Source organism: Micromonospora sp. NPDC048898, from assembly GCF_043198035.1.
Taxonomy (GTDB): Bacteria; Actinomycetota; Actinomycetes; order Mycobacteriales; family Micromonosporaceae; genus Micromonospora.
On sequence record NZ_JBICUF010000007.1, the window covers coordinates 56,277 to 112,551 of the forward strand.

Annotated in this window: 55 protein-coding genes (2 of these 55 only partly in view); 8 read left to right on the forward strand and 47 right to left on the reverse strand. The window is 72.5% G+C overall.

Features of this window, described 5'->3' with window-relative positions; translation table 11 throughout:
* From ACGFIQ_RS19955 to ACGFIQ_RS20000, 10 genes are all read right to left on the reverse strand, one after another.
* Positions 1 to 264 carry the 5' portion of a hypothetical protein gene (locus tag ACGFIQ_RS19955; RefSeq protein WP_393245572.1) on the reverse strand. The gene continues 948 nt to the left of window position 1, outside the view, so the window shows 264 of its 1,212 coding nt (coding positions 1-264); it begins with the start codon at positions 262 to 264; the stop codon falls past the left edge of the window.
* A gap of 1,080 nt (positions 265 to 1,344) precedes the next feature.
* Positions 1,345 to 3,891: a phenylalanine--tRNA ligase subunit beta gene (gene pheT, locus ACGFIQ_RS19960; protein WP_393245574.1), complete on the reverse strand. Its 2,547-nt coding sequence runs from the start codon at positions 3,889 to 3,891 to the stop codon at positions 1,345 to 1,347.
* A gap of 40 nt (positions 3,892 to 3,931) precedes the next feature.
* On the reverse strand, positions 3,932 to 4,999 hold the full coding sequence (pheS, locus tag ACGFIQ_RS19965) for a phenylalanine--tRNA ligase subunit alpha (protein WP_393245576.1): 1,068 nt from the start codon (positions 4,997 to 4,999) through the stop codon (positions 3,932 to 3,934).
* Positions 5,000 to 5,219: 220 nt separating this feature from the next.
* Positions 5,220 to 6,017 (reverse strand): TrmH family RNA methyltransferase, encoded by a 798-nt coding sequence (locus ACGFIQ_RS19970; RefSeq protein WP_393245579.1) that lies wholly within the window; start codon positions 6,015 to 6,017, stop codon positions 5,220 to 5,222.
* Between the two features lie 83 nt (positions 6,018 to 6,100).
* Entirely contained in the window at positions 6,101 to 6,493 is a 393-nt protein-coding gene (gene rplT, locus ACGFIQ_RS19975; RefSeq protein ID WP_007458417.1) for a 50S ribosomal protein L20, read from the reverse strand.
* Between the two features lie 32 nt (positions 6,494 to 6,525).
* Complete coding sequence (gene rpmI, locus ACGFIQ_RS19980) at positions 6,526 to 6,720, reverse strand: 50S ribosomal protein L35 (RefSeq protein ID WP_110566082.1); 195 nt, start codon at positions 6,718 to 6,720, stop codon at positions 6,526 to 6,528.
* Between the two features lie 20 nt (positions 6,721 to 6,740).
* Complete coding sequence (gene infC, locus ACGFIQ_RS19985; protein ID WP_357069388.1) at positions 6,741 to 7,391, reverse strand: translation initiation factor IF-3; 651 nt, start codon at positions 7,389 to 7,391, stop codon at positions 6,741 to 6,743.
* A gap of 462 nt (positions 7,392 to 7,853) precedes the next feature.
* Positions 7,854 to 8,327, reverse strand: a complete 474-nt coding sequence (locus ACGFIQ_RS19990; protein WP_393245582.1) for a PH domain-containing protein — start codon at positions 8,325 to 8,327, stop codon at positions 7,854 to 7,856.
* Positions 8,328 to 8,552: 225 nt separating this feature from the next.
* Positions 8,553 to 9,398, reverse strand: coding sequence for an ATP phosphoribosyltransferase (gene hisG / locus ACGFIQ_RS19995; RefSeq protein ID WP_393245584.1), 846 nt, complete (start codon positions 9,396 to 9,398; stop codon positions 8,553 to 8,555).
* Between the two features lie 49 nt (positions 9,399 to 9,447).
* Positions 9,448 to 9,711, reverse strand: a complete 264-nt coding sequence (locus tag ACGFIQ_RS20000) for a phosphoribosyl-ATP diphosphatase (RefSeq protein ID WP_088947482.1) — start codon at positions 9,709 to 9,711, stop codon at positions 9,448 to 9,450.
* Positions 9,712 to 9,846: 135 nt separating this feature from the next.
* Between ACGFIQ_RS20000 and ACGFIQ_RS20005 the strand changes: the two genes are divergently transcribed.
* Genes ACGFIQ_RS20005 through ACGFIQ_RS20015 form a run of 3 tightly spaced genes read left to right on the forward strand, consistent with a single transcriptional unit; the run spans position 9,847 to position 12,295 of the window.
* Positions 9,847 to 10,707 (forward strand): ABC transporter substrate-binding protein, encoded by an 861-nt coding sequence (locus tag ACGFIQ_RS20005; protein WP_393245586.1) that lies wholly within the window; start codon positions 9,847 to 9,849, stop codon positions 10,705 to 10,707.
* Positions 10,704 to 11,549 carry an amino acid ABC transporter permease gene (locus ACGFIQ_RS20010; protein WP_393245588.1) on the forward strand — a complete coding sequence of 282 codons (846 nt, stop codon included), beginning with the start codon at positions 10,704 to 10,706 and terminating at the stop codon, positions 11,547 to 11,549. Before ACGFIQ_RS20005 ends, ACGFIQ_RS20010 begins: the two co-directional genes overlap by 4 nt.
* A 2-nt stretch (positions 11,550 to 11,551) precedes the next feature.
* Positions 11,552 to 12,295: an amino acid ABC transporter ATP-binding protein gene (locus ACGFIQ_RS20015; protein WP_393245590.1), complete on the forward strand. Its 744-nt coding sequence runs from the start codon at positions 11,552 to 11,554 to the stop codon at positions 12,293 to 12,295.
* Positions 12,296 to 12,349: 54 nt separating this feature from the next.
* Here the strand turns inward: ACGFIQ_RS20015 and ribH are convergent, their stop codons facing one another.
* The 7 genes from ribH to rpe all read right to left on the reverse strand — a co-directional run bounded on the left by ribH (position 12,350) and on the right by rpe (position 18,594).
* Positions 12,350 to 12,850, reverse strand: a complete 501-nt coding sequence (ribH, locus tag ACGFIQ_RS20020) for a 6,7-dimethyl-8-ribityllumazine synthase (protein ID WP_357069460.1) — start codon at positions 12,848 to 12,850, stop codon at positions 12,350 to 12,352.
* A 2-nt stretch (positions 12,851 to 12,852) separates the two neighbouring features.
* Positions 12,853 to 14,118: a bifunctional 3,4-dihydroxy-2-butanone-4-phosphate synthase/GTP cyclohydrolase II gene (locus ACGFIQ_RS20025; RefSeq protein ID WP_393245592.1), complete on the reverse strand. Its 1,266-nt coding sequence runs from the start codon at positions 14,116 to 14,118 to the stop codon at positions 12,853 to 12,855.
* Positions 14,115 to 14,804: a nicotinamide riboside transporter PnuC gene (pnuC, locus tag ACGFIQ_RS20030; protein WP_393245594.1), complete on the reverse strand. Its 690-nt coding sequence runs from the start codon at positions 14,802 to 14,804 to the stop codon at positions 14,115 to 14,117. Before pnuC ends, ACGFIQ_RS20025 begins: the two co-directional genes overlap by 4 nt.
* Positions 14,804 to 15,448 carry a riboflavin synthase gene (locus ACGFIQ_RS20035; RefSeq protein ID WP_357069370.1) on the reverse strand — a complete coding sequence of 215 codons (645 nt, stop codon included), beginning with the start codon at positions 15,446 to 15,448 and terminating at the stop codon, positions 14,804 to 14,806. Before ACGFIQ_RS20035 ends, pnuC begins: the two co-directional genes overlap by 1 nt.
* A gap of 1 nt (position 15,449) precedes the next feature.
* On the reverse strand, positions 15,450 to 16,511 hold the full coding sequence (gene ribD, locus ACGFIQ_RS20040; RefSeq protein WP_393245597.1) for a bifunctional diaminohydroxyphosphoribosylaminopyrimidine deaminase/5-amino-6-(5-phosphoribosylamino)uracil reductase RibD: 1,062 nt from the start codon (positions 16,509 to 16,511) through the stop codon (positions 15,450 to 15,452).
* A 444-nt stretch (positions 16,512 to 16,955) separates the two neighbouring features.
* The gene (locus ACGFIQ_RS20045; protein WP_393245599.1) at positions 16,956 to 17,912 is read right to left on the reverse strand and encodes a response regulator; all 957 of its coding nucleotides are present in this window, start codon (positions 17,910 to 17,912) and stop codon (positions 16,956 to 16,958) included.
* Position 17,913: 1 nt separating this feature from the next.
* Entirely contained in the window at positions 17,914 to 18,594 is a 681-nt protein-coding gene (rpe, locus tag ACGFIQ_RS20050; RefSeq protein WP_357069364.1) for a ribulose-phosphate 3-epimerase, read from the reverse strand.
* Between the two features lie 254 nt (positions 18,595 to 18,848).
* Between rpe and ACGFIQ_RS20055 the strand changes: the two genes are divergently transcribed.
* Complete coding sequence (locus ACGFIQ_RS20055) at positions 18,849 to 19,739, forward strand: septum formation family protein (RefSeq protein ID WP_393245601.1); 891 nt, start codon at positions 18,849 to 18,851, stop codon at positions 19,737 to 19,739.
* A gap of 133 nt (positions 19,740 to 19,872) precedes the next feature.
* Positions 19,873 to 20,763, forward strand: a complete 891-nt coding sequence (locus tag ACGFIQ_RS20060; RefSeq protein ID WP_393245603.1) for a septum formation family protein — start codon at positions 19,873 to 19,875, stop codon at positions 20,761 to 20,763.
* A gap of 46 nt (positions 20,764 to 20,809) precedes the next feature.
* On the opposite strand, the gene ACGFIQ_RS20065 is transcribed toward ACGFIQ_RS20060, so the two are convergent.
* The 4 genes from ACGFIQ_RS20065 to ACGFIQ_RS20080 all read right to left on the reverse strand — a co-directional run bounded on the left by ACGFIQ_RS20065 (position 20,810) and on the right by ACGFIQ_RS20080 (position 26,412).
* The gene (locus tag ACGFIQ_RS20065; protein ID WP_393246002.1) at positions 20,810 to 22,288 is read right to left on the reverse strand and encodes an RsmB/NOP family class I SAM-dependent RNA methyltransferase; all 1,479 of its coding nucleotides are present in this window, start codon (positions 22,286 to 22,288) and stop codon (positions 20,810 to 20,812) included.
* The gene (gene fmt / locus ACGFIQ_RS20070) at positions 22,243 to 23,169 is read right to left on the reverse strand and encodes a methionyl-tRNA formyltransferase (RefSeq protein WP_393246004.1); all 927 of its coding nucleotides are present in this window, start codon (positions 23,167 to 23,169) and stop codon (positions 22,243 to 22,245) included. The genes ACGFIQ_RS20065 and fmt overlap by 46 nt, the downstream gene beginning before the upstream one ends.
* 5 nt (positions 23,170 to 23,174) lie before the next feature.
* On the reverse strand, positions 23,175 to 23,732 hold the full coding sequence (def, locus tag ACGFIQ_RS20075; RefSeq protein ID WP_393245605.1) for a peptide deformylase: 558 nt from the start codon (positions 23,730 to 23,732) through the stop codon (positions 23,175 to 23,177).
* Positions 23,733 to 23,922: 190 nt separating this feature from the next.
* Complete coding sequence (locus ACGFIQ_RS20080; RefSeq protein ID WP_393245607.1) at positions 23,923 to 26,412, reverse strand: ATP-binding protein; 2,490 nt, start codon at positions 26,410 to 26,412, stop codon at positions 23,923 to 23,925.
* A 243-nt stretch (positions 26,413 to 26,655) separates the two neighbouring features.
* Here ACGFIQ_RS20080 and ACGFIQ_RS20085 point away from each other — a divergent pair, with 243 nt between their 5' ends.
* Entirely contained in the window at positions 26,656 to 27,936 is a 1,281-nt protein-coding gene (locus ACGFIQ_RS20085) for a hypothetical protein (protein WP_393245609.1), read from the forward strand.
* A 110-nt stretch (positions 27,937 to 28,046) separates the two neighbouring features.
* Here ACGFIQ_RS20085 and ACGFIQ_RS20090 read toward each other — a convergent pair whose 3' ends face one another.
* From ACGFIQ_RS20090 to pyrR, 15 genes are all read right to left on the reverse strand, one after another.
* Positions 28,047 to 29,030, reverse strand: a complete 984-nt coding sequence (locus ACGFIQ_RS20090) for an AAA family ATPase (protein WP_393245611.1) — start codon at positions 29,028 to 29,030, stop codon at positions 28,047 to 28,049.
* 254 nt (positions 29,031 to 29,284) lie between these two features.
* Positions 29,285 to 31,306, reverse strand: coding sequence for a primosomal protein N' (locus ACGFIQ_RS20095; RefSeq protein WP_393245613.1), 2,022 nt, complete (start codon positions 31,304 to 31,306; stop codon positions 29,285 to 29,287).
* Positions 31,307 to 31,365: 59 nt separating this feature from the next.
* A complete protein-coding gene (metK, locus tag ACGFIQ_RS20100) occupies positions 31,366 to 32,559 on the reverse strand; it encodes a methionine adenosyltransferase (RefSeq protein WP_357069348.1) in 1,194 nt (397 codons plus the stop codon).
* A gap of 87 nt (positions 32,560 to 32,646) precedes the next feature.
* On the reverse strand, positions 32,647 to 33,858 hold the full coding sequence (gene coaBC / locus ACGFIQ_RS20105; RefSeq protein WP_393245616.1) for a bifunctional phosphopantothenoylcysteine decarboxylase/phosphopantothenate--cysteine ligase CoaBC: 1,212 nt from the start codon (positions 33,856 to 33,858) through the stop codon (positions 32,647 to 32,649).
* 14 nt (positions 33,859 to 33,872) lie between these two features.
* Complete coding sequence (rpoZ, locus tag ACGFIQ_RS20110; RefSeq protein WP_007075826.1) at positions 33,873 to 34,136, reverse strand: DNA-directed RNA polymerase subunit omega; 264 nt, start codon at positions 34,134 to 34,136, stop codon at positions 33,873 to 33,875.
* Positions 34,137 to 34,197: 61 nt separating this feature from the next.
* Positions 34,198 to 34,734, reverse strand: a complete 537-nt coding sequence (locus ACGFIQ_RS20115; protein ID WP_393245618.1) for a guanylate kinase — start codon at positions 34,732 to 34,734, stop codon at positions 34,198 to 34,200.
* A gap of 25 nt (positions 34,735 to 34,759) precedes the next feature.
* Positions 34,760 to 35,077 (reverse strand): integration host factor, actinobacterial type, encoded by a 318-nt coding sequence (gene mihF, locus ACGFIQ_RS20120; protein WP_030335662.1) that lies wholly within the window; start codon positions 35,075 to 35,077, stop codon positions 34,760 to 34,762.
* A gap of 177 nt (positions 35,078 to 35,254) precedes the next feature.
* Positions 35,255 to 36,091, reverse strand: a complete 837-nt coding sequence (pyrF, locus tag ACGFIQ_RS20125; RefSeq protein WP_393245620.1) for an orotidine-5'-phosphate decarboxylase — start codon at positions 36,089 to 36,091, stop codon at positions 35,255 to 35,257.
* Positions 36,092 to 36,155: 64 nt separating this feature from the next.
* Positions 36,156 to 37,430, reverse strand: a complete 1,275-nt coding sequence (locus tag ACGFIQ_RS20130; RefSeq protein ID WP_393245622.1) for an adenosylmethionine--8-amino-7-oxononanoate transaminase — start codon at positions 37,428 to 37,430, stop codon at positions 36,156 to 36,158.
* A 253-nt stretch (positions 37,431 to 37,683) separates the two neighbouring features.
* Positions 37,684 to 38,742 (reverse strand): quinone-dependent dihydroorotate dehydrogenase, encoded by a 1,059-nt coding sequence (locus ACGFIQ_RS20135; RefSeq protein WP_393245624.1) that lies wholly within the window; start codon positions 38,740 to 38,742, stop codon positions 37,684 to 37,686.
* Positions 38,739 to 42,086 carry a carbamoyl-phosphate synthase large subunit gene (carB, locus tag ACGFIQ_RS20140; protein WP_393245626.1) on the reverse strand — a complete coding sequence of 1,116 codons (3,348 nt, stop codon included), beginning with the start codon at positions 42,084 to 42,086 and terminating at the stop codon, positions 38,739 to 38,741. The genes ACGFIQ_RS20135 and carB overlap by 4 nt, the downstream gene beginning before the upstream one ends.
* Positions 42,079 to 43,260 carry a glutamine-hydrolyzing carbamoyl-phosphate synthase small subunit gene (carA, locus tag ACGFIQ_RS20145; RefSeq protein WP_393245629.1) on the reverse strand — a complete coding sequence of 394 codons (1,182 nt, stop codon included), beginning with the start codon at positions 43,258 to 43,260 and terminating at the stop codon, positions 42,079 to 42,081. The genes carB and carA overlap by 8 nt, the downstream gene beginning before the upstream one ends.
* A 58-nt stretch (positions 43,261 to 43,318) precedes the next feature.
* On the reverse strand, positions 43,319 to 44,596 hold the full coding sequence (locus ACGFIQ_RS20150; RefSeq protein ID WP_393245631.1) for a dihydroorotase: 1,278 nt from the start codon (positions 44,594 to 44,596) through the stop codon (positions 43,319 to 43,321).
* The gene (locus tag ACGFIQ_RS20155; protein ID WP_393245633.1) at positions 44,593 to 45,519 is read right to left on the reverse strand and encodes an aspartate carbamoyltransferase catalytic subunit; all 927 of its coding nucleotides are present in this window, start codon (positions 45,517 to 45,519) and stop codon (positions 44,593 to 44,595) included. The genes ACGFIQ_RS20150 and ACGFIQ_RS20155 overlap by 4 nt, the downstream gene beginning before the upstream one ends.
* Positions 45,516 to 46,100 (reverse strand): bifunctional pyr operon transcriptional regulator/uracil phosphoribosyltransferase PyrR, encoded by a 585-nt coding sequence (gene pyrR / locus ACGFIQ_RS20160; protein WP_357069328.1) that lies wholly within the window; start codon positions 46,098 to 46,100, stop codon positions 45,516 to 45,518. Before pyrR ends, ACGFIQ_RS20155 begins: the two co-directional genes overlap by 4 nt.
* Before the next feature lie 288 nt (positions 46,101 to 46,388).
* Here pyrR and ACGFIQ_RS20165 point away from each other — a divergent pair, with 288 nt between their 5' ends.
* Positions 46,389 to 46,877, forward strand: a complete 489-nt coding sequence (locus ACGFIQ_RS20165; protein WP_007458348.1) for a transcriptional regulator — start codon at positions 46,389 to 46,391, stop codon at positions 46,875 to 46,877.
* 69 nt (positions 46,878 to 46,946) lie between these two features.
* On the opposite strand, the gene nusB is transcribed toward ACGFIQ_RS20165, so the two are convergent.
* The 5 genes from nusB to ACGFIQ_RS20190 all read right to left on the reverse strand — a co-directional run bounded on the left by nusB (position 46,947) and on the right by ACGFIQ_RS20190 (position 50,706).
* A complete protein-coding gene (gene nusB / locus ACGFIQ_RS20170) occupies positions 46,947 to 47,357 on the reverse strand; it encodes a transcription antitermination factor NusB (protein ID WP_181518518.1) in 411 nt (136 codons plus the stop codon).
* A 23-nt stretch (positions 47,358 to 47,380) separates the two neighbouring features.
* Positions 47,381 to 47,938: an elongation factor P gene (gene efp, locus ACGFIQ_RS20175; RefSeq protein ID WP_210793018.1), complete on the reverse strand. Its 558-nt coding sequence runs from the start codon at positions 47,936 to 47,938 to the stop codon at positions 47,381 to 47,383.
* Positions 47,939 to 48,165: 227 nt separating this feature from the next.
* Positions 48,166 to 48,621, reverse strand: a complete 456-nt coding sequence (aroQ, locus tag ACGFIQ_RS20180) for a type II 3-dehydroquinate dehydratase (RefSeq protein ID WP_393245636.1) — start codon at positions 48,619 to 48,621, stop codon at positions 48,166 to 48,168.
* Positions 48,618 to 49,697 (reverse strand): 3-dehydroquinate synthase, encoded by a 1,080-nt coding sequence (gene aroB, locus ACGFIQ_RS20185; RefSeq protein ID WP_393245638.1) that lies wholly within the window; start codon positions 49,695 to 49,697, stop codon positions 48,618 to 48,620. Before aroB ends, aroQ begins: the two co-directional genes overlap by 4 nt.
* Before the next feature lie 10 nt (positions 49,698 to 49,707).
* Positions 49,708 to 50,706 (reverse strand): helix-turn-helix transcriptional regulator, encoded by a 999-nt coding sequence (locus ACGFIQ_RS20190; RefSeq protein ID WP_393245640.1) that lies wholly within the window; start codon positions 50,704 to 50,706, stop codon positions 49,708 to 49,710.
* A 79-nt stretch (positions 50,707 to 50,785) separates the two neighbouring features.
* Between ACGFIQ_RS20190 and ACGFIQ_RS20195 the strand changes: the two genes are divergently transcribed.
* Entirely contained in the window at positions 50,786 to 51,514 is a 729-nt protein-coding gene (locus ACGFIQ_RS20195) for an alpha/beta fold hydrolase (RefSeq protein ID WP_393245642.1), read from the forward strand.
* A gap of 29 nt (positions 51,515 to 51,543) precedes the next feature.
* Here ACGFIQ_RS20195 and ACGFIQ_RS20200 read toward each other — a convergent pair whose 3' ends face one another.
* From ACGFIQ_RS20200 to ACGFIQ_RS20225, 6 genes are all read right to left on the reverse strand, one after another.
* On the reverse strand, positions 51,544 to 52,047 hold the full coding sequence (locus ACGFIQ_RS20200; protein ID WP_393245644.1) for a shikimate kinase: 504 nt from the start codon (positions 52,045 to 52,047) through the stop codon (positions 51,544 to 51,546).
* Positions 52,047 to 53,225 (reverse strand): chorismate synthase, encoded by a 1,179-nt coding sequence (gene aroC, locus ACGFIQ_RS20205; RefSeq protein WP_393245647.1) that lies wholly within the window; start codon positions 53,223 to 53,225, stop codon positions 52,047 to 52,049. Before aroC ends, ACGFIQ_RS20200 begins: the two co-directional genes overlap by 1 nt.
* A gap of 100 nt (positions 53,226 to 53,325) precedes the next feature.
* On the reverse strand, positions 53,326 to 54,249 hold the full coding sequence (locus ACGFIQ_RS20210; protein WP_393245649.1) for a glycosyltransferase family 2 protein: 924 nt from the start codon (positions 54,247 to 54,249) through the stop codon (positions 53,326 to 53,328).
* A complete protein-coding gene (locus ACGFIQ_RS20215; protein WP_393246007.1) occupies positions 54,246 to 54,854 on the reverse strand; it encodes a glycosyltransferase in 609 nt (202 codons plus the stop codon). The genes ACGFIQ_RS20210 and ACGFIQ_RS20215 overlap by 4 nt, the downstream gene beginning before the upstream one ends.
* 59 nt (positions 54,855 to 54,913) lie before the next feature.
* Positions 54,914 to 55,393, reverse strand: coding sequence for a UDP-N-acetylglucosamine--LPS N-acetylglucosamine transferase (locus ACGFIQ_RS20220; protein WP_393245651.1), 480 nt, complete (start codon positions 55,391 to 55,393; stop codon positions 54,914 to 54,916).
* Between the two features lie 212 nt (positions 55,394 to 55,605).
* On the reverse strand, positions 55,606 to 56,275 hold the 3' portion of the coding sequence (locus tag ACGFIQ_RS20225; protein WP_393245653.1) for a hypothetical protein. The gene runs 593 nt beyond the window's last position; 670 of the gene's 1,263 nt are visible here — the last part of the coding sequence; its start codon lies off the right edge, out of view; its stop codon occupies positions 55,606 to 55,608.

The following is a 56,275-nucleotide window of genomic DNA, read 5'->3' on the forward strand; positions in this document are numbered from 1 at the left end:
CACTTTATCGACTGTTCGCCAAGTTCCAGACCCCTCCGCCGTTACAAGGTGATAGGCGAGGGTTTTGGCAGCCCTAAGCAGGTCGACAGAAGGCATATCGTAAAGCCGATGGCCAGGCACCGAACCGGCCAAGATGCGGAAATGTCGCCTGTGAGCCGGAACCGTTTCGATCAAATGACCAATCAGGACCTTTTCCAACTCCCGCTGTTTTGACCAGGCGTCACTGCAGACGCGACTCTCTGAGAAGTTGAATGCGATCCTCATGCCGCAACGCCCCCTGTTCGCTGTAGCGCCGCATTTTACCCGATGCAGTCTTTAGGCTCTAGAGTCGCGCAATGGATTGTTTCAGGAGGAACCGCACGCATCGGCCGTCTTCAAGCCGCACCCCGTACCCGTCAGCACGTAGGTGCGCCAGACCCCGCTCCCGCAGCCATACCGACGTGTCCAACGCCTTCAACCACTGGAACAACCCACACCGGCCCAGATTCTGGCGTGAAGCCTCCAGCAGCGGCAGGAACAGCAGGTAGTGCGCCGCACCCCAGCCCCGCTGGCCTAGACGCAACGGCACCGGCCGCCCCAACGAGACGAGGTCACGGCCGAGCAGGTCAGTACCCCTCCCGTGATCCGAAACCGCCAGGCATGCGCCTGGTGCTCCGCCGACCGCTCCCGGCCCACCAGCTCAGGCGCGTGCAGCCAGGTGAGGTCCCGGTGCGCGGTCAACCGCGGCACTCCCGCCACCATCGCGACGCCACTCGTGGTCGCCATCCCGTGCAACGCCAGGAACGACAGGATCCTCCACCGCCGCGGTGTCAGCTCACGACCACCGGCCACCCATCGATGATCCCGCACCCCGTCGACACCCACCAGCCCGCTGGCGCGGCGGCACCCGGAAGTCCCACACCCTCAAAACAGGGTTTGTGAGACGTTTTCATGATCACTGTTCATCGAATCAGCCGAAGAGTCGATGACGAAAGACTCAAACCGGCATACCGCGCCCCGCCACGATCGGCCCGCCCCGGGGGAGCCAGGCCCGTCCGGGCACCACCACGAGCCGACTCGGAGCCACGACAAGTCAACCCGGGAATCACCGACAGCTCCAGCCCCGACCAGACCCCGCAACGGCAGTCACCGACCAGCGTCCGCGACACCCCAGCGCGTCCCACCGGAACCACCCCGGTCCATCGGCTCCCGAGCACCCACCGAGCCACCACCACCCGCCAGCAGACACGAAGAAGGCCCCGACCCGGTGTGAACCACCAGGTCAGGGCCTTGATCGTTGGTGCGCCGCCAGGGACTCGAACCCCGAACCCGCGGATTAAGAGATCGCGGGCCGGGCCGGGCCGGTTACGCGCCGCGCAGGGTCGCGCCGAGACGCTCCGCAGCGACGGCGACCGCCGCGTCCCGGGCCGCCACCGCCTCCTCGACGGTCAGCGTCCGGTCCGGGGCCCGGAACGTCAGCTTGTACGCCAACGACCGGCGACCCGCACCGAGCTGCGCGCCGGAGTAGACATCGAACAGCCGCACGTCCTCCAGCAGCGCACCGGCGCCCGCCTCCAGTGCCCGGCGCACCTGCTCCGCCGGCACCGACTCGTCCACCACCAGGGCCACGTCGATGAGCGCCGGCGGGAAGCCGGACACCGTCGGCGCGGGCGTCACCGGGGTTGCCGGCAACGCGTCCAGGTCCAGCTCCATCGCGCAGGTGCGTCGGGGCAGCTCCAGCGCCGCCACCACCACCGGGTGCAGCTCACCGGCGTGCCCGACGACCGCGCCGTCGACTCGCAGCTCGGCGCAGCGGCCCGGGTGCCACGGCGCGTACTCGGCCGCGCGCACCTCCACCCGCTCGTCGGGGATCCCGGCGGCGGCCAGCACGTCACGCGCCGCCTCGATCGCGTCCGCCCAGCCGGCCTGACGGCCCACACCCCACCAGCCGGCCGGGTCCAGGTCGCCGGCGAGCACCACCGCGACGTGCACCGGCTGCGCCGGCACGACCGCGTCGGCGGCGGCGAACTCCTCGTCGGTGGGGCGCCGGTCCACGCCCATCGCGGGCGGGCTGCCGGCGCCGAGGCGCGGGTGGAAGACCGCGCCGATCTCGTAGAGGGCGAGGTCGCGGTGACCCCGGCCGAGGTTGCGCTTGAGGATGCCGAGCAGCGGGCCGAGCAGCGTGGTGCGCAGCAGCGGCTCCTCCTCCGACAGCGGGTTGGCCAGCCGCACCGCCGGCCGGCGCGGGTCGTCGGTCGGCAGGCCGAGCTGGTCGGCCAGCTCCGGCGACACGAACGGGTGCGCGAGCACCTCCACGTACCCCCGCTCGGCCAGCGAGTCGGCGACCGCCCGGCGCCGACGCTGCCGCGGGGTCAACCCGCGGCCGGGGGGTGCGGTCGGCAGCACCGCCGGCACCTTGTCGTACCCGTCGAGCCGAACCACCTCCTCGACCAGGTCGGCCGGGTCGGTCAGGTCGGGACGCCAGGTCGGCGGGGTGACGCTCAGCGTCACGCCGACGCCGCTGGCCACGCCGACCGCGCCCGGGTCCTCGGACAACCGGTCCGCGCCCTGGGCGACGGTGCAGCCGACCCGCTCCAGCAGGGCGACCACCCGCGCCGGCGGGTACTCGACGCCGACCCGCCGGGTCGGCAGGTCCGCCGGAAGGCTGATCGGGGTACGCGGCCGGACGTGGTCGATGTCCAGGACCTCCGCGCCCGGCGTGCCCCCGCCGTGCTCGGTGAGCAGCCGCACGGCCCGCTCCAACGCGACGAGCGCCACGGCCGGGTCCACGCCCCGCTCCCAGCGCTTCGCGGCCTCGCTGAACAGCTTGTGCCGGCGGGCGGTGCGCCCGACCATCGCCGGGTCCCAGTGCGCGGCCTCGAACAGCACGTTCCTGGTGTCGGCGACGACCTCGCTGGTCTCGCCGCCCATCACCGCCGCGAGGGAGATCGGACCGGTGTCATCACAGATCACCATGTCGTCGGCCGTCAGCACCCGGCTGACGCCGTCCAGGGTGGTCAGCTTCTCCCCCGCCTCGGCGCGACGAACCACAAGTGGCCCGGCGATCCGGTCGGCGTCGAAGGCGTGCATCGGCTGGCCCAGCTCCAGCATCACGTAGTTGGTGATGTCGACGGGCAGCGAGATGCTGCGGATGCCGGCGGTGACGAGCCGCTGGGCCATCCACGACGGGGTGGGCGCGGTCGGGTCGACCCCGCGGACCAGGCGGGCGGCGTACCGGTCGCAGCCGACCGTGTCGCGGACCTCCACCGGGTACGCGGGCGTCTCGGTGCCGCCCGGTGCCGGCGTCAGGGCCGGGTCGCGCAACGGCACCTCGAACGCGTGCGACAGCTCCCGGGCCAGGCCGCGCAGGCTCAGCGCGTACCCCCGGTCGGGGGTGATCTCCAGATCGAGCACGACGTCGTCCAGGCCGACCACCGGGCGCGCGTCGTCACCCGGCTTGGCCGTCACGTCCGGCCCCAGCACGATGATGCCGGAGTGGTCGTCGCCCAGGCCCAGTTCCTTGGCCGAGCAGATCATGCCCGCCGAGTTGTGCCCGTACGTCTTGCGGGCGCCGATGGCGAAGCCGCCGGGCAGCACACCACCGGGCAGGATCACCACCACCCGGTCGCCCACGGCGAAGTTACGCGCACCGCAGACGATCTCCTGCGGCTCGCCGGTGCCGTTGGCGGCACCCACGTCGACCCGGCAGAACCGGATCGGCTTCTTGAAGCCGGTGAGCTCCTCGATCTCGCGGACCTCACCGACGACGAGCTGACCGGTGACGGTCTCGGCCAGGTCCACCACGGACTCGACCTCGATGCCGAGGTCGACCAGGGCCTGCTCCAGGTCACCGGTGGGCAGGTCGGCGGGGAGGTCGACGTACTCCCGCAGCCAACTGACAGAAACTCGCATGACGTCAGACCACCGTTCCCGTGTCTCGTACCCGCATCGCCTACGCCCCGGCCCCGAGCGCCCGGCTGAACCGCACGTCGCCCTCGAAGAGATGGCGGATGTCGCTGACCCCGTGCCGGACCATCAGGGTCCGGTCGATGCCCATCCCGAACGCGAACCCGGAGTAGACCTCCGGGTCGACGCCGCAGGCGCGCAGCACCCGCGGGTTGACCATGCCGCAGCCACCCCACTCGACCCACTGCGGGCCGTCGCGGTGCTCCGGGAACCACACGTCGAACTCCGCCGACGGCTCGGTGAACGGGAAGTAGTGTGGCCGCCACCGGGTCTTCGCCTCCGGGCCGAACATCGCCCGGGCGAAGTGGTCGAGCGTGCCCCGCAGGTGCGCCATCGTGATGCCCTTGTCCACCACCAGGCCCTCGGCCTGGTGGAACACCGGGCTGTGGGTGGCGTCGATCTCGTCGGTGCGGTAGACGCGACCGGGCACGATCACGTAGATCGGCGGCTTGCGGCTGAGCATGGTGCGGGTCTGCACGGTGGAGGTGTGCGTTCGGAGAACAAGGCCCGAGCCCTCCGGTGCGATGTGGAACGTGTCCATCAACCCGCGCGCCGGGTGGTCGGCGGGGATGTTCAACGCGTCGAAGTTGACCCACTCCAGGTCGACCTCGGGCCCCTCGGCCACCTCGTAGCCCATCCCGACGAACAGGTCGCTTATCGACTCCATCAGGACGCTCAACGGGTGCCGGGCCCCCCGCGGACGCCTGTCGTAGGGCAGGGTGACGTCCACCCGCTCCTCCACCAGCACCCGCTCGGCCTGCTCGCGCTCCACCACCTCGGCGCGCTCGGCGTACGCGGTCTCGATCGCCCGGCGGGCCTCGTTGACCCGCTTACCCGCGTCGGACTTCGCGGCCGGCGGCAACGCGCCGATCTCCCGGCGCGCGAGCGAGACCGGGGACCGGTCCCCCAGGTGCACCGGACGCAGCGCGGTCAGCGCGTCCGGGTCGGCGGCGGCCTCGAACGCCTTCGTGGCGTCCGCGACGGCCTCGGCCAGGGCGGCGGGGTCGAGCAGGGCGACCTGCTTCGGGTCGTACGGATCGTTGCGGTAGCTCATGGCGTACGGGCACTCCCTCACGGCGGCGCCAGCCCTCAGCGGGGCGGCTAAGCGAGTCTACGGACGCGCGGCTGTGCCGCAGCCCGCCGGTAGGAGTCCGTGCAGGAAGCAGGTCAGGCCCGCCGCCCGCCGACACCGGCGGGCTGGCTAAACGAACGCCGTTGCGCGTTCATGGACGGACGCTCTCCCCTGCTGTCAGTCGCGCCGGGCACGATCACCATCAGCGCTGTGCTCTCGCTGAAGCGTACAGGCACACCGCCGCCGCGGCAGCCAGGTTGAGGCTCTCCGCGCGCCCGTACAGCGGCACCCGCACCCGGGCGTCGGCGGCGGCGGTCAACTCCTCGGGCAACCCGTGCGCCTCCGAGCCGAACAGCCAGGCGGTGGGCCCGACGAGCCGACCGTAGTCGGTCAGGTCGTCCAGGTCGCTGTCGCCGTACCCGGTGGTGGCGAAGATCGACAGCCCGGCGGCGCGCAGCGCGTCGACCACCGTGACCGGGTCCGGCGCGCGGACCACGTCGACGTGGAAGAGGCTGCCGGCCGAGGCCCGCACACACTTGCCGTTGTACGGGTCGACGGCGTCGCCGGCGAAGACCACCGCACCCGCCCCGGCCGCGTCGGCGGTGCGCAGCACCGTGCCGGCGTTACCCGGGTCGCGGATCTCGGCGAGCACCGCCACCAGCCGGGGCGCGCCCGCGAGGGCCTGCTGAAGCGACACGTCCAGGTGCCGGCAGACCGCCACCAGCCCCTGCGGGGCGACGGTCTCGGTCAACACCGCGATCGCGTCGTCGGTCACCTCGGAGACGGGCACGTCGGCGTGGGCCGCCGTGGCGGCCAGCTCCGGATACCTGTCGAGCGCGGCGGGCGTACCGAACAACTCGGTGACCACCCCCGGCCGCGCGAGGGCCTCGCGGACCGCCTGTGGTCCCTCGGCCAGGAATCGGCCGGTCGCGTCGCGGTCGCGGCGGCGCTGCAACCGGCGGGCGGCGACAACCCTGGGGGTACGCGGGGTGAAAGCCATGGTGTGGGCTCCTCCGGCACGATTGAGGCGCCCCCCGGACGGCGGTGCCGACACGGGAGACGCCTCGCTCTGGTGCGTGGGGATCAGGCGGCCTGAGCCGCCGCGCCGCCGGTGCCCTCGGCCGTGACCGCGGCCCGGGCCAGCTCGACGATCGCCGCGAAGGAGGCGGCGTCGTTGACGGCCATGTCGGCCAGGATCTTGCGGTCGACCTCGATGCCAGCCAGACGCAGGCCCTGGATCAGGCGGTTGTAGGTCATCCCGTTCGCCCGGGCGCCCGCGTTGATCCGCTGAATCCACAGCTGCCGGAAGTCGCCCTTGCGGTCGCGACGGTCCCGGTAGGCGTACTGCATCGAGTGCAGCACCTGCTCCTTGGCCTTGCGGTACAGCCGGGAGCGCTGACCGCGGTAACCGCTCGCGGTCTCCAGCAGGGTACGACGCTTCTTCTGGGCGTTTACAGCCCGCTTGACGCGTGCCATCTCAACTCCTTAAAACGTAAAGGTGGCGCGCGTCAGCGGCCGAGCAGCTTCTTGATGCGCTTGACATCGGCCTTGGCCACCTCGACCGTGCCGGTCAACCGGCGGGTACGGGTGGAAGACTTACCTTCCAACAGGTGGCGCTTGCCGGCCTGCTCGGCCACGATCTTGCCACGGCCGGTCACCTTGACCCGCTTGCCCATACCCGTGTGGCTCTTCATCTTCGGCATGTGGAACGTCTTCTCCCCTGTTACTCGCCGCTGGTGTCGGCGGCGAGGCCGGTGTTACCGGCTGCTGCGGTCTCGCTGACCGCCGCGGTCTCATCGGCTGCCGGAGCGGCGGACTCGTCCGCTGCCCGGTCCCGAGGCCCACCGCGGGACGCCGTAGCGGCAACCGCGGAGGCCTTGACGGCCCGGTGCGGAGCGAGAACCATGATCATGTTTCGGCCGTCCTGCTTGGGAGCGGCCTCGACGTATCCCAGGTCCGTGATCTCGGATTCGAGCCGGCGCAGGAGCCGGTAACCCAGCTCCGGGCGGCTCTGCTCGCGACCGCGGAACATGATCGTCACCTTGACCTTGTCGCCCGCCTTGAGGAACCGCACCACGTGACCCTTCTTGGTCTCGTAGTCGTGCGGGTCGATCTTCGGCCGAAGCTTCATTTCCTTGATGACGGTCTGCTGCTGGTTACGCCGCGCTTCGCGCGCCTTGAGTGCGCTCTCATACTTGAACTTGCCGAAGTCCATGAGCTTGCACACCGGCGGGCGCGCCATCGGCGCAACCTCGACCAGGTCCAGATCGACGTCCGCGGCCAGCTGAAGGGCGCGCTCCAGCGGGACGATGCCCACCTGCTCACCCTCGGGGCCGACCAGTCGGACCTCACGTGCCCGGATCTGCTCGTTCACGCGTGGTTCGACGCTGATGGGGCCTCCTCGAGTCGTTTCTGCTCAGGTGCCGACCCCCGCGGCTCCCAGGTGGGAACCAACCTGGAAAGCAGAAGGCCCCGGCGCATGCCAGGGCCCGCTCGACCGGTCAGCACGATCACAGGATCGCTCATCCGACGCCGGGACGTGCCCGGAACCGGTGACCGGACCCGGCCACCGTAGCGGTGACTCGGGTGGGAGCAGGCGCTCCGCTTTCAAGGCTGCCTGCTCGCATGCGGAGACAGCCTGGTCGACTCGATAACACTACACCCGCGCCCCGACCGCCCCCAAACCGGGCACACCCCACCCATGCTGGGCCTCCGCACCCGCCACCCGCAGGCTCGCTCGCGGGGGCGGAGTGAGGCGGCGGGTCGGCGGCCCAACGCGGTCGACGACCCTGGCGCGGTGACCGCGCGGGCCGGGCAAAGGGCGGGGTGACCGGGGTCAGTGACGCGTGGCGCGCTCGGCGAGGTGGGCCTGGTGGGCCTGGTGCAGGCGGCGCAGCGCGCGGACCCCGTCGACGGCGAACTCCTTGTCGGCGGCCTGCAGGGCGATCATCGGCAGCAGGTCGTCGTCGTGCAACTCCAGGCTGGCCCACGGCGCGCCCCGGTCGAAGCGGACGCCCCGGACGACCTCCCAGGGCAGCTCGTAGGAGCTGACGACGTTACGGACCCGGATGCTCCGCGCGTCCGCCTCCACCCGAGGACGGGTGAACAGCAGGAAGCCCAGAGCACCGAAGACGCCGAGGCCGATCATGGCGACCTGGTCGCCGCGCTGGAAGCTGCCGTAACCATCGCCGGTCGGGCCACTGAGCGACGTGGCGACCAGAGCGAACACCACCACCAGGGCAGCCGCTGCCGACCAGCAGACCACGCGGATGCGGCGGGGCTTCAGGCGGACCAGCTCGGTTTCACTCACCCCACCAGTCTGCCATCCGCGCTCGGTCATCGAACGCACCACCCGCCGAGCCACCACCCCGAGCTGACCCCAGGCCGGCACGGCCGTCGGAGGTTCCGCGCTTCCGCCCCGCGCCAGCGCCAGCGCAGCGCCACAGATCCACTCGGGCTTCAGGAAACGGGGGTGTCCCTGACGCGCGGACACCCCCGTTTTCACGAAACCGAGTTGATCAAGCGGGATGTGCGGTCAGAGGCGGCAGGCGTGGATGTTGGTGACGAGGATGGCGCGGGCGCCCAGCTCGTACAGCTCGTCCATGATGCGGTGGACGTCGTCGCGGAGCACCATCGCCTGCACCGCCACCCACCCCTCGCGGTGCAGCGGCGACACGGTGGGCGACTCGATGCCCGGGGTGAGCCCGCTGGCCCGTTCCAGCAGACCGGCCGGCACGTCGTAGGCGAGCATCACGTAGCGGCGGGCGACCAGCACACCGTGCAGGCGGCGCAGCAGCTGCTCGGACTGCGGGTGGGCCGGGGCGGCGGCGCGGCGGACCAGCACCGCCGAGGAGCGCAGCAGCGGCTCGCCGAAGACCGTCAGGCCCGCCTGACGCAGGGTGGCGCCGGTCTCCACCACGTCCGCGATCACGTCGGCGACGCCGAGGCGTACGGCGTTCTCCACCGCGCCGTCGAGGCGGATCACGTCGGCCTTGACGCCCGCCTCGCCGAGGTGCCGCTCGACCAGCCCCGGGTACGCGGTGGCGATCCGGTGCCCGCCCAGCTCCCGCACGGAGGCGATGTCGTCGGGGCGGGCGGCGAAGCGGAAGGTGGCCTGCCCGAAGGCGAGGTCGACGACCTCCTCGGCCGGCGCGGCCGAGTCGATCAGCAGGTCCCGGCCGGTGATCCCGAGGTCGAGGTCACCGGACCCGACGTAGGTGGCGATGTCCTTGGGGCGCAGGTAGAAGAATTCGACGTCGTTGGCCTCGTCGCGGCAGACGAGGTCCTTGGGGTCGGTGCGCTGGCGGTAGCCCGCCTCGCGCAGCATCTGGGCGGCCGGTTCGGCCAGGGTGCCCTTGTTGGGGATGGCGACACGCAGCATGACGGAGTGCTCCTTCGATCCGGATGGCGATCAACGGGTGGGGATGCACTCACAGATGTCGGTAGACGTCCTTGAGGTCGAGACCACTGGCGAGCATGAGCACCTGGACCTGGTAGAGCAGTTGGGAGATCTCCTCGGCGGTGCGCTCCGGCCCCTCGTGCTCGGCGGCCATCCACGACTCGGCCGCCTCCTCGACGACCTTCTTGCCGATGAAGTGCACGCCCTTTTCCAGGGCGGCGACGGTGCCCGAGCCCGGGGTGCCGGCGGCGGCCTTGGCCTGCAGCTCGGCGAACAACTCCTCGAACGTCTTCACGGGACACGATTCTTCCAGCCGCCGGGGCGACGCCCCGCGTCCGGGTCCGCCGAAATCCAGCAAGCGGACAATTCCCTATCAACATGGGGGGACAAAACTCCAAGCAGACCTGTCGATACCTCTACGCTGTCGGCCATGGCCAGCAGCTCACGTCTCCTCGCGCTCACCCTCGCCGGTGCCGCCGTCGTCGCCGCCGGGTGCGCGCCCCAGAAGGAGCTACCAACCCCCACTGTCACCGCGGGGCTGTCCTGCGCCAAGGACAGCCTGCCCACGCGTACGCCGGGCAAGCTCACCATCGCCACCGACCAGCCCGCGTACGAGCCGTGGTTCGCCAAGGACAAGCCGGACAGCGGCGAGGGCTTCGAATCCGCCGTCGCGTACGCGGTGGCCGAGAAGCTCGGCTACTCCCGCGCCGATGTCACGTGGACCCGGGTCAAGTTCGACACCGCGATCGCACCCGGGCCGAAGGACTTCGACTTCGACATCAACCAGTTCTCCATCACCGAGGAGCGTAAGCAGGCTGTCGACTTCTCCGCACCGTACTACCTGGTCCGGCAGACCGTGATCGCGTTGAAGTCCTCGAAGATCGCCGGCAAGAAGTCGTTGGCCGACCTTCGGGACGCCCGGCTCGGCGCCCAGGTCGGCACCACCAGCTACCAGGCGATCACCGAGGTACTCAAGCCGACCAGAGCGCCACAGGTCTACAACAGCAACGACGACGCCAAGAAGGCCCTGCAGAACGGGCAGATCGACGGTCTGGTGGTGGACCTGCCGACCGCGTTCTACATCACCGGCGCGGAGATCACCGACGCGACGGTCGTCGGGCAGGTGCCGCAGGTGGGCTCACCCGAGGCCTTCGGGCTGCTGCTGGACAAGAACTCGCCGCTGACCAAGTGCGTGACCGGCGCGGTCGGTCAGCTCACCGAGGCGGGCACACTGAAGCAGTTGGAGCAGAAGTGGCTCGCGCAGGTGGCGGGGGCGGCCGAGCTGCGGTGACCCTGCTCGATCACGTTCCCTCCGAGGCGCAGCGGCGGCGGTCGGCGTACCGGAATCGGCAGACCGTCTACAGCGTGCTGGTCGCGGCCTGCTCCACGGCGGCTCTCGGCACGCTGCTCGTCGTCGCGGTGACCGGCGCGCCTGGCTGGGAGCGGGTCCGGCGGTCGTTCCTGGACCCGGCGATCGCCTCCGACGCGCTGCCTGCGGTGCTGAGCGGGCTCTGGCTCAACGTCCGGCTGCTGGTCTGCTGTGCGGTCGGCGCGCTGGCGCTCGGGCTGGTGATCGCGGTGTTGCGGACGCTGCGCGGCCCGGTCTTCTTCCCGGTCCGGGCGCTGGCCGCCGGCTACACCTACACCTTCCGCGGCCTGCCGCTGATCATCGTGCTGTACCTGCTCACCCTCGGTGTGCCGGGGTTGCGGTTGCAGGGCATGCCGCCGGTGCTGGTGCTGGGTGGGATCGCGCTGGTTCTCACCTACGGCGGTTACCTCGCCGAGGTGTTCCGGGCCGGCATCGAGTCGGTGCATCCCAGCCAGCTCGCGGCGGCCCGCTCGTTGGGCCTGACCCACCGGCAGACGATGCGGCACGTGGTCCTGCCGCAGGCCGTCCGCCGGGTGGCGCCGCCGCTGCTCAACGACGTGGTGGCGTTGCAGAAGGACGTCGGGCTGGTCTCCCTCGCGGGGCCGATCGACGCGGTCCGCGCCGCGCAGATCGCCACCGCCCAGACCTTCAACTACACGCCGTACGTGGTGGCGGGCGTGCTCTTCGTGCTGCTCGCGATCCCGCTGATCGCGGTCACCGACTGGGTGACGCTGCGCGCGGCACGCCGACAGTCGGGAGGCTGACCATGGCTCTGCTGCGCTGCCGGGGCCTGCGCAAGGAGTTCGCGGGCACCGTCGTGCTCGACCAACTCGACCTGACCGTCGCCGAGCACCAGGTGGTGGCCCTGATCGGCGCGTCCGGGTCGGGCAAGTCGACGCTGCTGCGCTGCGTGAACCTGCTGGACGACCTCGATGACGGCACCATCGAGTTGGACGGGGAGGACATCTCCGACCCCCGGGTGGACCCGGACCGGGTCCGGCGGCGGATCGGCATGGTGTTCCAGGCGTACAACCTCTTTCCGCACCTGAGCGTCCTGGACAACATCACCCTGGCGCCGCGCCGCGTACACCGGCGGGGTCGGGCGGAGGCGGAGGCGCAGGCCCGGGAGTTGCTCGACCGGGTGGGGCTCGGCGCCCGGGCGGACGCCTACCCGGACCGGCTCTCCGGTGGGCAACAGCAACGGGTGGCGATCGTCCGGGCGCTGGCCAACTCACCTCGACTGATGCTGCTCGACGAGGTCACCTCCGCGCTGGACCCGGAACTCGTCGGTGAGGTGCTGGCGATGATCCGGGACCTGAAGGCCGACGGCATGACCATGGTGCTGGCCACCCACGAGATGGGCTTCGCCCGGGAGGTCGCCGACCTGGTCTGCTTCCTCGACGCCGGGCGGGTCGTCGAGAGCGGGCCACCGGAGCAGGTGCTCGGCGAGCCGACCCAGCCCCGCACCCGGCAGTTCCTCCACCGGATCATCGAGGCCGGTCGGCTCTGAAGGCGAGCCCGCAGAGCCGACCGGAGCCGGCAGCCGACCGCGCCGGCAGCGGCGTCAGCCGCCGAAGCCGACCCGCTGGGCGTTGCCCGCCGCCACCGCGCGCACGGCAAGCGCGGCGTCGAGCGCGGCCACCGTGGCGGCCCAGCCCTTGTCCTCGGCCGAGCCGGGCAGACCGGCCCGGTCGCGGGCCTGCTCGATGGTCTCCACAGTCAGCACCCCGTGCGCCACCGGCTTGCCCTCGTCCAACGCCACCCGGGTCAGCCCGTCGGTGACCGAGCGGCACACGTAGTCGAAGTGGGCGGTCGAGCCACGAACCACCACGCCGAGAGCGACCACCACGTCACAACGGCGCGCGAGGGCCTGGGCCACCACCGGCAGCTCGACCGAACCGGCGACGCGGGCCACGACGGAACGCGCCCCGCACGCCTCGGCGGCGGCCACCGCCCGCTCCAGCATGTGGTCGGTCAGGTCACCGTGCCACCGGGCGGCGACGACCCCGACGGTCAGCCCCGCGGCGTCCACCGCGTCGACTCCCGGCTCCCCGAAACCCGCCATCGTCATGCTCCGATCTCGTCGTTGGCGACCGGGCGCCCCAACGGCGCCTCGGACACCTCGTCCAACTCGTCCAGCAGGTGACCCATCCGGTCCCGCTTGGTGCGCAGGTAGCGCATGTTCTCCGGGTGCGCGCCGGCCGGCAACCCCTCCCGGCCGGTGATGGTCAACCCGTACCCCTCCAGCCCGGCGCGCTTGGCCGGGTTGTTGGTCAGCAGTCGCATCGAGCGCACGCCCAGGTCGTAGAGGATCTGGGCGCCGGTGCCGTAGTCGCGGGCGTCGGCCGGCAGGCCCAGGTCGAGGTTGGCGTCGACGGTGTCGCGGCCGGAGTCCTGCAACTGGTACGCCTGCAACTTGTGCAGCAGCCCGATGCCGCGCCCCTCGTGGCCACGCACGTAGAGGACCACGCCCCGGCCCTCGCGGGCGACCCGGGCCAGCGCGGCGTCCAACTGTGGACCACAGTCGCAGCGCAGTGAGCCGAACACGTCCCCGGTCAGGCACTCCGAGTGCACCCGGACCAGCACGTCCTGGCCGTCGCCGAGGTCACCCAGCACCATGGCGACGTGTTCGGCCGGGTCGTGCGCGGCGCGGTAGCCGAGCGCCCGGAACACCCCGTGCCGGGTGGGCATCCGGGCGTCCGCGACCAGTTCGACCTGCTTCTCGGTACGCCGCCGGTAGGCGATCAGGTCGGCGATGGTGATCAGCGTGAGGCCGTGCTCGGCGGAGAACTTCTCCAGGTCCGGCAGCCGCATCATGGTGCCGTCGTCGTTGATCAGCTCGCAGAGCACACCCGCCGGGCGCAGCCCGGCCAGCCGGGTCAGGTCGATCCCCGCCTCGGTGTGCCCGGGGCGCCGCAACACCCCGCCCTCGCGGGCGCGCAACGGCACCACGTGGCCGGGCCGGGACAGGTCGGTCGAGTCGGTCGCCGCGCCGGCGAGCAGCCGGCTGGTGTGTGCCCGGTCGGCCGCCGAGATGCCGGTGCCGATCCCCTCCCGGGCGTCCACGGTCACCGTGTACGCGGTGCCGCGCCGATCCTGGTTGGTGTGGTGCATCGGCGGCAGGTCGAGGCGGTCGGCCTCGCTCTCGGTCACCGCCACGCAGACGTACCCGGAGGTGTAGCGCACCATGAACGCCATCAGCTCCGGCGTGGCCAGCTCGGCCGCGAAGATCAGGTCGCCCTCGTTCTCCCGGTCCGCGTCGTCGACCACGACGACCGGCCGCCCGGCGGCGATCTCCGCGATCGCCTGCTCGATATCCCCAAAACTGGTCACGCCACAGCCTCCGTGTAGATGGGCGTACGGGCGGGGGCCGGTCGGGTGGCGCGCGAGGTGCGCCACCAGGCGGCGAAGCCCCAGACGCAGATGGCGCCGTAGACCAGGTACATGGCCGCCGACGGGTAGAAGCCGCCGCGCAGCAACAGCGGCACGCCTACCGCGTCCACCGCGATCCAGAGCAGCCAGAACTCCACCCAGCCGCGGGCCATGCCGTACGTGGCCAGCAGGCTGCCGGTGAGGATCCAGGCGTCGGGCAGCGGGCCCCACGAGCCCAGGGCCTTGAGCACCGGGTACGCCGCGGCGGTGCCGACCGCGGCGGCCAGCAGCATGACCAGCCGCTCCCGCCCGGTGGCCCAGCGCGGAACGACAGCCGCCTGCCCGGCGTCGGCGCGACGGTTGCGCCGCCACCGCCACCAGCCGTAGACGCTGACCGCGAAGAAGAACACCTGCCGGCCGGCCTGCCCGTACAGGTCGTGCTCCTGCGGGGTGGCGAACACCCCGCCGAGGAACACGGTGAGCAGCAGCGCGTTGCCGACCATCCCGACCGGCCACGCCCAGACCAGCCGGCGCAGCCCGAGCAGCGCGGAGAACAGCCCGAACGCGTTGCCGACGATCTCCCGGGCCAGCACCGGCGAGCCGGCCACCTGCACCTGGGCGTCCAGCAGCCAACCGAGCGGGCCCATCAGGCCACCCCGCCCGTGCTCGAGGCCACCCCGGTGCCGTCGGTGCCGGTGAGCCGGTCGCCGAGCAACCGCTCGACGTACTTGGCCACCACGTCGACCTCCAGGTTGACCGGGTCGCCGACGCCCTTGGCGCCGAGCGTGGTCAGCTTGAGCGTGGTCGGGATCAACCCGACGGCGAACTCGTCCGCACCCACCTCGGCCACGGTCAGCGAGACGCCGTCGATGGTGATCGAGCCCTTCTCCACCACGTACCGGGACAGCGCGGCGGGCAGCCGGAACCGGACGGTCTCCCACTGCTCGGCCGGCTCCCGGGAGAGCAGCTCGCCGACACCGTCGACGTGGCCCTGCACCAGGTGCCCGCCGAGCCGGCTGCCGAGGGCGGCGGCCCGCTCCAGGTTGACCGGGTCGCCGGGGCGCAACGCGCCCAGCGCGGAGCGGCGCAGCGTCTCCCCCATCACGTCGGCGGTGAAGACCCCGTCGGTGGCCTCCACGACGGTCAGGCAGACGCCGTTGACCGCGATGGAGTCGCCGTGCCGGGCGTCGGACGTGACGAGCGGACCACGTACGGCGACAAGTGCGGAATCGCCCGCGGTCGCCGTCACCCGGACGATCTCGCCCAACTCCTCGATAATGCCGGTGAACATGTCAGCCCTCCCTTTTTCGGGGCAAAGCGGTGATCCGGAGATCCGGACCGATCTGCGTAACGTCGACGAACTCCAGATCGATGGCCTCGGCGATGGTGCTCACTCCCGCGTCGACCAGAGCGGTCGGGCCGGCGCCGAGCAACCGGGGCGCGACGTAGGCGACGATCTTGTCGACCAGGCCGGCGGCCAGGAACGCGCCGGCCAGCCGGGGGCCGCCCTCCAGCAGCACCGCGCGGACCCCGCGCTGGTGCAGCGCCGCGAGCAGCGCCGACAGATCGACCCGGCCGTCCGGGTCGGCGCCGACCTCGTCGGCCGTCGCGATCCACGTCCGCGCGGCGCCGTCGCGGACCCGGGCGTCAGCCGGGGTACGCCCCGAGCTGTCCACGACCACCCGCAGCGGCTGCCGGATGGCCAGGCTGCCGTCACGCAGGTTGCGGGCGGTCAGCCGAGGGTCGTCGGCGAGCACGGTGCCCACCCCGGCGAGCACCGCGTCGACGGTGCCGCGCAGGGCGTGCACGTCGATCCGGGCCGCCTCCGAGGTGATCCACATGCTGGTGCCGTCCGCCGCGGCGGAGCGCCCGTCGAGCGTGGCGGCGTACTTCCAGATCACGTACGGCCGGCCGCGGCGCATCGAGGTCAGCCAGGCGACGTTGCCGGCCTCGGCCTCCTCGCCGCGTACCCCCAGGTCGACCCGGACCCCGGCGGCGCGCAGCGTGGCGGCGCCCCCGGACGCGACCGGGTTGGGGTCGGGCACGGCGATGACCACCCGGGCGACCCCGGCCTGGACGAGCGCGGAACTACAGGGGCCGGTGCGGCCGGTGTGGTCGCACGGTTCCAGAGTGACGACCGCGGTGCCGCCCTTGGCCCGCTGCCCGGCCTGCGCCAGGGCGACGATCTCGGCGTGCGGCCCGCCGGCGTACGCGTGGAACCCCTCGCCCACGACCTGGCCGTCCTCGTCGAGCAGCACGCAGCCGACCACCGGGTTGGGACTGGTGGTGCCGAGCCCGCGTGCCGCCAACTCGATCGCACGCCGCATCGCCTCGTCGACGGAGACGCTGGCCATCGCCCTGCCCTGCCCTCTCACTCGCCGGTCCGCGCGCGGGCGGTCAGGGAGGCGGTGGCCATGGGGCCACGGGCAGGCGGCGGCGGATCCGGGGGACGGCGCGAGCCGCCCGCGGATTCCGGGAACGGCACAGCCGCCCCCGGAGGGTCGGCACGGCACGCTGAAGCCAGCGGCCGGCTCGGACCCGTCCGTCCCGCGCGCTGTCTCCCATCCGGACTGTCTGGGGGCGGACGAACCGCTCCCAACCGTCGGCCCCGGATTTTCACCAGGTCCACCGGGCGGCGTGAGCCGTCCGGGTCGCGGGCTGACCACGGTTGGACCGTGGATCACCGCCGGTTCGGAATTTCACCGAGTCCCGCCAGCGCGTGGTGGGTACAGGGCAGTCTTACACGCCGACGGGGGTCCGTCGCCACCCTGGCGAGCTACTTCACAGCGTCGTCATGCTCACGTGACACCACGGCGCCGGTCCACGGCGACGTACGACCCCGGTTGACTCTTGGCCACCGTCTTCATCTCCGAGGCCACCGCGATCGCCTCCAGGGGGTCGGTGAACCGCTTGCCGTCGTCGGAGAGGGACACCCCGATGGAGAGCGTGACCAGGGCCGCGCGCCGGATATTGCCGCGTCGGTCCTTCAGCTCGACGAAGCCGCGCTCACGGTCGGTCGGGTCGTAGAGCGTGTCGGCGGCGTTCTCGAAGTCGACGACCGCCCGGGACGTCAGTGGGCGCACCTGGTCCGGGGCGCAGACGATGACGAAGTCGTCACCGCCGACGTGGCCGAGGAAGGCCGGCGGCAGGCCCACCGCCACCACCGCCCGGTGCAGGCTGCGGGCCAGCGCGGAGATGAAGTCGTCGCCGCGCACGAAGCCGTACCGGTCGTTGACACTCTTGAACCGGTCGATGTCGACGTAGCCGACCGCGTAGTCCACGCCGTTTCGGACCCGGTCGCTGATCTCCCGACGGATCCGGCTGTTGCCGGGCAGCCCGGTCAGCGGGGAGACCTCCCGGAACTCCTTGTTGCGGCGCAGCGTGGACGAGACCCGGGCCACCAGCTCGGCGGTGTCGAACGGCTTGACGAGGTAGTCGTCGGCGCCGGCGCTGAGCCCGTGCACCTTGTCGACGGTCATCCCCTTGGCGGTCAGCATGATCACCGGAAGGGCGGAGGTCATCGGGTCCGCGCGCAGCCGCCGGGTCAGCTCCAGCCCGTCGATGCGGGGCATCATGAGGTCGACCACCGCCAGGTCCGGTCGCTGCCGCTCGATGATCTCCAGGGCCTCCTGGCCGTCGCTGGCGTGGATCACCTCGAAGCCGTGCAGCCGCAGGTTGAACTCGACGAAACGAGCGATGTCGTCGTCGTCGTCGACGACGAGGATGACGTCCTTGTGGTCGCCCTCGGGATCCACCTCAGACCTCGCGAGCCGCGCGTTCCGCCAGTGCCCGCAGGTGCCGTACCGCCTCCGCCGGGTCGGCCGCGCCGTACACGGCGGTGCCGGCCACGAACGCGTCCGCGCCGGCGGCGGCCGCCTGCTCGATGGTGTCCGCGGCGATCCCGCCGTCCACCTCGATGCGCAGCTCCAGGTGCCCGGCCGAGACGTGCCGGCGGGCGGCGCGCACCTTGTCCAGCAGTTGGGGAATGAACCGCTGCCCGCCGAAGCCGGCCTTGATCGTCATGATCAGCAGGGTGTCGAAGCTGGGCAGCAGGTCCAGGTACGGCTCGATCGGGGTGTCCCGGTCGATGGCCAGGCCCGCCTTCGCGCCGGCCGAGCGCAGGTCCTTGGCCAGCGCCACCGGGTCGTCGGACGCCTCCGCGTGGAATGTGACGTTGTACGCCCCCGCGTCGGCGTAACCGGGGGCCCACCGGCGCGGATCCTCGATCATCAGGTGCACGTCGAACGGCATCGCGGTGACCGCCCGCAGGCTCTGCACCACCGGCAGACCGATGGTCAGGTTCGGCACGAAATGGTTGTCCATCACGTCGACGTGCAACCAGTCCGCGGCGTCCTCGACGGCACGGACCTCTTCGGCGAGGTGGGCGAAATCGGCGGCCAGGATGCTCGGCGCGACGATCGGCGGCGGTACGGTCACGGGGCCAGTGTACGAATGTGGCCACCCATCATCCGCATCGCGGCACCAACTCCGACGCGTTGTGATGCGACAGTGACCGGTGGTGCAGAATTGGTCGCTCCGGACTGCCGAATCCGGACGAACAGACATGAGTGGCTGGCCGATCGACGGAAACGCGACGACACTCCAAGCGGGACGGTGCCGAACGGGGCACGCCCGGCGGGGTCTCGCCGCGGGACGCGGTGACCGGCCGTCAGTTCCCGGAAGGGCGGACGATGCGACGGTGGCTCCCAGCGCTGGTGCTGGCCGGCGTCACGATGATGCTGCTGGCCGGCTGCGCGCCGGCACGGGGCGCGGACGGTGACCTCACCGACGACTGGCCGGCGCTGCGGGATCCGACGCCGTTCACCCCCGCCACCGACACCTGCCTGCCCCGGATCACCGCGGTCGTGCAGGCCAGCACCTACGAGACAGTGGACTGCGCGCGCAACCACCTGGCCGAGGCCATCCACGTCGGCGCCTTCGTCGGGCCCGACGCGCTGACCGAGACCCGACCCGAACCGGGGTCGTCCGCGCTGCGCACGGCCCGCGCCGAGTGCGACCAACGGGCCCGGGAGGTGCTCGGCGGCGACTGGCACACGGCCCGGCTCACGCTGTCCCTCGCGCTGCCCTCGGCACCGGCCTGGGCCGGCGGTGCGCGGTGGTTCCGCTGCGACCTCAGCGAGACCGGCAGCATCGACAACACCCGCCCGGTGAACCGCACCGGCAGCCTGCGCGGCGCGTTGATCGGCGACAACCCGCTGACCCACGGGTGCTTCGACCCCAAGCTGATCGGCGACAACCTCAACTACATGGCGCCGGTGCTCTGCACCGAGCCACACCGTGCCGAGTTCGTGGGCGTCTACCAGGAACAGGACACCGACTGGGCCAGGTTCGCCCGCTCCGCCGCGCGGTCGCACCAACGCTGCATGGAATTGATCGCCGAGTACGCCGCCGTGCCGAACGACAAGGACCTGCCGTACCGGGCCGGGTCCATCTACTACCCGCCGTCGCAACGGGAGTGGGAGGAGGGTGACCGTGGGGTGCGCTGCTTCCTGTGGAGCGACGACCGCAAACTCACCCGCTCGATGCGCGGCGCCGGCCCCGCGGGACTGCCCGCCGCCTAGGGTGCGCGGCAGAGCCCTCGATCGAGCCGAGGGCTTTGACACCGGCCCCGGGCATCGGTGCCGTATGCTGCTGCGCCGTGGCGCTACCGACCGGCGGGGTCCGGCCGGAGGCCACAGTGGCGGGAGGTCACGGATGCGACGGTGGTTGGCGGCGTACGCCGGGGGTGCGGCCCTGGCGCTGGTGCTGGCCGGGTGCAGCGCACCTGCCGGAATCGACAGGGACCTCGTCGACGACTGGCCGGCGCCGGTCGCCGCGCAGCAGTTCGTGCCCGCCGCCGACGTCTGCCACCTGACCGCTCAGCAGGTCGGCTTCCTGACCGGCTACAACCCGACGGCGTGCACCGAGTCGCACCTGGTGGAGACGATGCACGTCGGCACGCTCACCGGAGCGAGCGCCGAGCCGGGCACTCCCCCGCAGCCCGGCTCGGCCGGCATGCGGGCCGCACACGCCGCGTGCGGCACGGTGGTCAACAAGGCGGTGGGCGCCGACTGGCGTTCCGGGCGGCTCGGCCTGAGCGTCGTGCTGCCGTCGCCGCAGGCCTGGGCGGGCGGGGCCCGGTGGTACCGCTGTGACGTCAGCGAGATCGCCAGCATCGACGACACCACTGTCGGCCTGCGCACCGGCAGCCTGAAGGGCGCGCTGTCGGGCGCGGCGCCGCTGGCGTACCGCTGCTTCAACCCCAAGTTGGTCAAGGACGACATCGACGAGATGCTGCCGGTCTCCTGCACGGCCCGGCACCACGCCGAGTTCGTCGGGGTCTGGCAGGCCCCGGAGATCAGCTACAGCGCGTTCACCGGCAGTGTGCAGAAGACCCACCGGGCCTGTCAGACGATGATCGCCAAGTACGCCAAGGTGCCGGACAACTCCCAGCTCGAGTTCCGCGCCGGCACGATCTTCTACCAGCCGTACGAGGAGGAGTGGCGCAACGGCAACCGCGGCGTGCAGTGCTTCCTCTGGATCTCCGACCGGAACCTGACCCGCTCGATGCGCAACGCCGGCACCAAGGGGCTCCCGGTCACCTGAGCGCCCCCGCGTCCGGCCGGTCGGGTGACCGGCCGGAACGGGTTCGTCAGCCTCGCCGCAGGACGGCGAGGAACATCGCGTCGGTGCCGTGGCGGTGCGGCCAGAGCTGCACCGTCGGCCCGTCGCCCAGACCGGGCATACCGGCCGGCAGCAGCGGCCGGGCGTCCACGAAGTCCACCGCGACACCACTGCGGCGGGCCGCCTCGGTCACCGTCACGTGCGTCTCGACGGTGTGCGGCGAGCAGGTGACGTAGGCGACCAGACCACCCGGGCGGACCGCCCGCAACGCCGCACCCAGCAACTCTCGTTGCAGCCGGGTCAGCGGCGGCAGGTCGGACGGCTGACGGCGCCACCGCGACTCCGGCCGACGCCGCAACGAGCCCAGCCCGGTGCACGGGGCGTCCACCAGCACCCGGTCGAAGTGCTGCTCCGGCAGCTTCGGGTCGGCGCCCACGTCGCGGCCGTCCATCGCCAGCACGGCCACCGGCAGGTCACGGGTCGCCAGGGACACCAGCCGGGCGCGGTGCTCGGCCACCTCCACCGCGGTCACCCGCGCACCACGCTGCGCGGCCAGCGCGCCGAGCAGGCCGGCCTTGCCGCCCGGGCCGGCGCACAGGTCCAGCCAACGCCCGTCCGGGCCGTCCAGCGGCGCGTTGGTGAGTGCCGCGGCGACCAGCTGGGAGCCCTCGTCCTGGACGTGGGCACGGCCGTCGACCACCGCCGGGATGTCGCCCGGCGCGCCGCCGGGCAGATAGACGGCGTACGGCGAGAAGGCGCCGGGCGCCCCGCCGACCTGGTCGGCCAGCTCGATCGGGTCGATCAGCCCCGGCCGCGCGCACAGGTGCACCGGCGGGCGCTCGTTGTCCTCGATCAGCAGGCGGGCGGTCTCACCCAGGTCGCCACCGAGGGCCTCGGAGAAGGCCCGCACGATCCACTGCGGGTGGCTGTACGCCAGTGCCAGGTGCCCGACGGGGTCGGTCTCCATCGGTGGGGCGAGCTTCGCCACCCAGGCGTCCGCGTCCCGGGTCGACACCTCGCGCAGCACCGCGTTGGCGAAGCCGGTGGCGCCGGGCGCGACCGAACGGACCAGGTCGACGGTCGACGACACCGCGGCGTGCGCCGGGACCCGGGTGTGCAACAGCTGGTACGCCCCGAGGCGCAACGCGTCGCGGACCGGTGGGTCGATCCGGGCCACGTCCCGGCCGGCGGCGTCGGTCAGGATCGCGTCCAACGTGCCCAGGTTGCGCAGGGTGCCGTAGGTCAGCTCGGTGGCGAAGGCCGCGTCCCGGCCGAACAGCCCCTCGTCGCGCAGGATGGTGGGCAGCACCAGGTTGGCGAACGCGTCGTCGCGGTGCACGGCGGCCACCGCCTCGTACGCCACGCGGCGCGGTCGATCCAGTGGTGGCCGGACCGGACGGCGGTCTCCGCCACGACCGGTCGGCGGGCCGGAGCGCGTCGGGCGCGTTCCCTCCGGGGCCGTCACGCGAAGTCCTCGCCGGTGCCGACCCGGACGCCGCGCGCCCAGTCGGTCGCGCCCATGGCCCGCTTGCCGGCGGCACGCACCTCACCGAGGCGCACCGGCACGGTCGCCGTGCCCGCCAACACCCGCGACTTCTCCACGAGCAACTCCCCCGGCTTCAACTCGGGGCCGTCGGGCGCCGGCACCACCGGGCCGAGCTTCACCCGCTCGCCCCGCAACGTGGTCCACGCACCCGGCGCGGGCGTGCAGGCCCGGATCCGCCGGTCGACGGCGAAGGCCGGGTCACCCCAGCGCACCCGCGCGTCGTCCACCGTCAACTTCGGCGCCAGCGACACCCCGTCGGCGGGCTGCGGCTCGGCCCGGGCGGTGCCGTCGGCGATCGCGTCGAGCACCGCCACCAGCAGCCCGGCACCGGAGTCGGCCAGCCGTTCCAGCAGGTCACCGGAGGTGTCGCCGGCCCGGATCTCGTCGGTGAGGGTGCCGTAGACCGGACCGGTGTCCAGGCCCTCCTCCAACTGGAAGACGCTGGCCCCGGTCAGCTCGTCGCCGTGCAGCACGGCATGCTGCACGGGCGCGGCGCCACGCCACGCGGGCAGCAGCGAGAAGTGCAGGTTGATCCAGCCGTGCCGGGGGATCTCCAGGGCCGCCGGCGGCACCAGCGCACCGTAGGCGACCACCGGCACGCAGTCCGGTGCGAGCGCACGCAGCCGGTCGAGGAACTCGGGGTCGCGGGGGCGGGCCGGCGTGAGCACCTCGACGCCCTGCGCGTCGGCCCACTCGCCGACCGGTGAACGGGACAGGCCACGCCCTCGCCCGGCGGGCGCGTCGGGCCGGGTGACCACGGCCAGCAGGTCGTGCCCGGAGGCGGCGACGGCGGCCAGGGCGGGAACGGCGACGGCCGGCGTACCGGCGAAGACCACTCGCATCGGGGTCACCGACCCAGACCGAAGGGGTCGCTGATGTGCGGGCTCAGCTTGACCGTCGGCGGGGCCGCCGCGTCGTACCAGTCGGCCTGGCGGATCGCCTTCATGGCGTCCTTGCGCCCCTGGGCGTCGAGCCGGTCGAGGAAGAGCACCCCGTCGAGGTGGTCGGTCTCGTGCTGGACGCACCGCGCCATCAGGCCGGTGCCGACGATCTGCACCGGGTCGCCGAACGAACTGAAGCCCTTGGCGATGACGTTCTGCCGACGCTTGGTGTCGAAGTAGAGCCCGGGGATCGACAGGCAGCCCTCCGGGCCGTCCTGCTCCTCCTCGTCGGGAAACTCGAGCACGGGGTTGATCAAGTGCCCGAGCACGTCGTCGACGTCGAAGGTGAACACCCGCAGACTCACGCCGAGCTGCGGCGCGGCCAGGCCGGCGCCGTTCTGCTCACGCATCGTGTCGGTGAGGTCGGCGACGAGCCGACGCAGCTCGGCGTCGAAGTCGACCACCGGATCGGCCGGCGTGCGCAGCACCGGATCCCCAAAAAGACGGATGGGCTGGACGGTCACGCGGGAAGGCTCCTTCGACAGGTGGGACGGGCCGTGCCGTACCAGTCTACGGAGTGCCCGGCCGCGCGCTGGCCGGCGTACCTCGATCGGCCACCGCCGGTGTGCCAGGCGTCACCGACGGGCCGCCGGACGGCGGCCGAGCGCGCGCGGCGGCGACGCCTCGCCGGCGTCCGAGCAGCTCGGGCGACCGTCAGCCCCGCGCCGAGCACCCGTCTGCCGCCCGGCCCAGCAGGTCACGGACCCGCTCGACGTCCGGATGGCCGAGGTCGTCGAGGATGCCCAGGGCCCGCCGCCAGGTCCGGACGGCGCCAGCCGTGTCCCCCGCCGCGTACCGGGTCTCGCCGAGCCGGGACAGGGTGTCCGCCTCGTCGTAGCGGTCGCTGATCCGCCGGTACAACCCCAGCGCCCGCTGGTAGCAGCGCATCGCCTGGCGGTGGTTGCCGAGCTGGGCGTGGATGAAACCGAGGCTGTCCCAGGTGTTCGCCTCACCGTGCCGGTCCCCGGTCGGGCGCAGCAGCGCCAACGCCTGCCGGCAGTGCACCAACGCGGGCCCGTACTGGCCGAGCTGGGCGTGCGCCCAGCCCACCGCGTTGCGGGCGCTGGCCTCCCCGGCCGCGTGGCCGGCAGCCCGGTACAACGCGAGAGCCCGCTGATTGTGCTCCAGCGCCTCGGCGTACCGGCCGAGCCCGTCGAACATCGCGCCGAACGCCCGGTGGGTCCGCGCCTGCCCGGTGTGGTCACCCAACGCCTCGAAGATCAGCAGGGACTGGCGGTAGTTCTTCGCCGCCTCGTCCACCCGGCCCAGCCGGGAGAGCACCCGGGCCAGGTCGCGGTGGGCGTTCGCCTGCCCGAGTCGGTCGCCCGCCCGCCGCGCCCCGGCCAGGGCGGCCCGCTGGGCGACGGCCAGATCCGTCCACCGCCCCCGGCGTTGCAGGAAGTCCACGAGTGTCCAGGCCAACTGCCAGGCATGGCCGTCGAACCCGGCACGTCTGGCGTGGGTGACCGCCGCCAGCAGCACCGGGTACTCGACGGTGAACCAGGTGAGTGCCTGACCGTGGTTGGTGATCTCCTCGGGCAGCACACCCGGCGGGGCGGCGGCCAGGGTGACCGGGTCCCGACCCGGTTGCAGCAACAACGCCGCCGCGTGCGCGGTGTGCAGGTAGTGATCCAGCCCACGCCGGATCGCGGCCCGTCGGGCCTCCGGCGGTTCCAGACGTTCCGCCAGCTCCGCCGCGTACGCCCGGAGCAGGTCGTGCGCGCCGAACCGGCCGGGGGCATGCTCGGTGACCAGGTGGGCGTGGGCCAGCTCCGCCAGCAGACGAGGCAACTGCCCCCGGGGCAGCCCGGCGAGGCTGGCCGCCGCCGCCACCCCGATCTCCGGCCCCGGATGGCAGCCGAACAGCCGGAACAGGCGCGCCGCCGCGGGCGTCAGGCTCCGGTACGACCAGGAGAAGACCGCCTGCACGTCGGTGCCGGTGTCACCGCAGTCGAACGAGTCCAGCGGGTGGGGCGCCTCGCGCAGCTCGTCGGCGAGGGTGGCCAGGGGGAAGGTGGGATTGCCCGCACCTCGGGCGGCGAGCACGGCCAGCGCCAGCGGCAGCCGCGCACACCGCTCGATCATCTCGTCCACCGCCCGCGGTTCGGCCGCCAACCGGTCCCCGCCGAGCCGCCGGGCCAGCAGTTGCCAGGCCTCGTCGGCGCTGAGCAGACCGACGCCGATCGGCCGGGCGCCGTCGGCGGCGATCAGGCCGGCGAGCCGGTTGCGGCTGGTGACCAGAACCAGGCAGCTCGGGCTGCCGACCAGCAGGGGACGGACCTGGTCGATGTCGCGGGCGTTGTCGAGCAGCACCAGCATCCGGCGGCCGGCGAGCAGGCTGCGATAGAGGCCCACCTGCGCGGGCAGGTGGGTGGGGATCCGTTCCGGCGGCACCTCGAGGGCCTCGAGGAAACCTCGTACCGCCTCGACGGCCGTCACCACCGCCCCGGAGGCGTCGAACCCGCGCAGGTCGACGTAGAGCTGCCCGTCCGGGAAACGGTCGGCGACCCGGTGCGCCCAGTGCACCGCCAGCGTCGTCTTGCCGACCCCGGCCGTGCCGGACAGCGTCAGGACGGTGCCCGGCGCCAGGTCGCCGTCCCCGGACCCGCCGGAGTCGGCGCAGGCGGCATCGAGTTGGGCGAGCTGGGCGGCACGGCCGACGAAGCCCGGCAGCGCCGGGGGCAGTTGCCGGGGCACCGGGAAGCGGGCCGACGCCGCGGCGGGGCGCGGACCGCCGGCCCTGGCGCGTACGGCCCCGGCACTCGCCCGCCCGGTGGTCGCGTGGTCCCGGTTCGGGCTCCGACGGCGCTCCTCGATCCGGTCCCGTGCCGTGGCCAGCACTCCCTGCTCGGCGGGAGTTGCCCCGAGCAGCCGGATGAGGGCATCGAAGCGCTCCGGCGGCGGCAGGATGTTGCCGGCGAAATACTCCCCGATGATTCCGCGCGACCAGCCGGTCTTCGCGGCCAACTGCCGGTACGTCAGCTGGGTCTCACCCTGCTGCCGGGCCTCCCGACGGCGCAACTGGCGCAGCAACCCGGCCAGCTCCGGCAGTGTCTGCGCCTCGGCGCCGCCGCGAGCCACCTCGAACGCCCCCGGCGATTCCTGCGCCGCCTGTCGAACGGGAGGTACCCGTTGGTCGGACATGCGGCTCCCACCCCCCGTGCACCCGGCCCCCCCGGATGCCGCAGGGGCAGGCTAAGTCCGCCCGCGCGCCGTGTGATAGCCGAGCGCCGATGTCTGACAGTTCCACGGTGGAGCGTGGACCGTCCGGCGGTGTCCGGTGGTGTCCAGTGCCGTCCAGGATCCGCCTCGCGGCGCCGACGTCACATGCCACCGTCCTGGGGCGGGTTCGACCCGCTCCATCACCCCTGGGGGAAGAGGTACCTGATGATCCGTCCACATCTGACCGCCCGGCGGTCCCCGTCGCTGCTGCGGCGCGCCGCCGTCGCCGCGTTCGGCCTCACACTGCTCGTCGCGGGCGTGACCGCCGCACCGGCCACCGCCGCACCCGGAGGCAAGGCCTCCACCACCGGTTCGTTCGTCGACAGCGCTCCGGTGCCCGGCGGCTTCGCCTCCTGGTCGGACCTGCTCCGGCTGCAGGAGCGCATGAACACCGCCGCCGCGCGGATCACGAAGGTCGCCGAGCGCAGCGCGAACTCCGGCTTCGCCGGGATCGTCGCCGATCCCACCACGCGACAGCTCCAGGTCTACTGGAAGGGCGAGCCGCCGGCCCACCTGGTGGCCACCGCCCGGGCCACCGTCGCGACCAAGGTGCTGTCCGCCCCGTACTCACAGCGGGAACTCCTCGCCGCGGCCGACCGGCTGCGGGCCAAGGTCGGCGACCAGATCACCACGGTCGGGCCGCGCGCCGACGGCGCCGGCCTACTCGTCGGCACCCAGGACGGCCTGCTCGGCGCGACGGCACTCGCCGGCGTCCCGGTGACCGTGCAGACCGGCGTCGCCGCCGCGCCCGCGACCCGGTGGGACGACTCCCCGCCGTGGTGGGGTGGCGCCGCGTGGCGCAACACCGCCACCGGCGGTGGCTGCTCGACCGGCTTCGGTGTCTACCAGGGCGGGGTGACGCGGGTACTCTCCGCCGCGCACTGCGCCAACCTGAACGTCCTGGCGACCGACCCGACCGGGCAGACGATCGGCACCGTCGGCACCCGCAACGTCAGCACCGACACCCTGCTGCTCAACGGCAGCGGGGGCGGCCGGGTCTTCAACAACAGCACCGACGCGGCCGGCAACGTGGTCAGTGAGTTCAACAACCAGGTGATCGGCGCGACCGCCAGCCAGGTCGGCAACTGGGTGTGCACCTCCGGCGCGTACTCCGGGACCCGCTGCTCGATCCAGGTGAAGGCCCGCAACCTGTGCATCAACGTGCGCAACTTCGGCACGGTCTGCGGTCAGGTGCAGGCGGAGAACACCACCCGCACCAACGCCGTCGGTCAGGGTGACAGCGGCGGCCCGGTGGAGATCGTGAACGCGGCGAACACCCTCCAGGTCTGGGCGACCGGAACCAACACCGCCATCGACGACACCAACACCTCGGTGGCCTGTACCGGCTACGTCCCCACCGGTCGGGTCTGCGCCTGGCGGTTCTACTACGAGGACATCTTCTCCGGCATGGCCGGCGTCGGCGCCTCCGGCGTGGTCCTCGGCTGAGGCATCGCCTCGGCGCGACGACCGAAGCTGAGGCATCGCCTCGGCGCGACGAGTGAACAGGTGGCCGGGCCGGCACGCATCCCGCGTGCCGGCCCGGCCCACCGCTGGGCTCAGGCGCCGGCGGCCGGGTCCCCGGCGAGCACCGCGTCACCGCGCAGCAGGGCGGGCTCGGGCAGCGGCAGCTGGATCTTGTGCGCCGCCTCCCAGTCGTAGATCAGGCCGGGGCGGACCTGGGCGGCGAAGTAGTCGATCGCCGTCATGCCACCCACCACCGGCTCGTCGACCTCGGCGACCAGTTGGGCGGGGACCAGGGAGAACCCGTTCTGCAGGGCGGCGCTGAGCCGGCGGTGACCGTCGACGACGAAGAAGTACTCGCCGGTGAACCCGATCTTCAGCGGTTCGAGGGCCTCGTCACCGGCCTCGGCCACGTCGCCGACGAAGTCGGTGTCCCACAGACCCCGCAGGGTGGCGATGTCCTCGGTGGGGTAGACGCGGGCCGGGTCCAGCAGCAGCAGCGGCGGTCCGTCGCGCAGCACCTCGGCACCGAGCGTGCCCTCGTACGCGGCGACGATGTGCTCGATCACCTCGGCCGCCGAGGCGCGGGTGGTGTCACAGATCAGGTCATAGTTGCGCAGGCGGGCCTTGTCCACCCCGTACCGGACGATGAACCGGCTGCGCTCGCTCGCGCTGCGTTCCCGGAGCTTGGCCTTGGCCTCCTCCAGGGAGGCGTAGCTCTCCGCCGGCCCGGACGGGCGGGCGAGCACCCGGCGGGCCGCCTCGCCCGGCTCGGTGATCATGTGAACCTTGAGCGCGTCGGTGAAGAAGTGCCACGCCAGCCGGGAGTCCATGACGAGGCGCTCACCGGAGGCGGCGATGTCCCGCTGGAGCTGGTCGACGTAGCCGTCGACGGCCTGGTCGAGCTCGGCGTGCAGGTTGAGCTGCAGAGCGGTCATCTGCCGCTGCTGCGCCATCTCCCGATAGAGGTCACCCACACTGACCCGGCGCATGCCGAGCCGCTTGGCGATCTCGACCGACACGGTGCTCTTGCCGCTGCCGAGGTCGCCGTTGAAGACGATCGATTGCCCAACGGTCACGACTGGTCCACCCCTGCTCACCGGCTCACAGACATCATCGACATCGCGTCCGACCGACGCGTTCCCGCCCTCGTCGCGCCATCCCGCGCGGCCCCAGCTCGGCGGCTGTGACGCTCCGTTGCGACCCGGAGCCGTCGTACGCCTGACATGACGGGCGATGCTACCACCTGAGCGCCACCGCTCTGCCGGACGCGGTGTGCGAGGGCCAGCCCACCCGGGCCGGGGCCGCCGACGTCGGCACCGGCCGAAACACCTCAGAAGAGGCTCAGCGGATCGACCTGGAGACGAACCGGGTCGGCGGCCTTGCGGGCGGCGCGGGCACCGGCGGCCGAGTGCAGCGCCTCGGCGAGCGCGGCAGCTCGGGACCGGGGCACCCGCACCAGCATCCGCTCCCGGCCCTCCTCGGCCGGCACCGGCCCGAGCACCTCGGCGTCGGTCGGCAGCCGGGCCGCGGCGAGCAGGTCGGCCACCGCCTCGGCCGGGCCGGTGACGCTCGCCATCCGCACGGCCGGTGGGAAACCCAACTCCCGGCGCTCGGCCAGCTCCCGGCCGGCGAACCAGGCCGCGTCCCAGCGCAGCAGCGCCTGCACCGGGGCGAGCGCACCGTCGGCGACCACCACCACCCGGCCGGCCGGTGCCGGACGGGCCAGCGCCGCCGCCGCCAGCCAGCGGCGCAGCGCCTCCTCGCCGGCGCGCAGGTCGGCCCGGGTCAGCAGGGCCCACGAGTCGAGCAGCAGCACCGCGCCGTAACCGCCCGCGGCGACCGGTTCGGCGCCGGGTGTGGTCACCACCAGGGCCGCCCCGCCGGGTACGTCGGTCAGCACCTCCTCGCGCCCCGAGGTGCGTACCGGCACCCCGGGGAACGCCCGCCCCAACTCCTCGGCGGTCCGCCGGGCACCGGTCACCGCGGCCCGCAGCCGCCGCCCACCGCACTCCGGGCAGGCGTACGCGGCCGCCACCCGGGCGCACCACCGACAGGCCGGAATGCCACCGGCCGAGGGCAGCGCGAGCGGCCCCGAGCAGTGCGCGCAGCGGGCCGGGGTGCGGCACTCGGCGCAGGAGATCGACGGCAGGTAGCCGCGGCGGGGCACCTGCACCAGCACCGGCAGGTCCTGCCGGAGGGCGTCGCGGGCGGCCGTCCAGGCCAGGCTGGGCAGTCGGGCGGTGGCGGCCCCGGGGTCACGGGCCAGTTGCGGGTCGTCGCCGGTCGGCGCGATGGCCGGGATCCGGGCCCGCACGGTGGCCCGGTCGGCGACCACCTCCCGAGCCCAGCCGGTCTCCAGCAGCAGCTGCGCCTCGGCGGTGCGGGCGAACCCGCCGACCAACGCGCCGGCCTCGGCCAACTGGACGCGGGTGAGCAGCACGTCGCGGGCGTGCGGGTACGGCGACCGGGGCTCGGAGTGCAGGTCGTCGCCGTCGTCCCAGATGGCGACGAGGCCGAGCCGGTCCACCGGGGCGAACATCGCCGCCCGGGTGCCGATCACCACCGGCACCTGCCCGCGGCGGGCGGCGAGGAAGGCCCGGTAGCGCCGGGCCGGCCCGAGGGCGGCGGAGAGGCTGACGTGCCGCCCGGGGCCGAGCACGGCGGTGAGCGCGGCGTCCAGCCGGTCCAGGTCGCGGGCGTCGGGCACCACGACCACCGCTCCGCGCCCGCCGGCGACGGTGGCGGCCACCGCGTCGGCGTAGCGGGCCGCCCAGTCCTCGCCGGGCAACGCCGACCAGACCGCGCGGGGCGCCCGGCCGTCGGTGAGCGCCCGCAGCAACGCCGGACCCGTCGGGTAGTCCCGCCACCCGCGCGGGTCGACCGCTGCGGCCCCGACCGGATCGGCGGTCCCCGGTGCGACGGGCTCCGGCCGCACGGTCGCGGACACGGTGGGCCCGGGCCGCACGGTCGAGGGGTCGGCGGCCAGTGCGTCGGGGGTGTCGGCGTCCGGCGGGGTGGGCTGGTCGCCGCGCGGCTCCTTCTCGACCCGGGCATGCCGGGGTGGGACGGCGAGCCGGAGCACGTCGGCGAGGCTGCCCGCGTACCGGTCGGCGACCGCGCGGGCCAGTCGGGCGATCTCGGGCGCCAGCACCGGCTCCGGTGAGACCACCTTCTCCAGGTACGCGAGTCGGCCGGTGTGCCCGGAGTCGTCGGCGCGCGACAGCAGCCACCCGTCGACGAGTTGCCCCGCGAAGCGCACCTTCACCCGGGTGCCGGGCACCGCCGCCTCGTCCAGCTCGGCGGGCACCAGATAGTCGAACGGCCGGTCCAGATGCGCCAGTCCGACGTCCACGCAGACGCGCGCGACCGGCGACCCATCCGCGGGTCGCCGGTCGCTACGCCTGGTGGCGGTCAGGCTCCCGCGGCCGACTTGAGGTCGGCGGCCCGGTCGGTGCTCTCCCAGGACAGGTCCGGCAGCTCGCGGCCGAAGTGGCCGTACGCGGCGGTCTGCTGGTAGATCGGGCGGAGCAGGTTGAGGTCCCGGATGATCGCGGCCGGGCGCAGGTCGAACACCTCGGTGACGGCCTTCTCGATCGAGGAGACCGGCACGGTCTCGGTGCCGAACGTCTCGATGAACAGGCTCACCGGGTGGGCCTTGCCGATGGCGTAGGCGACCTGCGCCTCGCACCGCTCGGCCAGACCGGCGGCGACCACGTTCTTGGCGACCCAGCGCATCGCGTACGCGGCCGAGCGGTCCACCTTGGACGGATCCTTGCCGGAGAACGCGCCGCCGCCGTGGCGGGCGTACCCGCCGTACGTGTCGACGATGATCTTGCGGCCGGTCAGCCCGGCGTCACCCATCGGGCCACCGATCTCGAACCGGCCGGTCGGGTTGACCAGCAGCCGGTAGCCCTCGGTGTCCAGACCCAGGCTCTCCAACTCCGGAGCGATCACGTGGTCGCGCACGTCGGGGGTGAGCAGCGAGTCCAGCGAGATGTCCGCGGCGTGCTGGCTGGACACGACCACGGTGTTCAGCCGGACCGGACGCAGCCCCTCGTACTCGATCGTCACCTGGGTCTTGCCGTCGGGTCGCAGGTAGGGAATCGTGCCGTCCTTGCGCACGGCGGCCAGGCGGCGCGCGAGCCGGTGGGCGAGGGCGATCGGCAGCGGCATCAGCTCGGGCGTCTCCGAGCAGGCGAAGCCGAACATCATGCCCTGGTCGCCGGCGCCCTGCGCGTCCAGTGCGCTCTCCGACGCCCCGGTACGCAGCTCGAAGGCGTTGTCCACGCCCTGTGCGATGTCCTCGGACTGGGCGCCGATGGAGACGCTGACGCCGCAGGAGGCGCCGTCGAAGCCCTTCTTCGACGAGTCGTAGCCGATGTCGAGGATGGTCCGCCGGACGATGGTCGGGATGTCGGCGTACGCCTTGGTGGTCACCTCACCGGCGATGTGCACCTGGCCGGTGGTGATCATGGTCTCCACCGCGACCCGGCTGTGCGGATCCTCGGTCAGCAACGCGTCGAGGATGCCATCGCTGATCTGGTCGGCAATCTTGTCCGGGTGGCCTTCCGTGACCGATTCGGACGTGAAGAGGCGGCGTGTCACGGCACTCCTAAGCGTGTGAGGTCGTTCCGCGGCAGTCTAATCACCACTGCGGCCGGTGTAGGTCCCGGTCGCACTCCGTTCCACCCGTCAGGAGCGGCGGCCCGGCAGTCGCGCCACGACGAGATCCCAGACGGCGTCGGCCACGGCGTCCTTGGCCTGCTCGGGCAGCCGGCTGACCGAGCCGTCAGCGCCGATGACCGTCACCGTGTTGGTGTCGGCACCGAAGACCAGATCGGGACCGACCTCGTTGACCACGATCAGGTCGGCCCGCTTCCGGGCGAGTTTCGCCCGGCCGTTGGCCTCGGCGTCGCCGGTCTCGGCGGCGAACACCACGAGCAGTTGCTCCGGTCGCTTGCGCCGGCCGAGCTCCGCCGCGATGTCCGGGTTCGTGACGAGCTCGATGGTGGGTGCGACACCGTCGTCCGACTTCTTGATTTTGCCAGGCGCGTACGCCGCCGGCCGGAAATCGGCCGGAGCCGCCGCCATCACCACCGCGTCGGCCTCGACGGCGGCCTTCAGCGTCGCCTCCCGCAACTCGGCGGTGGTGCCGACCCGGATCAGGTCGACGCCGGCGGGGTCGGCGAGGGAGACGTTCGCGGCGATCAGGGTGACCCGGGCACCCCGGGCGACCGCGGCGCGGGCGAACGCGTACCCCTGTTTGCCCGAGGAGCGGTTACCCAGGAAGCGAACCGGGTCCAGTGGCTCCCGGGTGCCGCCGGCGGTGACGACCACCCGGCGACCGGCCAGGTCGGCGGGGGCGGAGCCACCGCGGGCCAGGAGCCGACTGGCGACAGCGAAGATCTCCGCCGGGTCGGGCAGCCGACCCTTGCCGGTGTCGGCGCCGGTGAGCCGCCCGACGGCGGGCTCGATGACCCGCACACCCCGGGAGCGCAGCGTGGCGACGTTGGCCACGGTGGCCGGGTGCTCCCACATCTCGGTGTGCATGGCCGGCGCCAGCAGCACCGGGCAGCGGGCGGTCAGCAGCGTGTTGGTCAGCAGGTCGTCGGCGAGCCCGTGCGCGGCCTTGGCGAGCAGGTCGGTGGTGGTCGGCGCGACCACCACCAGATCGGCCCGCTTACCGAGGCGGACGTGCGGCACCTCGTGGACGTCGGTCCAGACGTCGTCGGCGACCGGCTGCCCGGAGAGCGCCGCCCAGGTCGGCGCCCCGACGAACCGGAGCGCCGACGCGGTGGGCACGACCCGGACCTGGTGACCCGATTCGGTGAAGAGTCGCAGCAGCTCACACGCCTTGTAGGCGGCGATGCCGCCGCCGACCCCGAGGACGATCGAGGCGGACATCGGCCGGTGAGCGGTTACGGCTGGTCGGTCGGCTCGGCGGTGAGCAGACCCGCGTTGATCTCGCGCATGGCGATGGAGAGGGGCTTCTCCTGCGGGGTGGTCTCGACGAGCGGACCGACGTACTCCAGCAGGCCCTCGCCGAGCTGGCTGTAGTAGGCGTTGACCTGGCGCGCGCGCTTGGCGGCGAAGATGACAAGCGCGTACTTCGACGTCGTCTTCTCGAGGAGCTCGTCGATCGGCGGGTTGGTGATGCCTTCGGGGTTGGCGATGGATCCCACGAATTAACCTCTGCGTCTTTCGAGCCGCGCGGACGCGGTGCTGAGTCTCAACGGCCGGCGCTCAGCCGCGCAGCACGCGCGACCAGGCCGGGTCCGGATAAGAAGAACCGAGTAAGCCTACCAGCTCGTCGACCACCCGCTCGGTGTGGTCGTGGGTCAGCGTGTGCTCGACGGCGGCCGCCACGGTGGCGTCGGGTTCGTACCCGGGTGGGCCCAGCAGCACCAGCCGCAGATCGGGCAGGCGCGCACCCACCTGCGCGGCGCCGCGCAGGTCGAGCGGGAGCAGCACCGGCTGCCCGGCGTCGAGCCGGGAGCGCAGCGGTGGGTACGGAGTCCCCCGGCGGTGGGCACCGATCCGGGACCACTCCAACAGCTCGCCGCCGGCGAGCCGGCGATCGAACTCGGCGGGGGCGAGGAAAACACGGTCGGCCCCGTCGATCTCCGACTCCCGGCGCGGCCGGGTGGTCGCCGGCACCGGGACCCACACGGACGGAGAACGCGCCCGGACCAACTCGACGACACTCTCCCTGCCGGAACCCGAAGGTCCAGCCAGGACAGTGAGCCGAGCAGCCGGGCGCGCCTCGTCATCCGTGCTCACTGCTTGTTTCTACACGCTGCCAGGTTCAGTTGGCGGCGAACTCTCCAAGCAGTGCCTTGCGCTGCTGCTCGCCGAGGCCACGCAGGCGACGGCTGTCGGCGATCTTGAGCTTCTCCATGATCTGGGTCGCCCGGATCTTGCCGATACCCGGCATGGCCTGCAGGACGGCCGAAACCTTGAGCTTACCGACGACGTCGTCGCTCTCGGCGCGCTCGAGGACGGCACCGAGAGTGGTCTTGCCCTGCTTGAGCTGCTCCTTCAGCTGAGCACGGGCCTTGCGGATCTCCGCAGCCTTCTCGAGCGCGGCAGCGCGTTGTTCGGGGGTCAGTGACGGGAGCGGCACCAGTTCTCCTCAGGTCCCTATCGCGGCGGGCGGGGCGCACCGCCGCATCTGTGAAACGTGGTGTCGCTGTGAACCAAGGGGTCCATGGTTCCCAGCGCGGGGAAAACTAGCGGCCAACGGAGCTTTCGGCAACGTGGGGCCGCATGATCACCGTAAGGTGACCGACCCGTCAGTCAGTCACCGGGCAGGCAGAACGGCCCGGCAGTCGACCAGGACGCGGTCCGCGGCGGCGCGCAGGGCGGCGACATCGGGGCCGGCCGAGAGCACCTCCCGGGAGTACGACGGGAGCACCGAGGCGAGGCTCGAACCGAAGACGGTACGCAGATCGGCGGCCCCCGCACCCTGTGCGCCGAGCCCCGGTGCGAGCAGCGGACCCCCCACGCCGGAGAGGTCGTGACCGGTGTCGCCGATGGTCGCACCGACCACCAGCCCGAAGCTCCCGAGCGGGCTCGCACCCCTGTTGAGCTGCGAAATCTCGTCGATCACGGTTTGCGCCACGGTGCGGCCGTCGGCCGTGCGGGCCCGCTGCACGGCCGCGCCCTCGGGGTTGGAGGTGAGGGCCAACACGAACACACCGCCGCCGTGCTCGGTGGCCAGTTCGAACATCGGCGCCAGCGAACCTACTCCCAGGTAGGGGCTCGCGGTGACCGCGTCGACATACATGGGGCTGGATGGATCGAGGTACGCGGAGGCGTACGCGCTCACCGTCGAGCCGATGTCGCCGCGCTTGACGTCGAGGAGAACGAGCGAGCCGGCATCCCGTAACTGTCGGATAGTTGACTCAAGAATCTCCACTCCGCGGGATCCGAACCGCTCGAAAAAGGCCGACTGAGGCTTCACCACCGCAACCCGGTCACCGAGGGCCTCCACGACGGTCCGCGTGAAACTGTCCAACCCGTGGACGTCGTCCGTGAGGCCCCAGCGGGCCAGCAGACCGGGATGCGGGTCGATGCCCACACACAGTGGCCCCCGCTCGCTCATCGCCCGGTGCAGCCGGGTTCCGAAGCTCTCCATCCGGTACTCCCTCTCTCCTGCCGGGCGGCGGGCCGCCTCCCGGGTGTCCGTTGACGACGGCGGCTCAGCCCGCCGCCACCGCCGCCGCCACCCCGGCCGTGATCCGGGCCAGGTCGGCGTCGTCGGTGACGTACGGCGGCATCGTGTAGACCAGGTCGCGGAACGGGCGCAGCCACACCCCGTGGTCCACCGCCGCCGCGGTGGCCGCGCCGAGGTCGACCTCGTGGTCGAGCTGGACCACGCCGATCGCGCCGAGCACCCGTACGTCGGCCACGCCCGGCGTACCGCGCAGGGGCTCCAGGCCGACGCGCAGGCCGGCGCCGACCCTCGCGACCTGTCCGGCCCAGTCTCCGGCCCGCAGCAGGCCGACGGAGGCGTTCGCCACCGCGCAGGCCAACGGGTTGCCCATGAACGTCGGCCCGTGCGCCAGCACACCGGCGGCGGAGATGCCCCGGGCGACCTCCGGGGTGCACAGGGTCGCCGCGAGCGTCAGGTAGCCGCCGGTGAGGGCCTTGCCCAGGCACAGCACGTCCGGCGTCACCCCGGCGTGCTCGGCGGCGAACATCTCACCGGTACGGCCGAACCCGGTGGCGATCTCGTCGAAGATCAGCAGAATCCCGTGCGCACGTGTCACCTCGCGCAGCACCCGCAGGTAACCCGGGTGGTGGAAACGCATCCCCCCGGCGCCCTGGACGACGGGCTCGACGATCACCGCGGCCAGTTCGTCGGCGTGCCGCTCGACGGTCCGCACCAACGCCGCCACGTACGCGTCGTCGGGCGGGTCGTCGAAGCCGCCGGGTGGGACCGGGGCGAACACCTGCCGGGGCAGCACGTCGCCCCAGAGCTGGTGCATCCCGCCCTCCGGGTCGCAGACGCTCATCGGGTGGAACGTGTCGCCGTGGTAGCCGCCCCGCCAGGTCGCCAACCGCCGCCGCCGCGGCCGACCGACGGCCCGCTGGTACTGCAGGCACATCTTCACCGCCACCTCGACGCTCACCGAGCCGGAGTCGGCCAGGAACACGTGCTCCAGGCCCTCCGGGGTCAACTCGACCAGGGTCTGGGCGAGCCGTACGGCGGGCTCGTGGGTGAGCCCGCCGAACATCACGTGGCTCATCCGGCCGAGCTGGTCGGTCACCGCCGCGTCCAGCACCGGGTGCCGGTAGCCGTGGATGGCCGCCCACCAGGACGACATCCCGTCCACCAGTTCCCGTCCGTCGGCCAGCCGCAGCCGCACCCCCGCGGCGCTCTCCACCACGTACGGCGGGTTCGTCGGCGGCAGCGCGGCGTACGGATGCCAGACGTGCGCCCGATCGGCGGCCAGGATCTCCTCGGGTGTCACGCGTACTCCTCTGTGCCTCAAGTGGTCCGGGCGGCGGACGTCCTACAGCGGGGTCGAACCCCTCCTCCTCCACCACCACCTCCCCGCCGCCTTTGCTCTGCACCCGCGGATGCGACACCCGGCGGCCGGGTGGCGCGCTGCGGGTGGCGCACCCACGGGTGCAGAGCAAAGGGGCAACAGCGGGTGTGCGCTCCTCGGCCCGGAGCGGAATCGGCATCCGGCTGCGCCGGGGCCAGCACCGGGCCGGCGGCGCTCACCGGCCCGTGACGGGGTCCGGTGCCTGCGAGCTGGCAGTCACGCGGGTGGCGGTGCGGGCTGCGGCGCGGACCAGGGCCGGACCCCGGTAGATGAAGCCGGTGTAGAGCTGCACCAGGGCGGCGCCGGCGTCGAACATCCGCGCCGCGTCGTCCGGGTCCAGCACACCGCCGACACCGATGACCGGCAGCCGGCCACCGGTCTCGGAGTGGACGAAGTCGACCACCTCCCGAGCCCGCCCGGTGAGCGGCCGACCGGAGAGGCCACCCGCCTGGGCGCCGCGTTCGGCATCCACAGTGGCCAGCCCGGCACGCGACAGCGTGGTGTTGGTGGCGATCACCCCGGCGGCACCACGGGCCAGGCAGACCTCCAGCAACTCGGCGATCGCCGCCTCGGTCAGATCGGGTGCGATCTTGACCAGCACCGGCTTCTCCCCCACCAGCGCGCCGAGCAGCGCGTCCAGGTGGGCACGGTCCTGCAACGAGCGCAGCCCCGGAGTGTTCGGTGAGGACACGTTGACCGCGAAGTAGTCGCCGTGGCCGCGAAGCGCCCGGTACGAGGCGAGGTAGTCCTCGACCGCCTCGTCGAGCGGGGTCACCTTGGACTTGCCCAGCGAGATGCCCAGCGGCACCCCGAGCGGGCGGGGCAGCGCCGCCAGCCGGGCGGCCAACGCGGCGGCCCCGGCGTTGTTGAAGCCCATCCGGTTGACCACGGCCTCGCTGGCCGGCAGACGGAACAGCCGTGGCCGTGGGTTGCCCGGCTGGGCGTGCGCCGTGACCGTGCCGACCTCGACGAAACCGAAGCCGAGGGCCGGCCAGGCCGGCAGCGCCGCGCCGTCCTTGTCCATCCCGGCGGCCAGCCCGACCGGGTTGGGGAACCGTACGCCGAACACCGTGCGCGGTGCGTCGACCGCGTACCGGGCCCGCAGCGCCGCCAGCGCCGCCGGACGCCGCGACAGCGCGCTCAACCGCCGCAGCGTCCACTCGTGCGCCGCCTCGGCGTCCCCACCGCCCAGCCGGAACAACTGGGGCCGTACCACCCGCTCGAACAGGGTCACTGGGCCGCCCGCAGGGTGGCGTGCAGGTCCTGCAGGGGGCGGACCTGCATGTCGCCGCGGATTCGCGCCTCGATGCCCATGACCGCCGCGGCGGCGCCGGGGACCGTGGTGATGCAGGGGATGTCGGCGGTGACGGCCGCGCTGCGGATCTCGTAGCCGTCGGAGCGGGCACTGGCACCCGAACCCTGCGGCGTGTTGATCACCAGCGCCACCTGGCCGCCACCGATCAGCGACACCGCGTCGTCGCCCTCGCCAGCCTGGTAGTGCTTGCGGACCTGCTCGCAGGCGATGCCGTGCCGACGCAGCACCTCGGCCGTGCCGGCGGTCGCCACGATCTCGAAGCCCAGATCCGCCAGCCGCTTGATCGGGAAGATCATGCCGCGCTTGTCGCGGTTCGCCACCGACACGAAGATCTTCCCCTCGGTCGGCAGCGAGCCGTACGCGGCCGACTGGCTCTTGGCGAAGGCGTGCCCGAAGCTCGTGTCGATGCCCATCACCTCGCCTGTCGACTTCATCTCCGGGCCGAGCAGCGAGTCGATCCCCTTGCCGGCCCGGGTGCGGAAGCGCTTGAACGGCAGCACCGCCTCCTTGACCGCGACCGGCGCGTCGGCGGGCATCGTGCCCCCGTCCCCGGTCCCCGGCAACAGGCCCTCGGCCCGCAGCTCGGCGATGCGCGCGCCGAGGGCGATCCGGGCCGCCGCCTTGGCCAGCGGCACCGCCGTCGCCTTGGAGACGAACGGGACGGTCCGCGAGGCGCGCGGGTTGGCCTCCAGCACGTAGAGCACGTCGTCCTTGAGCGCGTACTGCACGTTGAGCAGGCCCCGGACGCCGACGCCACGGGCGATGGCCTCGGTGTAGCGGCGTACCTCGGCCAGGTGCGAGCCCGCGAGGGTGATCGGCGGCAGCGCGCAGGACGAGTCGCCGGAGTGGATGCCGGCCTCCTCGATGTGCTCCATCACGCCACCGATGTAGACCTCGCCGTCGGCGTCGCACAGCGCGTCCACGTCGATCTCGATGGCGTCGTCGAGGAACCGGTCCACCAGCACCGGGTGGTCCGGGGAGATGTCGGTGGCCCGACCGATGTAGTCGCGCAGCGTCGGGTCGTCGTAGACGATCTCCATGCCCCGCCCGCCCAGCACGTACGACGGCCGGACCAGCACCGGGTAGCCGATCTCGTCGGCGATCGTCTTGGCCTCGTCGTAGGACGTGGCCATGCCGTGCGCCGGCGCGCGCAGCCCGGCGCGGGCCAGCACGGCGCCGAACGCGCCCCGCTCCTCGGCCAGGTGGATCGACTCCGGGGAGGTGCCGACGATCGGCACACCGGCGTTCTTGAGCCGCTGCGCCAGGCCCAGCGGGGTCTGCCCGCCGAGCTGCACGACCACCCCGACCACGCCCGGCCCGCCGGCCGCCCGGCCGGACGAGTCCTCGGCGTGCCAGACCTCCAGCACGTCCTCGAAGGTCAGCGGCTCGAAGTAGAGCCGGTCGGCGGTGTCGTAGTCGGTGGAGACCGTCTCCGGGTTGCAGTTGACCATGACGGTCTCGTAACCGGCCGACCGCAACGCCTGGACGGCGTGCACGCAGGAGTAGTCGAACTCGATGCCCTGCCCGATCCGGTTCGGGCCGGAGCCGAGGATCAGCACCTTCGGCCGGTCCGACGGCGCGACCTCGGTCTCCAGGTCGTACGTCGAGTAGTGGTACGGCGTGGTCGCCTCGAACTCGGCCGCGCAGGTGTCCACCGTCTTGTAGACCGGGCGTACGTCGAGGCGGTGCCGCAGGGTGCGTACGCCGTCCTCGGCGGCCAACTCCGGGCGCAGCGCGGCGAGCTGCCGGTCGGACAGACCGGCCCGCTTGGCGCGGCGCAGCAGGTCGGCGTCGAGCACCGGCGCGTCGACGATCTCGGCGCGCAGCTCGATCAGCGCGGCGATCTGGTCCAGGAACCACGGGTCGATCCCGCCGGACGCCTCGGCCACCTCGGCGATCGACGCGCCGAGACGCAGCGCCCGCTCGACGGTGTACAGCCGGCCGTCGTGCGGGATCCGCAGCGCCGCGAGGGTGTCCGCCAGGGTGACGCCGGCCGGGTCCGGCACACTCCAGAAACCGGCCGACTTGGTTTCCATCGAGCGCATCGCCTTGTTCAGCGCCTCGGTGAAGTTGCGCCCGAGACTCATCGCCTCGCCCACCGACTTCATGGTGGTGGTCAGCTCCGGGTCCGCGCCGGGGAACTTCTCGAACGCGAACCGGGGGATCTTCACCACCACGTAGTCCAGGGTCGGCTCGAACGCCGCCGGGGTCTTCAACGTGATGTCGTTGGGGATCTCGTCGAGGGTGTAGCCGATGGCCAGCTTCGCGGCGATCTTCGCGATCGGGAAGCCTGTCGCCTTGGAGGCCAGCGCCGAGGAGCGCGACACCCGGGGGTTCATCTCGATCACGACGATCCGGCCGTCGACCGGGTTGACCGCGAACTGGATGTTGCAGCCGCCGGTGTCCACCCCGACCTCGCGCAGCACCGCGATGCCCAGGTCCCGCAGGCGCTGGTACTCCCGGTCGGTGAGCGTCATGGCCGGGGCCACTGTGACGCTGTCGCCGGTGTGCACACCCATCGGGTCGATGTTCTCGATCGAGCAGACCACCACCACGTTGTCGTGCCGGTCGCGCATCAGCTCCAGCTCGTACTCCTTCCAGCCGAGCACGCTCTCCTCGATGAGCACCTCGTGCACCGGGCTGGCGGCCAGGCCGTCGCCGGCGATGCGGGCCAGGTCCTCCGGGGTGTGCGCCATGCCGGAGCCCAGGCCACCCATGGTGAACGACGGCCGGATCACCACCGGCAGGCCCAGCTCGGCGACTGTCGCCTCGACCTCGTCCATCGAGTGGCAGACCCGGGAGCGGGGCACCAGCCCGGTCGGGTCCTCGACACCCAGGCGGACCCCGGCCTTCGCCACGATCTCCTTGAACAGCTGCCGGTCCTCGCCCCGGTTGATGGCGTCGATGTTCGCGCCGATCAACTCGACGCCGTACTTCTCCAGGACGCCGGCCTCGTGCAGGGCGACGGCCGTGTTCAGCGCGGTCTGCCCACCGAGGGTCGCCAGGATGGCGTCCGGGCGCTCCTTGGCGATGACCAGCTCCACGAACTCCGGGGTGATCGGCTCGACGTAGGTAGCGTCGGCGAACTCCGGGTCCGTCATGATGGTCGCCGGGTTGGAGTTGACCAGGCTGACCCGGATCCCCTCGCTGCGCAGCACCCGGCACGCCTGGGTGCCGGAGTAGTCGAACTCGCAGGCCTGCCCGATGACGATCGGCCCGGAGCCGATCACGAGGATGTGCTGGAGATCGGTCCGCTTAGGCATTGCTGCGCCCCTCGATCAGATCGGCGAAACGGTCGAAGAGGTAGTCCGCGTCGTGCGGGCCGGCCGCCGCCTCCGGGTGGTACTGGACGGTGAAGGCGGGCACGTCCACGGCCCGCAGCCCCTCGACCACGTTGTCATTGAGGCAGACGTGCGACACCCGGACGCCACCGAAGTCGGTGTCGATCACCTGGTCGGGGACCACCGCGCCGTTGCCCGCGCCGGGCACCCGCACGGCGCCGGGCCGCTGTTCGCGGCTCGACACGTCGACCGCGAAGCCGTGGTTGTGGCTTGTCACCTCGACCTTGCCGGTGACCCGGTCGAGCACCGGCTGGTTGATGCCCCGGTGGCCGTAGCCCAACTTGTAGGTGCCGAAGCCGAGCGCCCGACCGAGGATCTGGCTGCCGAAGCAGATGCCGAACAGCGGCACCTGCCGCCGCAGCGCCTCCCGGGCCAGCGCCACCGGGGCGTCGGCCGTGGCCGGGTCACCCGGGCCGGGCGACAGGAAGATCGCGTCGGCGCCGGTGGCGAGCAACTGCTCGATGCTCGACGACGCGGGCAGCACGTGGGTGGTCACCCCGCGGGTGGCGAGCCGGCGCGGCACGTTGCGCTTGATGCCCAGGTCCAGTGCCGCAACGGTGAACCGGTGCTCGCCAAGCGCCTCGACGACGTACGGCTCGGGGGTGCTCACCTCGGCGGACAGGTCCGCGCCGACCATCTGCGGCGCCTGGCGGACCCGGGCCAGCAGGCTCTGCGGGTCGTTGTCGATGCTGGAGATGCCCACCCGCATGGCGCCGCGCTCGCGCAGGTGCCGGGTCAGCGCGCGGGTGTCCACGCCGCTGATGCCCACCACACCCTCGGTGGCCAGGCGGTCCTCAAGGCCACCGGTGGCCCGCCAGTTCGAGCCGATCCGGGCCGGGTCGCGCACCACGTAGCCAGCCACCCAGATCCGGCCGGACTCGTCGTCCTCGCCGTTGACGCCGGTGTTGCCGATGTGCGGCGCGGTCTGCACCACCACCTGCCGGTGGTAGGACGGATCGGTCAGGGTCTCCTGGTAACCGGTCATGCCGGTGTTGAAGACCGCCTCGCCGAAGGTCTCCCCGACGCTGCCGTACGCCTCACCGGGGAACGTGCGCCCGTCCTCGAGCACCAGGATCGCGGGTCTGCGCTTGCCCATTACCGTGCCCGCCTTTCGTTCGCGACTGCGGGACTCCGCTCCGCTGCATTCCTCGCGCTCACTTGACAGCCTTTCCGTCCAGGACCGTCGGCTCGCCACGCAGGAAGGTCGCCACGATGCGACCCGGCAGCGTCATGCGGGCGTACGGGGTGTTGCGACTGCGACTGGCCAGCTCCGTCGGCTCGATGGTGCGGCGGGCGGCCGGGTCGACCAGGGTCAGGTTGGCCGGCACACCCGGCGCGGGGTCGACGCCGTGCCCGGTGAGGCCGGCGACCCGTGCGGGGGTGCGCGACATCCGCTCGGCGATCAGGTCCCACTCCGGGCCGAGCACGTCCAGCGCGATGGAGAGGGCCGTCTCCAGACCGAGCATCCCCGGCCGGGCGTACGCCCACTCGCACTCCTTGTCCTCCACCGCGTGCGGGGCGTGGTCGGTGGCGATCACGTCGATCACCCCGTCGGCGAGGGCGGAGCGCAGCGCGGCGACGTCCGAGGCGGTGCGCAGCGGCGGGTTCACCTTGAAGACCGGGTCGTAGGACTCTGCCCGCTCGTCGGTGAGCAGCAGGTGGTGCGGGGTCACCTCGGCGGTGACGCGTACCCCGCGGGCCTTGGCCTGGCGCAGCACCTCGACGCTGCCGGCGGTGGAGACGTGGCAGACGTGCAGTCGGCTGCCCACGTGCTCGGCGAGCAGCACGTCCCGGGCGATGATCGCCTCCTCGGCGACCGCCGGCCAGCCGATCAGACCGAGCCGGGTGGAGACCTCACCCTCGTGCATCTGGGCGCCCTCGGTGAGCCGCGGCTCCTCGGCGTGCTGGGCGATGATCCCGTCGAACGCCTTGACGTACTCCAGGGCCCGCCGCATCAGCTTCGGGTCGGCGACGCAGTGCCCGTCGTCGGAGAAGATCCGCACCCGGGCCGCCGAGTCGGCCATCGCGCCCAGCTCGGCCAGTCGCTCGCCGGCCAACCCGACGGTGACCGCGCCGATCGGCTGCACGTCGACCAGGCCGGCCTCCCGGCCGAGCCGCCAGACCTGCTCGACCACACCGGCGGTGTCCGCGACCGGGGAGGTGTTGGCCATCGCGCAGACCGCCGTGTAGCCGCCGAGCGCCGCCGCGCGGGAACCGGACTCGACGGTCTCGGCGTCCTCCCGGCCGGGTTCGCGCAGGTGGGTGTGCAGGTCGACGAGGCCGGGCAGGGCGACCAGGCCGGTGCCGTCGACGACCGTGGCGTCCGGCGCGGTCAGGCCGGGGCCGACCTCGGCCACCACGCCGTCGCGGATCAGCAGGTCGGTCGGCGCGGCGCCGACGACACTCACGCTGGTGATCAGGTACGCGCTCACCGGTTGTTCCCTCCGAGCAGCAGGTAAAGGACAGCCATCCGCACGGAGACCCCGTTGGTGACCTGTTCGACGATTGTGGAGCGGGGTGAGTCGGCGACCTCGGGGGTGATCTCCATCCCCCGGTTCATCGGGCCGGGGTGCATGACGATCGCGTGCTCGGGCAGCCGGCGCATCCGCGGGCCGTCGAGGCCGTAGCGGCGGGCGTACTCGCGCGCGGAGGGGAAGTAGGAGTCGTTCATCCGCTCCCGCTGCACCCGCAACATCATCACCACGTCGACGTTGGGCAGCACGGAGTCGAGGTCGTAGGAGACGTCGGTGCCGGGGGCGAGGGCTCCCGCGATGTCCACCGGGATGAGGGTCGGCGGGCCGACCAGGGTGACCTTGGCGCCGAGGGTGGAGAGCAGCAGCACGTTGGAGCGGGCCACCCGGGAGTGCAGCACGTCCCCGACCACCGCGACCGACAGGCCGGCGAGCCGACCCAGCCGGGCCCGCATGGTGTACGCGTCAAGCAGCGCCTGGGTGGGGTGCTCGTGGGTGCCGTCACCGGCGTTGACCACCGACCCGTCCACCCAGTTGGCCAGCCGGTGCGGCGCACCCGAGGCGGGGTGTCGGACGACCACGGCGTCCGCGCCCATGGCCTGCAGGGTCAACGCGGTGTCCTTCAGGCTCTCGCCCTTGGTGACGCTGGACCCCTTCGCGGAAAAGTTGATCACGTCGGCGCTGAGCCGCTTCGCCGCCGCCTCGAAGGAGATCCGGGTGCGGGTGGAGTCCTCGTAGAAGAGGTTCACCACGGTCCGGCCGCGCAGCGCGGGCAACTTCTTGATCTCCCGGCCGGCGACCGTGGCCATCTCGGCGGCGGTGTCCAGGATCTCGGTGGCGGTGTCGGCGTCCAGGTCGGCGCCGGAGAGCAGATGCTTGATCATGAGGCGGTTCCCCCGTACAGCTTGACCTCGTCCGTCCCGTCGGTCTCGGCGAACGTCACCTTCACGCTCTCGGCGAGCGAGGTCGGGATGTTCTTGCCGACGTAGTCGGCGCGGATCGGCAGCTCCCGGTGGCCACGGTCGACCAGGACGGCGAGCTGCACCGACGCCGGGCGGCCCACGTCGTTGAGCGCGTCGAGCGCGGCCCGGACGGTGCGGCCGGAGAAGAGCACGTCGTCGACGAGGATGACCCGCTTGCCGTCGATCCCGCCGGACGGCAGCTCGGTCGGGCCCACGGCGCGGGTGGCGTGCCGACGAAGGTCGTCGCGGTACAGGGTGATGTCGAGCACACCGACCGGAACGGCGACGTCCTCGAAGGTGCTGATCCGGTCGGCGAGCCGCCGGGCGAGGGGGGTGCCTCGGGTGGGAATCCCAAGCAGCACCGTGTTGGCGGCGCCCTGGGTCTTCTCCAGGATCTGGTGGGCGATGCGGTCGACCACGCGTTGCACGTCGGCGCTGGCGAGGATCACCTTCACCGAGGGTTGTCGCGGTGGCGACGGATGGGCAGCCGGTGGGTATGCCACGGCGGACCTCCTTCCCCGCCTCACGGGACGGGTCGTTAAAGGATGTCGGGCACCTCCGGCCGGACCGCGCAGCGGACCAGACCGGGGCTTCACGCCACGTTACCAGTGGTCACCGGGCCGATGGACGGCGGCCGCTGACCACCGGATCAGGACCAGGAAAAGGGGATAACTTCCCGGACGCTCCCCAACGGTCGGGTCTCGACCACTTGACCAGGTGTCGCATTCCCCGTACCGTCACGCTCCGTAGCGATCGACGGGAGAACCCCGAGCAGCACTGGGAGTGTCCGAATGCCCTCTGAATACGCCAAGTCTCTGGGCGCCCGCCTGCGCTCCATCCGCCAGCAGCAGGGTCTCTCCCTGCAGGGTGTGGAGGAGAAGTCGAATGGGCGGTGGAAGGCCGTGGTGGTCGGCTCGTACGAGCGCGGCGACCGGGCCGTGACGGTGTCCCGTCTGGCCGAGTTGGCCGAGTTCTACCGTGTCCCCGTCTCGGAGCTGCTGCCTGACGGCAGTGGCGTCCGTCACGAGCCCACCAGCAAGATCGTCCTGGACCTGGAGCGGCTCTACGACGAGGCCTCCGAGGACCTGGCCTACGTCGCCCGCTACGCGCGTGCCATCCAGCAGCAGCGTGGTGACTACAACGGCCGGGTGCTCTCCATCCGCGCCGACGACCTGCGGGCGCTCGCGATCGTCTACGACGCCTCACCGTCGGGGCTGATCGAGCGGCTCACCGAGCACGGTGTGCTGGTGGCCGACCCGCGGGCGTTCTTCGCCTCCTGAGCTGTCGCTGTACCGAAAGGGCCCGTGCCGGTCGGCACGGGCCCTTTCGGTGTTCGTCGGTACGGACGCTCAGCGGGTGGCGTACTCGGCGATCCGGCCGAGCACCCCGTTGAGGAAGCGCGGCGAATCGTCTGTCGACATCTGCCGGGCCAGCTCCACGGCCTCACTGATCGCCACCGCGTCGTCGATCTCGTCGACGTAGAGCAACTCGTAGACGGCGATCCGGGCCAGATTACGGTCGACGACCGGCATCCGTTCCAGCGTCCAACCCTCGGCGTAGCTGGCGATCAGCTCGTCGATCCGGTCGAGGTACTCGGCGACGCCCTCGACCAGGCCGACCGCGTAGCCCAGGTGCTCCGGTCGGGGCTGCTCGATCCGCTGCACGTAGCCGGCAAGCACCTCCACCGGAGGCTTGTCCCGCAGGTCGGCCTCGTAGAGGACATCCAGCGCCCGCTTGCGCGCCTTGCGGCGCGCCGGCATCTGCTGCTTGGAACCCTCAGCCATCAGGCGCGGCCGAGGTAACGGCCGTCGCGGGTGTCGACCTTGATCTTCTCACCGGTGGTGATGAACAGCGGCACCGGCACGGTGGCGCCGGTCTCCACCGTCGCCGGCTTGGTGCCGCCGGTCGAGCGATCGCCCTGCAGGCCCGGCTCGGTGTAGGTGACCTCCAGCACGACGCTGGTGGGCAGCTCGATGTAGAGCGGCACACCCTCGTGCTGGGCGACTGTCGCCTCCGCCTCGGGCAGCAGGTAGTTGGCTGCCTCGCCGACCGTGCCGCCGAGCACGGTGATCTGGTCGAACGTCTCCAGATCCATGAAGACGAAGTCCTCGCCGTCGGCGTACAGGTACTGCATCGTGCGCTTGTCCACGGTCGCGGTTTCGACCTTGGTGCCCGCGTTGAAGGTCTTGTCGACCACCTTCCCGGACAGCACGTTCTTCAGCGTGGTGCGCACGAAGGCACCACCCTTACCGGGCTTGACGTGCTGGAACTCGACGACGGCCCAGAGCTCGCCGTCAAGGTTGAGTACCAGGCCGTTTTTGAGGTCGTTGGTGGAGGCCATTTCCTGCCTTGATCATCAATTGGCGGACAGACCTGGGAAGTCTACTCTCCGCGCCGGAGGTTGGCCGCCACCGTCTCGGCACCGACGGCCTCGCCCCGGTGCGGCACCCTCCGTACCCGCCGGACAGGCCCCGCCCACCCCACTTTGCTCTGCACCCGCCGAGGCGACGGTCACGATGAGTTCCATGGTCCCGGGAGTACGTGCGAAGCCGCCGTGACGGTCCGCTGTCAGCTGTCGTCGCCCAGCGCAGCAGCCAGATCCAACCCAGCGAGATGCTGCAGAGCGAGGCGGTAGCCGTCCACCCCGAGCCCGCAGATCACCCCGGTCGCCACCGCGGAGACCACCGAGTGGTGCCGGAACTCCTCGCGGGCGTGGATGTTGGACAGGTGCACCTCCACCAGCGGACCCCGCAGCATGGCGCACGCGTCCCGTACGGCGTACGAGTAGTGCGACCAGGCGGCCGGGTTGAGCACCACGGCGGCGCCCTCGTCAGCGGCGGCGTGCAGCCAGCCGAGCAACTCGTGCTCGGCGTCGGTCTGGCGGACCGTCACGTCCAGGCCCAACTCCCGGCCGGTGGTCTCGCAGAGCGCCACCAGATCGGCGTAGGTTGTCGAGCCGTACACCGCCGGCTCCCGGGTGCCCAGGCGGCCCAGGTTCGGCCCGTTGAGGACGTACACCCTCACGGGGCGGACACCTCCCGGTAGGCGGCCTCCAGCAGCGTGTCGTCCGGGCCCTCCAACATCGCCGGGCGGGCCAGCCCGTCGAGCACCACGAAGCGCAGTCGGCTGCCCCGTGCCTTCTTGTCCACCCGCATCGCGGCCAGCAGCCGCGGCCAGGCGTCGGCCGGGTAGCTCACCGGCAGGCCCAGCGCGCTCAGCGTGGCCCGGTGTCGGTCGGCGGTCGGCGCGTCCAGCCGGCCGGCGCGTCGGGCCAGCGCGGCGGCGTAGACCAGGCCGACCGCGACGGCGTGCCCGTGACGCCAGCGGTAGCGCTCGTTCTGCTCGATCGCGTGGGCGAGGGTGTGGCCGTAGTTGAGCACCTCCCGCACGCCCGACTCGCGCAGGTCGCCCGCGACCACGTCGGCCTTGACCCGGATCGCCCGCTCGATCAGCTCCCGCGTCGCCGGCCCGCGCACGTCGGTGGCGGCCACCGGGTCGCGCTCGACGAGGTCCAGGATCGCCGGATCGGCGATGAACCCGCACTTGACCACCTCGGCGAGCCCGGCCGCCAGGTCGACCCTGGGCAGGCTGTCCAGGGTGGCCAGGTCGGCCAGCACACCGACCGGCGGGTGGAAGGCACCCACCAGGTTCTTGCCGGCGGCCGTGTTGATGCCCGTCTTGCCGCCCACCGCCGCGTCCACCATGCCCAGCAGCGAGGTCGCCACCGGCACCCAGCGCACCCCGCGCAACCAGCAGGCCGCGACGAAGCCGGCCAGGTCGGTGACCGCACCGCCGCCCACCCCGACCACCGCGTCGGTACGGGTGAAGCCGGCCGCCCCGAGCCGATCCCAACAGGCGGCGGCCACGTCGATCTGTTTGCCCGACTCGGCGTCGGGCACCTCGATCGGCAACGGCTCGACGCCAGCGGCGCGCAGTCGCTCGCCGAGCGCGTCCGCGAGAGCCTTCAGCGGGGGCGTGTGCAGCACCGCCGCCCGGGTCGCGCCGGGCAGCAGGCCGGGCAACGCGCCCAGCAGGTCACGTCCCACCAACACGTCGTACGGCCGTTCGCCGCCGACCGGAATCCGGGTCACCTCGTCCATCGCCGGCAGCCTAGTCGAGCGGACGGCGCGGCAACGGCGTCTGCCCACCTGCTGGTCGGGTCGCCCACTCGGCGAGCAGGCGGGCGTGCTCGGCCACCGCGGCGCGCAGCGCCTCCGGATGCCGCACGGTGAACGGACAACCCATCCCGGCGAGCAGCGCGGCCATGCCGGGCAGGCTCTCCGCCCGGGCCCGCAGCAGCACCCCGTCGGTGGTGGCGGTCAACTCGGCCACGCTGGGCGGGATGCGGCGCTGGGCGGCGACCAGGTCGGTCTCCAGCAGCACCTCGACCGCGTGCGTGTACGGCACGCCGGCCAGCGACCTGGTCACCCGGGCCACCGGGTCGAAGCCGTCCGGCACGGCGAACGTCGCAGACGTGAGGGTCACGGTGCCGATCCGGTCCAGCCGGAAGGTGCGGACCTCCCCGCGCCGGTGGTCGTGGCCCGTGACATACCAGCGGCCGGCGTGGAAGACCAGCCCGTACGGGTCGAGTTCACGGCGCGACTGCTCACCCCGCCAGGAGCGGTAGTCCAGTGCCACCCGCTGCCGGTGCCGGGCGGCGGCGGCCAGGGTGAGCAGGGTGCCCGACGCCGGTCCCCGCTCCGACTCCGTGCGCCGCAGGGTGAAGCCGAGGTGTTCCTGCACGGCGGTCAGCCGGTCGGCCAGCGGCACCGGCAACACCCGGCGGATCTTGGCCAGCGCGGTGGCGGTGCCCGGCAGTTCGGTGGCCAGCCCGACCCGTTCGGCGACGACCAGGCCGAGCAGCACCGCCAGCGCCTCGTCGTCGGTGAGCATCAGTGGCGGCAGCTTGTAGCCGGAGTGCAGCCGGTAGCCGCCGTAGCGGCCCCGGTCGGCGATGACGGGGATGCCCAACTCCACAAGGGTGGCGGCGTACCGGCGCACGGTCCGCTCGTCCACGCCGAGCAGGCCGGCGAGCTCGACGGCCGTCGACCGGTGCCGGGCCTGCAGCAGTTCGAGCAGGGCCAGCACCCGACCGGCAGGATGTGACACAGACCACTCCTTCAAACCGGGCGGATTCTGTCCGGTTGCGATCGTACGGTCATCCGGTAGCCGAGAGAAGGAGCGACAGATGGCGACGTTCGTGCTGGTGCCGGGGTTCTGGTTGGGCGCCTGGGCGTGGCGGGAGGTGACCTCGGCGCTGCGCGCGCAGGGGCACGAGGTCCACCCGGTGACACTGACCGGGGTGGCCGAACGCCACCATCTCGCCGGGCCGGAGATCGGCCTGGAGACGCACACCACCGACATCGTCCGGCTGATCGAGGTCGAGGACCTGCGCGACGTGCTGCTGGTCGGCCACTCGGGCGGCGGGATGCCGGCCGCCCAGGCGGCGGACCGCGTCCCGGACCGGATCGGCCGGGTGATCTATGTGGAGAGTGGGCCGTTGCCGGACGGCGTCGCGCAGTTCGACACGGTGCCACCGGAGGAGCAGCAGCGCCTGCGCGCCGCGATCGGCACCGGCCACCTGCTGCCGCCGCCGGCGTGGGACCCGGCCGCCGACCCCACCAACCTGGCCGGTCTGGACGAGCCGACACTGACCCTGCTGCGGGCCCGGGCCACCCCGCAGCCGCTGGCGGCGGCCACCGACCCGGTGCGTCGCACCGGTGGGCGCCCGGTGCCGACCGCGCTGGTCGCCAGCACCTTCCCGCTCAGCGTGGTGCGGCAGATGATCGGCGAGGGGCACCCGTTCTTCACCGGGCTGGCCGACGGTCAGCTGTTCGAGCTGCCCACCGGGCACTGGCCGATGCTCAGCGAGCCGAAGGCCCTGGCCGAGTTGCTCGCCGCCGCCGCCCGAGGCTGAGCACACCCCTGCGCGGGGCGGGGCGGCGTTCAGCGTGGGAGCACGGCGGCGACCTCGGTGACGACCTGCGCCGGGGCCTTGCCGTCGGTGACCACCGTCTCGGTCGCCACCTCGGTGTAGAGCGGCCGGCGCTGGTCCAACAGGTGCTTGAGCGTGGCCCTCGGGTTGATCGCCAGCAGCGGTCGACCGGCGCCGAGCCCGACGCGCTTCACCGCGTCCGGCAACTCGACCGAGAGATACACCACCCGGTGCCCGACCAGGGCGGCCCGGGTCTCCTCGGCCAGCACCGCGCCGCCGCCGAGGGCGAGCACACCGGTGCCGGAGGCCAGCGCCGCGGCCACCGCGGCCCGCTCCAGGGTGCGGAAGTGGGCCTCACCCTCGTCGATGAAGATCTCCGGGATCGGCTTGCCGGCCAACTGCTCGATGTCGATGTCCGTGTCGCGGAACTCCACCCCGAGGGTGTTGGCGAGCGCCCGGCCCACGGTGGTCTTGCCGCAGCCGGGCGCGCCGACCAGCACGACGACCGGTGCCATCAGCGGATCACCAGGGCGTCGAGGTAGGCGGCGAGGTTACGGCGGATCTCGGCGATCGAGTCGCCGCCGAACTTCTCGGTGGCCGCCTCGGCGAGCACCAGCGCCACCATCGCCTCGGCGACCACCGCCGCGGCAGGCACCGCGCAGACGTCGGAGCGCTGGTTGATCGCGGTGGCCGGCTCGCCGGTGGTGACGTCCACGGTCGCCAACGCCCGGTTCAGTGAGGAGATCGGCTTCATCGCGGCACGGACCCGCAGCGGCTCACCGGTGGTGATGCCACCCTCCAGCCCGCCGGCCCGGTCGGTGACCCGGCGGACACCTGTCGCCGACGGGATGATCTCGTCGTGCGCCTCCGAGCCCCGGGACCGGGCCTGCTGCCAGCCGTCGCCGATCTCCACGCCCTTGATCGCCTGGATGGACATCAGCGCGGTGGCCAGTCGGGCGTCGAGCTTGCGGTCCCACTGCACGTGGCTGCCCAACCCCGGCGGCACCCCGTACGCCAGCACCTCGACCACACCCCCGAGCGTGTCGGCGGCCTTCTTCGCGGCGTCGACCTCGGCGACCATGCGGGCGCTGGCCTCCGGGTCGAGGCAGCGCAGCGGGTCGGCGTCGATGCGGTCGGCATCGGACGGGACGGGACGCAGCCCGGGCTTCGCGGCCACCGGGCCCAACTCGATGACGTGCGAGACGATCTCGATGCCGAGCGCCTGTCGGATCAGTGCCTTGGCGACCGCGCCGACGGCCACCCGGGCGGCGGTCTCCCGGGCGCTGGCGCGTTCCAGGATCGGCCGGGCGTCGGTGTGGCCGTACTTCTGCATGCCGGCCAGGTCGGCGTGGCCCGGCCGGGGGCGGGTCAGCGGGGCGTTGCGGGCCTGCCGGGCCAGCTCGTCGGGGTCGACCGGGTCGGCGGCCATGACGGTCTGCCACTTCGGCCACTCGGAGTTGCCGACCCGGATCGCGACCGGGCTGCCCAGGGTGACACCGTGGCGCAGGCCGCCGAGCACCTCGATCTCGTCCCGCTCGAACGACATCCGCGCACCCCGGCCGTAGCCCAGTCGTCGGCGGGCCAGCTCGTCGGCGATCGCGGTGGTGGTCACCTCGATGCCGGCCGGCACCCCCTCCATCATCGCGACGAGGGCGGGACCGTGCGATTCACCTGCAGTCAGCCAGCGCAACACAGCAATCAGTCTGTCACGGCGCGCCACCGGCCCGGCACGCTGCCCGCCGCGTCCCGCACTGCGGACGCCGGTGCCCGGTCGCCCGGGCACCGGCGGCAGGTCAGATCCCCCGGCCCCGCTTGTGCAGGGTGCGCAGCACGGCGTCGGCCCGGACCACCCGACCGGCGACGGCGAGGGCCAGATAGGCCCGCGGCTCGCGGGGATTGCTCCGCAGGGTGCGCCGGGCCCACCGCAGCGCGCCCCGACGGTCGCCGGACGCGGCCTGGGCGAACGCGATCTGCCCGGTCACCCGGGCCGCGCCGGCCGGTTGGCTGTCGAACTCGGGGTAGCGCCGCAACAGCCACTGCAACGCCTCGGAGATGGTGTCCCAGCGCTGCGAGAAGTACGAGCGCTTGTGCCAGCGCACCAGCACCGAGGGTGTCCGCAGGTTGATCAGCGGCGCGCTGCGCGCGGCCCGGAGCAGGAACTCGTAGTCCTCCGCGTAGCTGCCCGGGATCTCCTCGTCGACGAGCCCGAACCCGTCCCGCAGCGCGCTGGCGCGCATCAGGAAGGTCGACGGGTGCAGCTCCGTCAACCGGTCGCGCAGCAGGTCGTCCAGGGTGATCCGGTCCTTGTCGAGCACCCGGTCGACGGTGTGCCCGTCATAGCTGACCCGGATGCCGCAACAGACGAACTCGGCCCCCGGATCGGCGGCCAACGCGTCGACCTGCACGGCCAGCTTGCCGGCCAGCCACTCGTCGTCGTCGTCGCAGAACGCGACAAGCTCACCCTCGGCGGCGAGGGTGCCGCTGTTGCGGGCGCCGGCCAACCCCGGGGTACGGGTGTTGCGGACCACCCGCACCGCGCGGGCCGGGCCGTCCCCCAGCTCGGTCAGCGACTCGTCCGGCACGGACCTGTCGAACACCACCACGACCTCGATCCGGCCCGGGTACTCCTGCGCCAGGATCGCGCGCACCGCGGACCGCAGCAGCTCGGGGCGGTCCCGGGTGGGCACCACGACGCTGACGCTCGGCTGGTGGGTCATCGGATCTCCTTCGCACCCCGGCGCGGCCGGGACCAGGTCCGCAGCCGGTGTGGGCGCGGGGTCGAACGGGCCACCAGCTCGTCGACGATCCGCCCGACCCGGGCCACCGCCGCCCGTCGTGCCTCGTGCGCCGCCGGGTCGGCGGTCACCGCGTACCGGGATGGGTCGGCAAACCCCTCGGCCAACGCGTCGTGCAGCGCCTCCCGGGTCTCGCAGAGAGCCACCAGGCCGGCGGCGCCGAGCCGGCGGGCGAAGAGGAGCTGGTGATCGTCGACGTGCTCGCCGCGGGCCGGGTCGCGAGGCACCACGATGGGCAGGTGGCCGTGCCGGCGCGCCTCCAGGATGGTCGCCGGCCCGCCGTGACAGACCACCAGGTCGGCCTCGTCCATCGCCTGTTGCAGCGCGTCGTGCCCGAGGAACGCCACCGCGCCGGGCAGTTGCGGAGCGGTGGTGTGCCCGTGTTGCAGCGTCAGCCCGATCGGGTCGCCTGCCTGCTGGTGCCACTGCGCCAGCCAGTCGACGAGCCGGTCGAAGGGGTGCTTGTCGGTGCCGACGGCGACCAGCAGCCGGAGCTGGCCGGCCGGCGTGTCGCGCTGGTGCGGCAGCCGGGCCTCCTCGTCGGACGACCGGGGTTGTGAACGCCGGGCGGTGCCGGCCTCCCCGGTCACAGGAGCGTCCCGACGACTGTCGCCTCGGGATACTGCCGGCGCTGCTCGTCCCACTGCACGAGCATCGCGGACAGGAACGGCCGGCAGAGCCGGGCGGTGAGCGTCGGCGTGTCGATCCGGTCGTACACCTCGATGTAGACGGTCGGGATGCGCCAGAGCCGGGCCAGCACCACGAACGGCACCGCCACCCCGGCGCCGGTGGTGACCACCGCGGCGACCCGCCGCGACCGCAGCACCCGCCAGGCCAGCAGCGCGTTGCGCAGCAGGTTCGGTACGTTGCGGGTGGTCGGGTGGTGCGCCGGCACCAGATCCTCGCCGGTCAGCAGGGACACTGCCTCCGGTGTGTCGAAGGTGACCCAGCAGCGCCGCCACTGTTCGTACCAGGGCCGCAGGGCGAGTAGTTGGGCCAGATGGCCACCGCTGGAGCCGACCAGCAGGAGCACTGGCGCGGCATCGTCGTCGTTCTTCGTGTCCACGCGACTCCCCACAAGTTCGCTTGGAATTCCAGTTCACGCCACGCAGAAGCAGATCACACGTTCCGTGGTCGTTGAATAGCGTGAACGGACGAGGCATCGATCTCCACCTCGGACGGTCGAGCCCGTCGAACGTCCGAACTTCATCGATCGTTATCACCACCTGCGTTTTTGTCGTCACTCTGCGGCGCCACCGGCACCGCGATTCCTCCGGATCAGCCGCTATGTCTTTTCTCGATGACGTCCAAGAGTGCGGGATGCAGCGCGGCGTTCCAGCCCGCGCCGGCGTCGGCCAGCCGCCAGGTCCGCAACCACATCTCCACCAGGTACGCGTCGGCGACCAGCCGGCGCTGCGCCGCGCCGAGGCCGAGTCGCTCGCCGTACCGGTCCAGGTACGTGTCGACGGCCGACGCCGCGACGGCCGCCGACTCGCCCCGCAGCACCAGGGCTCGTTGGAACGCGTCGTGCGCCAGGTCGAAGCCGACCGGCACGTCCGCCCCGCTGTGCTCCCAGTCCCAGGCGACCAACCCGCCGTCGTGCTGGCCCAGGTTCCACGGCACCCAGTCACCATGCCAGTGGCCGAACTCGACACCTGTGTCGCCGTGCCGGCGAGCCAGCGCGGCGACCGCGGCGACCGCCCGCGCACCGCTCTCCCCGGCCGCGGCGGCCCGGTCGGCCTGCCCGGCAAGCCGGGACAGGAAGGTCGACCCGGCAAGTGTGCGGGGCGGGTCCGCCGGGCGGCCGCGTCGGGCGACCGCGAGCAGCGCCGCGATCCGGGGGGTGTCGTCGACCGGCACACCGCGTACCGTCGGTGGCAACGGCTCGATCACCGCGACCACCTGACCCGCCCACGTCGTCTCGGTGAGCAGCCTCGGCGGCGTCGGG

Coding starts and splice junctions, on each gene's coding strand:
- pheT (WP_393245574.1), bottom strand. CDS start 3,891: ATGCGAGTTTCTGTCAGTTGGCTGCGGGAGTACGTCGACCTCCCCGCC.
- pheS (WP_393245576.1), bottom strand. CDS start 4,999: ATGAGCTACCGCAACGATCCGTACGACCCGAAGCAGGTCGCCCTGCTC.
- ACGFIQ_RS19970 (WP_393245579.1), bottom strand. CDS start 6,017: ATGGCTTTCACCCCGCGTACCCCCAGGGTTGTCGCCGCCCGCCGGTTG.
- rplT (WP_007458417.1), bottom strand. CDS start 6,493: ATGGCACGCGTCAAGCGGGCTGTAAACGCCCAGAAGAAGCGTCGTACC.
- rpmI (WP_110566082.1), bottom strand. CDS start 6,720: ATGCCGAAGATGAAGAGCCACACGGGTATGGGCAAGCGGGTCAAGGTG.
- hisG (WP_393245584.1), bottom strand. CDS start 9,398: ATGCTGCGTGTCGCCATCCCCAACAAGGGCACCCTGGCCGAACCGGCC.
- ACGFIQ_RS20005 (WP_393245586.1), top strand. CDS start 9,847: ATGGCCAGCAGCTCACGTCTCCTCGCGCTCACCCTCGCCGGTGCCGCC.
- ACGFIQ_RS20015 (WP_393245590.1), top strand. CDS start 11,552: ATGGCTCTGCTGCGCTGCCGGGGCCTGCGCAAGGAGTTCGCGGGCACC.
- ribH (WP_357069460.1), bottom strand. CDS start 12,850: ATGGCGGGTTTCGGGGAGCCGGGAGTCGACGCGGTGGACGCCGCGGGG.
- pnuC (WP_393245594.1), bottom strand. CDS start 14,804: ATGGGCCCGCTCGGTTGGCTGCTGGACGCCCAGGTGCAGGTGGCCGGC.
- ACGFIQ_RS20035 (WP_357069370.1), bottom strand. CDS start 15,448: ATGTTCACCGGCATTATCGAGGAGTTGGGCGAGATCGTCCGGGTGACG.
- ribD (WP_393245597.1), bottom strand. CDS start 16,511: ATGGCCAGCGTCTCCGTCGACGAGGCGATGCGGCGTGCGATCGAGTTG.
- ACGFIQ_RS20055 (WP_393245601.1), top strand. CDS start 18,849: ATGCGACGGTGGCTCCCAGCGCTGGTGCTGGCCGGCGTCACGATGATG.
- ACGFIQ_RS20060 (WP_393245603.1), top strand. CDS start 19,873: ATGCGACGGTGGTTGGCGGCGTACGCCGGGGGTGCGGCCCTGGCGCTG.
- fmt (WP_393246004.1), bottom strand. CDS start 23,169: ATGCGAGTGGTCTTCGCCGGTACGCCGGCCGTCGCCGTTCCCGCCCTG.
- ACGFIQ_RS20080 (WP_393245607.1), bottom strand. CDS start 26,412: ATGTCCGACCAACGGGTACCTCCCGTTCGACAGGCGGCGCAGGAATCG.
- ACGFIQ_RS20085 (WP_393245609.1), top strand. CDS start 26,656: ATGATCCGTCCACATCTGACCGCCCGGCGGTCCCCGTCGCTGCTGCGG.
- coaBC (WP_393245616.1), bottom strand. CDS start 33,858: ATGTCCGCCTCGATCGTCCTCGGGGTCGGCGGCGGCATCGCCGCCTAC.
- pyrF (WP_393245620.1), bottom strand. CDS start 36,091: ATGGAGAGCTTCGGAACCCGGCTGCACCGGGCGATGAGCGAGCGGGGG.
- carB (WP_393245626.1), bottom strand. CDS start 42,086: ATGCCTAAGCGGACCGATCTCCAGCACATCCTCGTGATCGGCTCCGGG.
- carA (WP_393245629.1), bottom strand. CDS start 43,260: ATGGGCAAGCGCAGACCCGCGATCCTGGTGCTCGAGGACGGGCGCACG.
- ACGFIQ_RS20155 (WP_393245633.1), bottom strand. CDS start 45,519: ATGATCAAGCATCTGCTCTCCGGCGCCGACCTGGACGCCGACACCGCC.
- ACGFIQ_RS20165 (WP_007458348.1), top strand. CDS start 46,389: ATGCCCTCTGAATACGCCAAGTCTCTGGGCGCCCGCCTGCGCTCCATC.
- nusB (WP_181518518.1), bottom strand. CDS start 47,357: ATGCCGGCGCGCCGCAAGGCGCGCAAGCGGGCGCTGGATGTCCTCTAC.
- efp (WP_210793018.1), bottom strand. CDS start 47,938: ATGGCCTCCACCAACGACCTCAAAAACGGCCTGGTACTCAACCTTGAC.
- aroB (WP_393245638.1), bottom strand. CDS start 49,697: ATGGACGAGGTGACCCGGATTCCGGTCGGCGGCGAACGGCCGTACGAC.
- ACGFIQ_RS20195 (WP_393245642.1), top strand. CDS start 50,786: ATGGCGACGTTCGTGCTGGTGCCGGGGTTCTGGTTGGGCGCCTGGGCG.
- ACGFIQ_RS20200 (WP_393245644.1), bottom strand. CDS start 52,047: ATGGCACCGGTCGTCGTGCTGGTCGGCGCGCCCGGCTGCGGCAAGACC.
- ACGFIQ_RS20210 (WP_393245649.1), bottom strand. CDS start 54,249: ATGACCCACCAGCCGAGCGTCAGCGTCGTGGTGCCCACCCGGGACCGC.